This is a genomic window from Ensifer sp. PDNC004 (assembly GCF_016919405.1).
Lineage (GTDB): Bacteria > Pseudomonadota > Alphaproteobacteria > Rhizobiales > Rhizobiaceae > Ensifer.
The window spans coordinates 2,170,365-2,226,589 of the sequence record NZ_CP070353.1 but is presented as its reverse complement, the minus strand read 5'-3'; the positions used below and the strand labels follow the sequence as shown (position 1 = coordinate 2,226,589).

54 protein-coding genes (2 of these 54 cut by a window edge) are annotated in these 56,225 nt (G+C 62.2%); 45 read left to right on the top strand and 9 right to left on the bottom strand.

Annotation, left to right across the window (positions count from 1 at the left end):
- The 8 genes in view from JVX98_RS19055 to fliP are tightly spaced (at most 18 nt apart) and all read left to right on the top strand, a layout consistent with a single transcriptional unit that may run on beyond the window.
- A protein-coding gene (locus tag JVX98_RS19055; protein ID WP_043613027.1) for a flagellar hook-basal body complex protein FliE crosses the window boundary here: on the top strand, window positions 1-39 show its 3' end. It extends 303 nt beyond the left edge of the window; 39 of the gene's 342 nt are visible here — the last part of the coding sequence; its start codon lies beyond the left edge, outside the window; it ends in the stop codon at window positions 37-39.
- 11 nt (window positions 40-50) lie between these two features.
- Window positions 51-839, top strand: coding sequence for a flagellar basal-body rod protein FlgG (gene flgG / locus JVX98_RS19050; RefSeq protein ID WP_192447857.1), 789 nt, complete (start codon window positions 51-53; stop codon window positions 837-839).
- Between the two features lie 17 nt (window positions 840-856).
- Window positions 857-1,366, top strand: a complete 510-nt coding sequence (gene flgA, locus JVX98_RS19045) for a flagellar basal body P-ring formation chaperone FlgA (protein ID WP_192447856.1) — start codon at window positions 857-859, stop codon at window positions 1,364-1,366.
- Complete coding sequence (locus JVX98_RS19040; protein ID WP_043613025.1) at window positions 1,363-2,478, top strand: flagellar basal body P-ring protein FlgI; 1,116 nt, start codon at window positions 1,363-1,365, stop codon at window positions 2,476-2,478. Before flgA ends, JVX98_RS19040 begins: the two co-directional genes overlap by 4 nt.
- Window positions 2,475-3,014 (top strand): MotE family protein, encoded by a 540-nt coding sequence (locus tag JVX98_RS19035; protein ID WP_205237091.1) that lies wholly within the window; start codon window positions 2,475-2,477, stop codon window positions 3,012-3,014. Before JVX98_RS19040 ends, JVX98_RS19035 begins: the two co-directional genes overlap by 4 nt.
- Window positions 3,011-3,724: a flagellar basal body L-ring protein FlgH gene (flgH, locus tag JVX98_RS19030; protein ID WP_192447854.1), complete on the top strand. Its 714-nt coding sequence runs from the start codon at window positions 3,011-3,013 to the stop codon at window positions 3,722-3,724. The genes JVX98_RS19035 and flgH overlap by 4 nt, the downstream gene beginning before the upstream one ends.
- An 18-nt stretch (window positions 3,725-3,742) precedes the next feature.
- Window positions 3,743-4,237 (top strand): flagellar basal body-associated FliL family protein, encoded by a 495-nt coding sequence (locus JVX98_RS19025; RefSeq protein ID WP_043613019.1) that lies wholly within the window; start codon window positions 3,743-3,745, stop codon window positions 4,235-4,237.
- 8 nt (window positions 4,238-4,245) lie between these two features.
- Window positions 4,246-4,983, top strand: a complete 738-nt coding sequence (gene fliP, locus JVX98_RS19020) for a flagellar type III secretion system pore protein FliP (RefSeq protein ID WP_043613015.1) — start codon at window positions 4,246-4,248, stop codon at window positions 4,981-4,983.
- A gap of 206 nt (window positions 4,984-5,189) precedes the next feature.
- Here fliP and JVX98_RS19015 read toward each other — a convergent pair whose 3' ends face one another.
- Window positions 5,190-7,103 carry a glycosyl transferase gene (locus JVX98_RS19015; RefSeq protein ID WP_246764905.1) on the bottom strand — a complete coding sequence of 638 codons (1,914 nt, stop codon included), beginning with the start codon at window positions 7,101-7,103 and terminating at the stop codon, window positions 5,190-5,192.
- 365 nt (window positions 7,104-7,468) lie between these two features.
- Here JVX98_RS19015 and JVX98_RS19010 point away from each other — a divergent pair, with 365 nt between their 5' ends.
- The 22 genes from JVX98_RS19010 (at window position 7,469) to JVX98_RS18905 (ending at window position 27,987) form a co-directional block, all read left to right on the top strand.
- Window positions 7,469-8,422 (top strand): flagellin, encoded by a 954-nt coding sequence (locus JVX98_RS19010; RefSeq protein ID WP_192447852.1) that lies wholly within the window; start codon window positions 7,469-7,471, stop codon window positions 8,420-8,422.
- Between the two features lie 288 nt (window positions 8,423-8,710).
- The gene (locus JVX98_RS19005) at window positions 8,711-9,664 is read left to right on the top strand and encodes a flagellin (protein WP_192447850.1); all 954 of its coding nucleotides are present in this window, start codon (window positions 8,711-8,713) and stop codon (window positions 9,662-9,664) included.
- Between the two features lie 367 nt (window positions 9,665-10,031).
- Window positions 10,032-11,006: a flagellin gene (locus tag JVX98_RS19000; protein WP_043624928.1), complete on the top strand. Its 975-nt coding sequence runs from the start codon at window positions 10,032-10,034 to the stop codon at window positions 11,004-11,006.
- Window positions 11,007-11,456: 450 nt separating this feature from the next.
- The gene (locus JVX98_RS18995; protein WP_205237090.1) at window positions 11,457-12,110 is read left to right on the top strand and encodes a hypothetical protein; all 654 of its coding nucleotides are present in this window, start codon (window positions 11,457-11,459) and stop codon (window positions 12,108-12,110) included.
- On the top strand, window positions 12,107-13,378 hold the full coding sequence (locus tag JVX98_RS18990; RefSeq protein ID WP_205237089.1) for a MotB family protein: 1,272 nt from the start codon (window positions 12,107-12,109) through the stop codon (window positions 13,376-13,378). Before JVX98_RS18995 ends, JVX98_RS18990 begins: the two co-directional genes overlap by 4 nt.
- A gap of 5 nt (window positions 13,379-13,383) precedes the next feature.
- Window positions 13,384-14,685 carry a chemotaxis protein MotC gene (gene motC / locus JVX98_RS18985; protein ID WP_205237088.1) on the top strand — a complete coding sequence of 434 codons (1,302 nt, stop codon included), beginning with the start codon at window positions 13,384-13,386 and terminating at the stop codon, window positions 14,683-14,685.
- Window positions 14,682-16,097, top strand: a complete 1,416-nt coding sequence (locus JVX98_RS18980) for a flagellar hook-length control protein FliK (RefSeq protein ID WP_205237087.1) — start codon at window positions 14,682-14,684, stop codon at window positions 16,095-16,097. Before motC ends, JVX98_RS18980 begins: the two co-directional genes overlap by 4 nt.
- The gene (locus JVX98_RS18975; RefSeq protein WP_192448310.1) at window positions 16,048-16,605 is read left to right on the top strand and encodes a transglycosylase SLT domain-containing protein; all 558 of its coding nucleotides are present in this window, start codon (window positions 16,048-16,050) and stop codon (window positions 16,603-16,605) included. Before JVX98_RS18980 ends, JVX98_RS18975 begins: the two co-directional genes overlap by 50 nt.
- Window positions 16,606-16,874: 269 nt before the next feature.
- Window positions 16,875-17,546 carry a transcriptional activator Rem gene (gene rem / locus JVX98_RS18970; protein WP_192447840.1) on the top strand — a complete coding sequence of 224 codons (672 nt, stop codon included), beginning with the start codon at window positions 16,875-16,877 and terminating at the stop codon, window positions 17,544-17,546.
- A gap of 91 nt (window positions 17,547-17,637) precedes the next feature.
- The gene (locus JVX98_RS18965; protein WP_205237086.1) at window positions 17,638-18,849 is read left to right on the top strand and encodes a flagellar hook protein FlgE; all 1,212 of its coding nucleotides are present in this window, start codon (window positions 17,638-17,640) and stop codon (window positions 18,847-18,849) included.
- Window positions 18,850-18,872: 23 nt separating this feature from the next.
- Window positions 18,873-20,342 (top strand): flagellar hook-associated protein FlgK, encoded by a 1,470-nt coding sequence (gene flgK / locus JVX98_RS18960; RefSeq protein WP_205237085.1) that lies wholly within the window; start codon window positions 18,873-18,875, stop codon window positions 20,340-20,342.
- A gap of 2 nt (window positions 20,343-20,344) precedes the next feature.
- Window positions 20,345-21,400 carry a flagellar hook-associated family protein gene (locus JVX98_RS18955; protein ID WP_192447836.1) on the top strand — a complete coding sequence of 352 codons (1,056 nt, stop codon included), beginning with the start codon at window positions 20,345-20,347 and terminating at the stop codon, window positions 21,398-21,400.
- A 34-nt stretch (window positions 21,401-21,434) separates the two neighbouring features.
- A complete protein-coding gene (gene flaF, locus JVX98_RS18950) occupies window positions 21,435-21,782 on the top strand; it encodes a flagellar biosynthesis regulator FlaF (RefSeq protein WP_034800744.1) in 348 nt (115 codons plus the stop codon).
- The gene (gene flbT / locus JVX98_RS18945; protein ID WP_034800746.1) at window positions 21,779-22,228 is read left to right on the top strand and encodes a flagellar biosynthesis repressor FlbT; all 450 of its coding nucleotides are present in this window, start codon (window positions 21,779-21,781) and stop codon (window positions 22,226-22,228) included. The genes flaF and flbT overlap by 4 nt, the downstream gene beginning before the upstream one ends.
- Window positions 22,219-22,629: a flagellar hook assembly protein FlgD gene (flgD, locus tag JVX98_RS18940; protein WP_034800748.1), complete on the top strand. Its 411-nt coding sequence runs from the start codon at window positions 22,219-22,221 to the stop codon at window positions 22,627-22,629. The genes flbT and flgD overlap by 10 nt, the downstream gene beginning before the upstream one ends.
- 7 nt (window positions 22,630-22,636) lie before the next feature.
- Complete coding sequence (gene fliQ, locus JVX98_RS18935; protein WP_043624946.1) at window positions 22,637-22,903, top strand: flagellar biosynthesis protein FliQ; 267 nt, start codon at window positions 22,637-22,639, stop codon at window positions 22,901-22,903.
- A 136-nt stretch (window positions 22,904-23,039) separates the two neighbouring features.
- Complete coding sequence (flhA, locus tag JVX98_RS18930) at window positions 23,040-25,127, top strand: flagellar biosynthesis protein FlhA (protein ID WP_192447834.1); 2,088 nt, start codon at window positions 23,040-23,042, stop codon at window positions 25,125-25,127.
- Window positions 25,124-25,876, top strand: coding sequence for a flagellar biosynthetic protein FliR (gene fliR / locus JVX98_RS18925; RefSeq protein ID WP_043624952.1), 753 nt, complete (start codon window positions 25,124-25,126; stop codon window positions 25,874-25,876). Before flhA ends, fliR begins: the two co-directional genes overlap by 4 nt.
- Window positions 25,877-25,880: 4 nt before the next feature.
- Window positions 25,881-26,294 (top strand): hypothetical protein, encoded by a 414-nt coding sequence (locus tag JVX98_RS18920; protein ID WP_192447833.1) that lies wholly within the window; start codon window positions 25,881-25,883, stop codon window positions 26,292-26,294.
- Window positions 26,295-26,374: 80 nt separating this feature from the next.
- On the top strand, window positions 26,375-26,929 hold the full coding sequence (locus tag JVX98_RS18915; protein WP_192447831.1) for a rod-binding protein: 555 nt from the start codon (window positions 26,375-26,377) through the stop codon (window positions 26,927-26,929).
- Window positions 26,930-27,052: 123 nt separating this feature from the next.
- Window positions 27,053-27,421 carry a hypothetical protein gene (locus tag JVX98_RS18910; RefSeq protein WP_043624961.1) on the top strand — a complete coding sequence of 123 codons (369 nt, stop codon included), beginning with the start codon at window positions 27,053-27,055 and terminating at the stop codon, window positions 27,419-27,421.
- Complete coding sequence (locus JVX98_RS18905; RefSeq protein WP_192447829.1) at window positions 27,421-27,987, top strand: hypothetical protein; 567 nt, start codon at window positions 27,421-27,423, stop codon at window positions 27,985-27,987. Before JVX98_RS18910 ends, JVX98_RS18905 begins: the two co-directional genes overlap by 1 nt.
- A gap of 66 nt (window positions 27,988-28,053) precedes the next feature.
- On the opposite strand, the gene JVX98_RS18900 is transcribed toward JVX98_RS18905, so the two are convergent.
- Window positions 28,054-29,043, bottom strand: coding sequence for a glycosyltransferase family 2 protein (locus JVX98_RS18900; RefSeq protein ID WP_205237084.1), 990 nt, complete (start codon window positions 29,041-29,043; stop codon window positions 28,054-28,056).
- Window positions 29,044-29,183: 140 nt separating this feature from the next.
- Between JVX98_RS18900 and JVX98_RS18895 the strand changes: the two genes are divergently transcribed.
- From JVX98_RS18895 to JVX98_RS18885, 3 genes are read left to right on the top strand one after another with little or no spacing between them, the layout of a single operon-like run.
- Window positions 29,184-30,431, top strand: a complete 1,248-nt coding sequence (locus JVX98_RS18895) for a glycosyltransferase family 4 protein (RefSeq protein ID WP_246764904.1) — start codon at window positions 29,184-29,186, stop codon at window positions 30,429-30,431.
- Window positions 30,428-31,243, top strand: a complete 816-nt coding sequence (locus JVX98_RS18890; protein ID WP_246764903.1) for a WecB/TagA/CpsF family glycosyltransferase — start codon at window positions 30,428-30,430, stop codon at window positions 31,241-31,243. The genes JVX98_RS18895 and JVX98_RS18890 overlap by 4 nt, the downstream gene beginning before the upstream one ends.
- Window positions 31,244-31,254: 11 nt before the next feature.
- Complete coding sequence (locus JVX98_RS18885; protein WP_205237083.1) at window positions 31,255-32,133, top strand: DUF6492 family protein; 879 nt, start codon at window positions 31,255-31,257, stop codon at window positions 32,131-32,133.
- A gap of 15 nt (window positions 32,134-32,148) precedes the next feature.
- On the opposite strand, the gene JVX98_RS18880 is transcribed toward JVX98_RS18885, so the two are convergent.
- Complete coding sequence (locus JVX98_RS18880) at window positions 32,149-33,423, bottom strand: lipopolysaccharide biosynthesis protein (protein ID WP_205237082.1); 1,275 nt, start codon at window positions 33,421-33,423, stop codon at window positions 32,149-32,151.
- Window positions 33,424-33,680: 257 nt separating this feature from the next.
- On the opposite strand from JVX98_RS18880, the gene JVX98_RS18875 reads away from it, so the two are divergent.
- A complete protein-coding gene (locus JVX98_RS18875) occupies window positions 33,681-35,696 on the top strand; it encodes a GumC family protein (protein ID WP_205237081.1) in 2,016 nt (671 codons plus the stop codon).
- 255 nt (window positions 35,697-35,951) lie between these two features.
- A complete protein-coding gene (gene folD / locus JVX98_RS18870; protein WP_192447821.1) occupies window positions 35,952-36,851 on the top strand; it encodes a bifunctional methylenetetrahydrofolate dehydrogenase/methenyltetrahydrofolate cyclohydrolase FolD in 900 nt (299 codons plus the stop codon).
- 48 nt (window positions 36,852-36,899) lie between these two features.
- Here folD and JVX98_RS18865 read toward each other — a convergent pair whose 3' ends face one another.
- Window positions 36,900-37,931, bottom strand: a complete 1,032-nt coding sequence (locus JVX98_RS18865; protein ID WP_192447819.1) for a LacI family DNA-binding transcriptional regulator — start codon at window positions 37,929-37,931, stop codon at window positions 36,900-36,902.
- A gap of 292 nt (window positions 37,932-38,223) precedes the next feature.
- Between JVX98_RS18865 and JVX98_RS18860 the strand changes: the two genes are divergently transcribed.
- The 7 genes from JVX98_RS18860 to JVX98_RS18830 all read left to right on the top strand — a co-directional run bounded on the left by JVX98_RS18860 (window position 38,224) and on the right by JVX98_RS18830 (window position 45,722).
- Entirely contained in the window at window positions 38,224-39,582 is a 1,359-nt protein-coding gene (locus JVX98_RS18860) for an ABC transporter substrate-binding protein (RefSeq protein ID WP_192447817.1), read from the top strand.
- A gap of 174 nt (window positions 39,583-39,756) precedes the next feature.
- A complete protein-coding gene (locus JVX98_RS18855) occupies window positions 39,757-40,770 on the top strand; it encodes a carbohydrate ABC transporter permease (RefSeq protein ID WP_113554013.1) in 1,014 nt (337 codons plus the stop codon).
- A 1-nt stretch (window position 40,771) separates the two neighbouring features.
- Window positions 40,772-41,917 carry a carbohydrate ABC transporter permease gene (locus tag JVX98_RS18850; protein ID WP_205237080.1) on the top strand — a complete coding sequence of 382 codons (1,146 nt, stop codon included), beginning with the start codon at window positions 40,772-40,774 and terminating at the stop codon, window positions 41,915-41,917.
- A 22-nt stretch (window positions 41,918-41,939) separates the two neighbouring features.
- The gene (locus JVX98_RS18845; RefSeq protein ID WP_205237079.1) at window positions 41,940-43,598 is read left to right on the top strand and encodes an alpha-glucosidase family protein; all 1,659 of its coding nucleotides are present in this window, start codon (window positions 41,940-41,942) and stop codon (window positions 43,596-43,598) included.
- Between the two features lie 49 nt (window positions 43,599-43,647).
- Window positions 43,648-44,736, top strand: coding sequence for an ABC transporter ATP-binding protein (locus JVX98_RS18840; RefSeq protein WP_205237078.1), 1,089 nt, complete (start codon window positions 43,648-43,650; stop codon window positions 44,734-44,736).
- Between the two features lie 131 nt (window positions 44,737-44,867).
- Complete coding sequence (locus JVX98_RS18835) at window positions 44,868-45,278, top strand: hypothetical protein (RefSeq protein ID WP_192447810.1); 411 nt, start codon at window positions 44,868-44,870, stop codon at window positions 45,276-45,278.
- Between the two features lie 78 nt (window positions 45,279-45,356).
- The gene (locus tag JVX98_RS18830) at window positions 45,357-45,722 is read left to right on the top strand and encodes a GFA family protein (protein ID WP_192447808.1); all 366 of its coding nucleotides are present in this window, start codon (window positions 45,357-45,359) and stop codon (window positions 45,720-45,722) included.
- A gap of 57 nt (window positions 45,723-45,779) precedes the next feature.
- Here JVX98_RS18830 and edd read toward each other — a convergent pair whose 3' ends face one another.
- From edd to JVX98_RS18805, 5 genes are all read right to left on the bottom strand, one after another.
- Window positions 45,780-47,600 carry a phosphogluconate dehydratase gene (gene edd, locus JVX98_RS18825; RefSeq protein WP_205237077.1) on the bottom strand — a complete coding sequence of 607 codons (1,821 nt, stop codon included), beginning with the start codon at window positions 47,598-47,600 and terminating at the stop codon, window positions 45,780-45,782.
- A 195-nt stretch (window positions 47,601-47,795) separates the two neighbouring features.
- On the bottom strand, window positions 47,796-48,494 hold the full coding sequence (gene pgl, locus JVX98_RS18820; protein WP_205237076.1) for a 6-phosphogluconolactonase: 699 nt from the start codon (window positions 48,492-48,494) through the stop codon (window positions 47,796-47,798).
- Between the two features lie 8 nt (window positions 48,495-48,502).
- The gene (gene zwf, locus JVX98_RS18815; RefSeq protein WP_043617937.1) at window positions 48,503-49,978 is read right to left on the bottom strand and encodes a glucose-6-phosphate dehydrogenase; all 1,476 of its coding nucleotides are present in this window, start codon (window positions 49,976-49,978) and stop codon (window positions 48,503-48,505) included.
- Between the two features lie 209 nt (window positions 49,979-50,187).
- A complete protein-coding gene (locus tag JVX98_RS18810) occupies window positions 50,188-51,474 on the bottom strand; it encodes an FAD-binding oxidoreductase (protein WP_205237075.1) in 1,287 nt (428 codons plus the stop codon).
- Between the two features lie 15 nt (window positions 51,475-51,489).
- Complete coding sequence (locus JVX98_RS18805) at window positions 51,490-52,926, bottom strand: glutamine synthetase family protein (RefSeq protein ID WP_192447802.1); 1,437 nt, start codon at window positions 52,924-52,926, stop codon at window positions 51,490-51,492.
- A gap of 123 nt (window positions 52,927-53,049) precedes the next feature.
- Between JVX98_RS18805 and JVX98_RS18800 the strand changes: the two genes are divergently transcribed.
- The 3 genes from JVX98_RS18800 to JVX98_RS18790 form a co-directional block, all read left to right on the top strand.
- On the top strand, window positions 53,050-54,234 hold the full coding sequence (locus tag JVX98_RS18800; RefSeq protein WP_192447800.1) for an NAD(P)/FAD-dependent oxidoreductase: 1,185 nt from the start codon (window positions 53,050-53,052) through the stop codon (window positions 54,232-54,234).
- 235 nt (window positions 54,235-54,469) lie between these two features.
- On the top strand, window positions 54,470-54,616 hold the full coding sequence (locus JVX98_RS18795; RefSeq protein ID WP_192447798.1) for a hypothetical protein: 147 nt from the start codon (window positions 54,470-54,472) through the stop codon (window positions 54,614-54,616).
- Window positions 54,617-54,970: 354 nt separating this feature from the next.
- A protein-coding gene (locus JVX98_RS18790) for a methyl-accepting chemotaxis protein (RefSeq protein WP_205237074.1) crosses the window boundary here: on the top strand, window positions 54,971-56,225 show its start. The gene runs 1,271 nt beyond the window's last position; only the first 1,255 of its 2,526 coding nucleotides appear in the window; the start codon lies at window positions 54,971-54,973; its stop codon lies off the right edge, out of view.

Sequence of the window (56,225 nt, the reverse complement as noted above, 5' to 3'; positions counted from 1 at the left end):
GTCACCGCCTACCTCGAAATTGCGCGCATGCAGATCTGAAGGAACGAGACATGAAGGCCCTTTCCATTGCCGCCACCGGCATGAACGCCCAGCAGCTGAACCTCGAAGTCATCGCGAACAACATCGCGAACATCAACACGACGGGTTACAAGCGCGCGCGTGCCGAGTTTTCCGATCTGCTGTACCAGACCGAACGCGCCCAGGGCGTGCCGAACCGCTCCAACCAGGCGATCGTTCCGGAAGGCGCGATCATCGGCCTCGGCGTGCAGACGGCAGCCGTGCGCAATCTTCACATCCAGGGCAGCATGGTCTCGACCGGCAACGAGTACGACCTGGCGCTGATCGGCCGCGGCTGGTTCCAGGTCGAAACGCCCGATGGCGAGACCGTTTATACCCGCGCCGGCGCCTTCAACAAGAATGCCCAAGGCCAGCTCGTGACGATCGACGGCTACACCGTTGTTCCGGGTATCACCGTTCCGCAGGACGCGACCGACATCGTCTTCACCAGCTCCGGCCAGGTGATGGTGCGCATCGGCAACAACCCGGCGATGCAGGAAATCGGCCAGCTGACGATCGCCAACTTCGTCAACGAGGCGGGCCTCGAGCCGCAGGGCGAAAACCTCTTCAAGCAGACGCCGGCCTCCGGCGACGCGATCGTCGGCACGCCGGCCGATCCGGGCTTCGCGCAGATCAAGCAGAAGTATCTCGAAGCGTCCAACGTCGATCCGGTCAAGGAAATCACCGACCTGATCTCGGCGCAGCGCGCCTACGAGATGAACTCCAAGATCATTCAGGCCGCCGACGAAATGGCGGCCACGGTGAGCAAGAACCTCAGGTAACGAAAGAGGGGGCAAACATGACGTTTCGCCGATCCGCAGACATCAAGGCTTCGAAGGCCGGCCGCGCCAGCGCGCGGCGGCTGGCGGCTGGCGCGCTCCTTGCCACCGCTTTCCTGTTGCCTTCGACAGGTTATGCGGAGCGGCTGACGGCGGTAATCCCCACGCAGACCATCTATCCGGGCGAAACCGTCGACGCGAGCCGCGTCGAAGTCGTCGACGTCACCAACCCCGATCTCGCCGACGGTTACATCAGAACCCTGGGCGAGATCGACGGCAAGGTCACCAAGCGCACGCTTCTTCCCGGCCGGGTGATCCTCGCGAGCGCGCTGCGCGAGCAGTACGCCGTCGAGCGCGGTTCGACCGTGCGCCTCGTCTTCAGCAATGGCGGCCTGACCATCAGCGCTGCCGGATCGCCGCTCCAGGACGCCGCCGTCGGCGAACTGATCCGGGCGCGCAACATCGATACCGGCGTCATCGTTTCCGGAACGGTGATGGCCGACGGCACTGTCCATGTGGTGGCGAAATGAAAATGCTTGCATGCAAATGGTTCCTGTCGCTGGCCGTCGCGTTTTCCATGGCGCTGACACCCGCCTTCGGCGCATCCCGGATCAAGGATGTCGCCTCGCTTCAGGCGGGCCGTGACAACCAGCTCATCGGATACGGCCTCGTCGTCGGCCTCCAGGGCACGGGAGACAGCCTGCGCTCGTCGCCGTTCACCGACCAGTCGATCCGCGCGATGCTGCAGAATCTCGGCATCTCCACCCAGGGCGGCGAGTCCCGGACGCGCAACGTCGCGGCCGTGCTGGTGACGGCGAACCTGCCACCGTTCGCCAGCCCCGGCAGCCGCGTCGACGTGACCGTCGGCTCGCTCGGCGACAGCACGTCGCTGCGCGGCGGCACACTGGTCATGACCTCGCTTTCAGGCGCCGACGGCCAGATCTATGCGGTCGCGCAAGGCTCCGTCGTCGTCACCGGCTTCAACGCACAGGGCGATGCCGCGACGCTCAACCAGGGTGTCACGACGTCTGGTCGCGTGCCGAACGGCGCCATCATCGAGCGCGAGCTGCCGTCGAAGTTCAAGGATGGCTTCAACCTTGTGCTGCAGCTGCGCAATCCTGATTTCTCGACGGCCGTTGGCATGGCCGCAGCGATCAACAAATATGCGGCCCAGCAATATGGCGGTCGCATTGCGGAAGCCCGCGATAGCCAGGCCGTTCTCGTCGAGAAGCCGAAGATGGCGGATCTGGCGCGGCTGATGGCCGACATCGAAAACATCGTCATCGAGACCGATGTGCCCGCGCGCGTCGTCATCAACGAACGCACCGGCACGATCGTCATCGGCCAGGATGTTCGGGTCAACGAGGTGGCCGTCAGTTACGGAACCTTGACCGTGGAAGTCAGCGAGACGCCGACGGTGGTGCAGCCGCTGCCCTTCTCGCGCGGACAGACGGCGATGGAACCGAACACGACCATCAACGCGCAGTCCGACGGCGGCACGGTGGCGATCCTCAACGGGTCGAGCCTTCGCTCGCTCGTCGCCGGCCTCAACAACATCGGCGTCAAGCCGGACGGCATCATCGCTATCCTGCAGAGTATCAAGACGGCCGGTGCCCTCCAGGCGGAGCTCGTGCTGCAATGACGGCAAACGACAATCATTCTTTCGGCCTGATGCCCAAGCTGCTGCTCGCCGCAGCGGCTGTCGCGTCCATGCTCTCGATGCCCGGCGCCTTCGCCCAGGACGTCACGGCGCCGCCGGCCAGCGACGCGACCCAGAACGAGATCCAGCAGTTCTGCACCAACATCGCCGATGCCGCGCGCGACCAGCGCTATGTGCTGCAGCGCAAGGATCTCGAAACGCTGCAGGCCAGCATCGACGAGCGTATCGCAACGCTGGAAAAGCGCCGCGACGAATACGAAGACTGGCTGAAGCGCCGCAACGATTTCCTGAAACAGGCGGAACTCAACCTCGTCGGCATCTACAAGACGATGAAGCCGGACGCAGCTGCCGGCAAGCTTGAGATGGTGAGGCCCGAAATTGCCGCCGCCATCGTCATGCAGCTGCCGGCGCGCCAGTCGTCGTTGATCCTGAGCGAAATGAGCGACGAGAAGGCGGCGGTTCTCACCAACATCATCTCGAGCGCCAGCGACCCGAACACCTCGAAGGAACCATCATGAAAACGCGTCTAACGGCTATACTGACCGGGGCCGCCCTCCTTGCGGGATGTCAGAACCAGGCGCTCAACGAAATCGGCCGCGCGCCTTCGATGAGCCCGATCGGCAGCGGCCTGCAATATTCGCAGACCCCGCAGCTGGCTATGTACCCGAAGCAGCCACGCCAGATGACGAACGGCTATTCGTTGTGGAACGACCAGCAGGCAGCCCTCTTCAAGGACGCGCGCGCGATCAATGTCGGCGACATCCTGACGGTCGACATCAAGATCAACGAAGGCGCCACCTTCGACAACAAGACCGACCGCAGCCGCAAGAATGCGAGCGGCTTCAACATCGGCGCCAACGGCAAGTCGCAGACGAGCGATTTCGATTGGTCGGGCGAACTGAAATACGGCTCGAACACCAAGACCGAAGGCGATGGCAAGACCGAGCGCTCGGAAAAGCTGCGCCTGCTCGTTGCGGCCGTCGTGACCGGCGTGCTCGAAAACGGCAACCTGTTGATCAGCGGTTCGCAGGAAGTGCGCGTCAACCATGAACTGCGCATCCTGAACGTCGCCGGCATCGTCCGGCCGCGGGACGTCGATGCCGACAACGTTATTTCCTACGACCGCATCGCCGAGGCACGCATCTCCTACGGTGGCCGTGGCCGCCTGACTGAAGTGCAGCAGCCGCCCTACGGCCAGCAGTTAATGGATCTATTTTCGCCGATCTGATCGGCAGGGAACGGCAAGATGGAAGAACTCGATTCCAACGCTCCGAAGCCGCCGTCGAAGGTGCTGACCATTGCGGCCATCGCCGTGCTGACGCTGGTTGCCGGTGGTGGCGGCTGGCTGGTCGGCGGCCTGCTCGCGCCACCGCCCCCAAAGGAGCAGGTGGAAGCAGCCAAGGAGCCGGCCGCCAATGCGACCGGCGAAGAGGGGTTGCCGAAGGTCGCGATCGAAGCGAACGGCGTTGTCCAGCTCGACCCGATCACCACGAACCTTGCCTATCCCTCGGAAAACTGGATCCGCTTGGAAGTGGCGCTGCAGTTCGACGGCGTGCCCGACCCGAAACTGGCCGAGCAGATCCACCAGGATATCGCCGCCTACCTGAAAACCGTCTCCCTGCAGCAGATCCAGGGACCGCGCGGCTTTCAATATCTCCGGGATGACATCCAGGAGCGGGTTGACCTCCGCTCCGATGGGCGCGTAACCAATGTGATGTTCAGAACCTTCGTCATCCAATGATTCGATAAATGGTCCGGCTAGTCGCCTTTATAGTTGCCATGATGGCGATGTCCGGTATTGCCGGCGCCCAGAGCTTCCCCTCTGATATCCTGAATACGCCTGTCGACGGCTCTGCCGCTTCGTGGATCATCCGCACTTTCGGTCTTCTGACCGTGTTGTCGGTGGCCCCCGGCATCCTGATCATGGTCACCAGCTTTCCGCGCTTCGTGATCGCCTTTGCGATCCTGCGCACCGGCATGGGCCTGGCAACGACGCCGTCCAACATGATCATGGTTTCGCTGGCGCTGTTCATGACCTTCTATGTCATGGGGCCGACCTTCGATCGCGCCTGGCGGGACGGCATCGACCCGCTGATGAAGAACCAGATCACCGAGACGGAGGCGATCCCCCGGATCACCGAGCCGTTCCGCGACTTCATGCTCGCCAATACGCGCGACAAGGACCTGCAGCTCTTCATCGACATCGCCAAGGAAAAGGGCCAGACGGTCGTCGTCGACGATAAAGTCGACCTGCGCGCCGTCGTGCCGGCCTTCATGATCTCGGAAATTCGCCGCGGCTTCGAAATCGGCTTCCTGATCATGCTGCCGTTCCTGGTGATCGACCTGATCGTCGCCACCATCACCATGGCCATGGGCATGATGATGCTGCCGCCGACGGCGATCTCGCTGCCGTTCAAGATTCTCTTCTTCGTCTTGATCGACGGCTGGAACCTGCTCGTCGGCAGCCTGGTGCGCTCCTTCAGTTGAGCCTGCCGCGCAAACCAGCGCGGCGCGGCAACGATAGATCAAAAGTTCAAAGAGGAAAGGCGTGCCCGACAGACCGCGATGGGCTCACCTTTGACGCATGGCGCTCCGGATCATTCGCGTCATCGGGCGTCGCGATCTTCGAAACGGGACAACAAAAAAGGCAGCGCCGCGGCGCTGCCTTTTGTCTTTTTAGGAATTGTCGCCGTTCAGCGTTCGAACGACCCGCTGCGCGGCGGCAACGCCGGAACGTCGATGTGATCGGGCGCAAGTCCGCGCTTGGCGCGATCGGCCATCATTTCGTAGCCCGTTTCCAGGTGCTGGCAGAAACGTTCCGCGTCGAACAGCGGCATCCGGAACCGGTTCTCGTCCAGCCTCTTCCGATAGTCGGCGATCTTCTCACGGTTGTTGTAGAGCGCGACAGCTTCCTTGACGTAGTCCTCCGGTCCGGCGGCCACGAGCTCCGGCACGCCGATGGCGTTCAGCAGGCTCTCGCTCACGCGCGAAGCGAAGTTCGTGCCTTTGAACGTGAGCACCGGAAGCCCGGTCCAAAGCTGTTCCGACGTTGTCGTATGGCCGTTATAGGGATAGGTGTCGAGACCGATATCGGCGAGCGGAATGCGGTTGATATGGTGCTGGTACGTCAGTTTGGGGCAGACGACGATGCGTTTCGTGTCGATGCCGGCGCTCTTGAACTTGGCGAGCAGGTTTGCCCGAGCATCCGCGCGTTCGCACAAGATCCACATCATGCTGTTAGGGGTCTGCTTGAGGATGTCGATCCAGAGGTTCACCGTCTGGAGCGAAATCTTTCGGTTGGCATTGAAGGACGCAAAGACGAACGCGTCTTGCGGCAGCCCGACCTGCGATCGGCAGACTGGCTGCGGCCGCGGCCGCTCATAAGGGTCGTTCGGCTGGTAGCTTTCCGGCAGTCGGCAGTATTTTTCGTAGTAGAACGCCTTGCTGGACTCGGGCAGGACATAGGGGTCGCCGATGATGTAGTCGAGATCGACGTTGACGGTCGTGCCCGGAAAGCCGAGCCACCCGACCTGAACCGGCGCTGCGGCCTGATTGAAAATCGGGCTGCGGCTTTCCAGCGTATGCCCCTTCAAGTCGACGAGTATATCGATGTTTTCCTGGCGGATGACCTCCGCCACCTGCTGGTCGGGCAGATCGCCAATCTCGATGATCCGCCCCCATTTTTCCCGCGCTCCCATGTCGCGCGCAGTGTGCATGGCTTTCGTGTGGCAGAAGAGCGTCACGTCGAAGCGGGACTTGTCGTGGGCCATTAGCACCGATTTCAGAAGCTTCATCGTGGCGTGATCGTCCCAGAAGTCGGCTGAGACGTAGCCAATCCTGATGCGGTCGCCCCAGCGATGAGGAGCACTGCGGCGCACATTGGTGAGTTCGGGTGGGAACGCGTTGTGCATCGCACCGGCGATCTGATTGAGGCGTTCGTCGCCACACCAGGTCGCATGATAGTAGGGTGCCTCGGATGCGAGGATTTCAGTCTGCCCCGTCTTCAACGCGTTCTGGATGTCGCGTTCGTGCTTCTCTACCTCGGCATAGTCGTTGGCCTCACGGGCATAGACGAGATGGGCCGACCGCAACGTGGCATTCTTCGGGTTGTTGCGGAAGAGGTTGGCCAGCGCGTCACGATCTTGCAGGTCGTTGATCTCGGCGGTCAACAGTTTGAACGCAAGCGCATTGTGCAGGCGGTTGGTGCTCAAGGTCAGCGGAGCCTTGAACAGGCCAAGGATCTGCTTCTCGCCGCGCTTCAGGAAGATCGAAGAAATGATGAAGGCAATTTCGGGATCGGTCTTGGCCTTCTCCAGCAGCGGCAGTCCGATGCTCAGCGCCTCGTCCTCCTGTCCGTTTGCGAAGTAGAGCTTCATGGCGTCGGTGAGGTAATCCTCCGCCCGCGAGCCGCCGGCTTCACCGGCGAGCTGGTAGGCGCGGGCCGCCTCAGCCTTGAAGCCGAGTTTCACAAGCACCTTCGCCAGAAGCACATAGGTCTTGGTGTCGCGGTTGATCTCCATCAGCACATTCAGCTGGTTGAGCGCGTCCGTGTACCGCCCCTTCTGGTATTGCCGGGAGGCGGTCGAAAAGATGGCTTGGGCGTTCACTAAGAGCTCCGTCGAAGAGGCGCGGCGACCGGCGCCGGCTTGCTAGTCCTTGTTCGAAGCCGAGTTTACTTGGCGGAGCTTGCCTCAGACAGGAGCGCAGGACCGACACATCTAGGCCGCCAGTGGCGGGTCTGTGTCCCCTGCATCGGGGACGCCATTAAAGTCTTGTTAAGTATAAATTATCTCGACCAAAGTTGCCTTGGGCATTTAATCAATTCGCAAGCTTTGCACGCGATAGTCCCTTTCACATGACGGGTTTGGTTTCTTCCGAGATAGTTGGAACCGAGTGGCATGAAGCCGATCCGCCATCACCGGGAAGTCCGGTATGTCCCCTAAATCGTCTAAAGTAATCAAGGGACACTCTAATGACGAGCATCATCACCAATTCTTCCGCCATGGGCGCACTCGCCACCCTGCGTTCGATCAACTCCTCGATGGAAACCACCCAGGAGCGCATTTCGTCGGGCCTGCGCGTCGGTTCCGCGGCTGACAACGCTGCTTACTGGTCGATCGCGACCACCATGCGTTCGGACAACAAGGCCCTCTCGGCCGTTCAGGACGCCCTCGGCCTCGGCGCTGCCAAGACCGACGTTGCCTACACGGCCATGGAAAGCTCCAAGGACGTCGTCGACGAAATCAAGAAGAAGCTGGTTGCCGCCAGCGAGCCGGGCGTTGACAAGAGCAAGATCCAGAAGGAAGTCAAGGAGCTGCAGAACCAGTTGGTGAGCATCGCCAAGTCGGCCTCCTTCTCCGGCGAAAACTGGGTCTACACCGACGCCAATAACGCTGCCGGCACCAAGTCGGTCGTCGGTTCGTTCAACCGCGACGCCAAGGGCAATGTCAGCCTGACGACGTTGCAGTTCGACACCAACAAGAGCTCGCTCATCGAAGTCGACACGGCTGGCAACAACGTCACCAACGGCACGGGCCTGCTCTCCAGCAACATCTCCTACACCGACACCAGCGGCGGCGGCACCGGCTCGACCGTATCGCTCTCCTTCAGCGTTCTGTCGCTCGACATCACCAACATGACGACCGGCGCTCTGTCGCAGGCTCTGTCGGGTGTTGACTCGATCCTGACGCAGATGACCGACGCTGCCGCTGACCTCGGTGCGCTTAACAGCCGCGTCGAACTGCAGAAGGGCTTCGTCGATAACCTCTCGGACTCGATCGAGAAGGGCGTTGGCCGCCTCGTAGACGCCGACATGAACGAGGAATCGACCCGCCTGAAGGCTCTGCAGACGCAGCAGCAGCTCGGCATCCAGGCACTGTCGATCGCGAACTCGAACTCGCAGAACGTTCTGTCGCTGTTCCGTTAATCGACGGGCTGAAGGGGGCGGGCCACGGCCCGCACCCGAAGCAAGATACGAAACCGCGCCTCGCAAGAGGCGCGGTTTTTCTTTGTCGCCAATGCACTGATAAAACTTCGAAAAGTTTCTCCGGGTTTTAGGGTTCGTTAACCACGATGGTGTTTGTTGTAACCATCGAAACGACGGGTTGACCCGAACAGATTAGAGCGTCAGCAGGCATGAGGCTGACCGTCGTTTCCCGGTAATCCCGGAATGTCCCTTTCCATTTCATCTTTGCCAACAAGGGGCACTCAGCCAATGACGAGCATCATCACCAATTCTTCCGCCATGGGCGCACTCGCCACCCTGCGTTCGATCAACTCCTCGATGGAAACCACCCAGGAGCGCATTTCGTCGGGCCTGCGCGTCGGTTCCGCGGCTGACAACGCTGCTTACTGGTCGATCGCGACCACCATGCGTTCGGACAACAAGGCCCTCTCGGCCGTTCAGGACGCCCTCGGCCTCGGCGCTGCCAAGACCGACGTTGCCTACACGGCCATGGAAAGCTCCAAGGACGTCGTCGACGAAATCAAGAAGAAGCTGGTTGCCGCCAGCGAGCCGGGCGTTGACAAGAGCAAGATCCAGAAGGAAATCAAGGAGCTGCAGAACCAGCTTCTGAGCATTGCCAAGTCGGCTTCCTTCTCGGGCGAAAACTGGGTCTACACCGACGCCAATAACGCTGCCGGCACCAAGTCGGTCGTCGGTTCGTTCAACCGCGACGCCAAGGGCAATGTCAGCCTGACGACGTTGCAGTTCGACACCAACAAGAGCTCGCTCATCGAAGTCGACACGGCTGGCAACAACGTCACCAACGGCACGGGCCTGCTCTCCAGCAACATCTCCTACACCGACACCAGCGGCGGCGGCACCGGCTCGACCGTATCGCTCTCCTTCAGCGTTCTGTCGCTCGACATCACCAACATGACGACCGGCGCTCTGTCGCAGGCTCTGTCGGGTGTTGACTCGATCCTGACGCAGATGACCGACGCTGCCGCTGACCTCGGTGCGCTTAACAGCCGCGTCGAACTGCAGAAGGGCTTCGTCGATAACCTCTCGGACTCGATCGAGAAGGGCGTTGGCCGCCTCGTAGACGCCGACATGAACGAGGAATCGACCCGCCTGAAGGCTCTGCAGACGCAGCAGCAGCTCGGCATCCAGGCGCTCACGATCGCCAACTCGAACTCGCAGAACATCCTGTCGCTGTTCCGTTAATCGATCGGCCGAACATGACGGGCGATCTTCGCCCGTCACTTCGAAAAGAAGCCGCACATCCCCCGTGGATCGTGCGGCTTTTTCCTTTTGCGCTCCGGTATTCCATGGCCACCAGGCGTCGCCGGCGTCCGTTCCAAGCGAACCGCGCCCACCTTAACGTTTCGTCCATCTTCCCTTATTTTTGTTCACCTTTGTTACTGACTTCCTAACGGTGTTAACCGTTTGTTAACTATGAGATCGTTACATATTCGTTAAGAGCGAAGGGTCGCCTCCAGGGCAAAACAGGGGCGATTCGCATGATGCCAGTCCCATCGCTGCCGGTAGCACTCCGGAATGTCCTTATGAATTCAATCGGGACAGGTGACCAATGACCAGCATCATGACCAACACCGCCGCCATGGCGGCTCTCCAGACTTTGCGTTCGATCAACTCCGACATGGCCGAAGTCCAGGACCGCATCTCCTCGGGCTATCGCGTGCAGACAGCCGCGGACAACGCCGCCTATTGGTCGATCGCAACCACCATGCGCTCCGACAACGCGGCGCTCTCCACCGTTCAGGACGCCCTCGGCCTCGGCGCCGCCAAGATCGACACGGCCTATGCGGCGATGAATTCCTCGATCGAGGTCGTCAGCGCGATCAAGAGCAAGCTCGTCGCGGCGAGCGAGCCGGGCGTCGACAAGCTGAAGATCGACAAGGAAATCTCCGAGCTTAAGAACCAGCTCATCTCGGCCGCACAGTCTGCATCGTTCTCCAGTGAAAACTGGCTCTACAACGCCGCGACGGCCCCCGTCGGCACCAAGTCGGTTGTCGCCTCGTTCAACCGTGACGCCAACGGCAACGTGTCGGTCACCACGCTCGACTTCGACACCTCGCAGTCAATGCTGATCGACAAGCAGAATGCGAGCCGCGGCATCCTGACCCGGAACTACGACGCCTCCCAGCTCACCTCTCCTCCCGGCACGGCGGGCGCACGCCTGTACCACCTGATCGGCGCGCCGGCGACGACGCCGATCGGCACGACGGCGGAAATCAAGCTGACCGCATCGACGACGCCTGCCGAAATGTCCGACATGATCAGCGTCGTCGAACGTATCCTCAACCAGTTGACGGATGCCGGCTCCACGCTCGGCGCCATCACCAAGCGCATCGAGCTGCAGGAGGGCTTCATCGCCAACCTGATGGATACGATCGACAAGGGCGTCGGTCGTCTGGTCGATGCCGACATGAACGAGGAATCGACGCGGCTGAAGGCGCTGCAGACGCAGCAGCAACTGGGCATCCAGGCGCTCTCGATCGCCAACACCAATTCCGAAAACATCCTGCGCCTCTTCCAGCAGTAAGGCGCGAAGGCGGACAGCGGCTGCAAACGGCCGCCGATCTGCCAAACTGAGCCCATCGCCCCGATGTGGGTGACGGCACTTTGAGTTCTGCCACGTCGTCGGTCACGGCACCCGGTAGAAACTGTTGGACCGCGCTAATTGCCCTGGCGCGGTCCAACACATTCATTTTCGCACAAGTTTGACCGAATAGCCTTCCCTCGCAGTCCTGTCGGATGACTGCCGGCCAAAATGACCTTTGCGCCGTCGCCTGCATCGGATCGTTCCGGGACCAACCGACCCCGGATCGCGCCGATGTACGTCAAGAATGCTGGGTTCGCCGTATCCGACGGTCGGGCCCGAGGGAGACATGTCAGCAGTGCCAGGAGCAATGGAAGTCCGCGCCAGGGAGCGCCGCCTCTCAAGCAGATGGGGATCGCCGCATTGCCGCAGGTCCGCTGCAGGGGGCCGGCCATGAGTGCAATGCTCTCCCGCTATCTCAAGGACTTCAGCGCGCCGAAAGTCGAGCTGTCGCTGATGCCGCCGAAATATTTCCCTGATCTGGATGCCGACTATGCCGATGGCGAGCGCCTCGGCTCGAGACCCGCCATGCCGGAAATCGATATCGATGCGGAGCGCCGGAGAGCCTTTGCCGAAGGGCGGGCCGAGGCGACCGCGGAACTCGTGTTTGAACACGAAAAGCAGATTGCCGAACTCCAGGCGGCGCACGCGGCCGAACTCGAGGCGCTGACGCGGCGCTTCGAGGAGGAAACCGCGAACCGTCTGGCGCAGCGCATCGACGAAATGACCGAAGGGCTTGCCGTCGCACTCGGCGATCAGGCCGCTCGCGTGCTTGCACCGGTCATGGGCGATGCCCTCATGCAGCGCGCCGTTGCCGATATGGCGCAGATGCTGCGCCAGGGCCTTGTGGCCGGCGAAGGCAGCACCATCGTCGTCAAGGGCCCGGCGTCTCTCTTCGAGGCGCTGAAGCGCCAGCTCGGAGAAGACTTGCCGTCCTTGCGGCACGTCGAATCCGACGATGTCGATCTCGCCGTCGAGATGGATGGCACCATCCTCGTGACGCGCATGGCCGCCTGGGCCGATACAGTTCGGAAAGTTCTCGCATGAGCGACGAAAACCACCACAACGGCAAGCACGAGATCATCATCGTCAAGCGCCACAGCGGCAGCCATGACGGCCACCATGGCGGCTCCTGGAAGATCGCCTATGCCGACTTCATGACCGCAATGATGGCCTTCTTTCTCGTAATGTGGCTGATCAATGCCGCCAACGAAGAGACGAAGGCGGCGATCGCTTCCTATTTCAACCCGGTGCAATTGACCGACCAGAAGCCGGCCGAACGTGGCTTGAAGGACCCGGCCAAGGATGCGCAGGGCGAAGAAACGCAGCAGCGTTCGAAGGTCGATGGCGAGCAGGACAAGTCCGGTGGCTCGGCCAAGACCGGCGATCAGCTGACGGCGACGTCGGGCGAAGAGACGAAGTATTCCGACGCGGATTTCTTCGAAAACCCCTATTCGGTGCTTTCCGAAATCGCGCGCGAGGTCGGCCAGCAGGCCAACATCAGCGTCAAGGGTGAGGGCGGTGCGGCCCAGTCCGGCCCGGCCACCGGCGCCGATGGCGGCGAGGCCTATCGTGACCCGTTCGACCCGGACTTCTGGACCAAGCAGGTTGAAGTCAAGGACGCCGGCAACACGGCCGAAACCGTCGCTGCCCTTGCCGACAAGTCGACGGAGCCCGCAGGTGCGACGCCGACTGTCAAGAAGTCCGAGGCGGACGCGTCGGAACAGACGCCCGACGCGGCCGACAAACAGGCCGGTGACGGCAAGGACACGAACACGGGCGCTGGCAAGGACACGGCGGATGCCGCGGCCGGTGAAAAGCCGAAGGCCGAAACTGCCGAGGCCGACGCCAAGGCGCAGGCGGCCGAACTCCAGGCCGAGCTGAAGAAGCAGCTTGCCGGCGAGGCGGGCCAGCTGGCTGAGGGACTTGTCGTGACGCCCGCTGAAGGCGGCCTGATGGTGACGATCAGCGAGCGCACCGACGCGCAGATGTTTTCCATCGGTTCGGCCGTGCCGCAAAAGGAGCTGGTGCTGGCGATGGAAAAGATCGGCCATCTGCTGGCCGAGCGTCCAGGTGCCGTTGCGATCCGAGGCCATACCGACGGCCGCCCCTTCAAGGATGGCACCTATGACAACTGGCGGCTGTCTGCCGCCCGCGCCCAGAGCGCCTATTACATGCTCGTCCGTGGCGGCCTGAAGGAAGATCGCGTCAGCCAGATCAGCGGCTTCGCCGACCGGCGGCTGCAGATCCCCGGTGATCCCTACGCCCCGGGCAACCGGCGCATCGAGATCCTCCTGCAATCGGCTCCGGGTTAAGCGCCATGCTGAGACGCCTGCGAACCGCTCTGATGGCCTGCTGCGTGCTGGCGACCCCGTTTGCAACAGCGGCTGCCAGGGCGAACGATATCGAGGAGCTCGCACCCTTCAAGATGATCCGGTCGCTGCAATATGTGCAGGACTCGGTCGTCCTTGGCGACCATTCGGCGATCGAAATGCAGCGTTTCATGCTGGGCGCGATCGACAAGCGCCTGCGTGCGGCCGACGCGACTGTCTTCCGTGATCCGCGCAACGTCGATGCGGCGCTGGTCTATGCGATGAGCGGCGGCAATCCGGAGACGTTGAAGTACCTAGCGGATCACGACGTGGCGGGGAACTTCGATTCCCGCGTCACCGATGCTCTGACGCAATATCTGAACGGCAAGGGCGGCCTGATCGTCGAGAACCTGTCCAAGGCCGCGCCTGAATACCGCAGCGCCCGCATCGGCCCCTATCTCTACCTCATCCTCGGCAATGCGACGTCGCAGCAGGATCCGGTGGGCGCGATGAAGTACTACGATTGGGCCCGTCTCGCGGCCCCGGGTACGATCATCGAAGAGGCTGCCCTGCGCCGCTCGGTCTTCCTCGCGGTTCAGGCCGGCGACGCGGACAAGGGCTTCCGCTACGCGCTGGCCTATGCCCGCCGCTACCTGACGTCTCCCTATGCCAGTCAGTTCGCGGATGTCTTCGTCGAACTAGCCGTCGCCCATTTCGATGGCGAAGCGCAGGGGCGGATCTCGGAGATCCTCGGCTTCATGGACGCGCCGCGCCAACGCGAAGTCTTCCTTCGCGTCGCTCGCCGCGCGGCGATCGCCGGCAAGCAGGAGCTTGCGAAGCTCGCCTCTGAGCGCGCCGAGGCGCTCGGCGCCGACGGTGCGGCGCAGCCGAAGCTGCTCGCCAGCTTCTATGCCGGATTGGCTTCGGTGCCCTCCAACGACGTCTTCGCCGCGACGGCGAGCCTGGCTGCGATTTCAGACGCGGAGCTTTCGCCGCGCGACCGCGCCCTGCGCGACGCTGCAAAGGCGGTTGCGGACGCCGTCGTTCGGCCACCTGCCGGTGAAAGCCTCACGCAAGTGTTTGCGTCTAAACCCGATAGACCGGTCGAAGCGAGTGCGTCGGCCGCAAGCGAGGAAACTGGCAGCGGTATGAGCCCCTTTGGTAGCGCGCAGACCCCGGCGGTAGCGCCGACGACCGTGGCTGCATCCGGCGCTGACGAGGTTGCGGACCCGGAGCACGATGGCTTCGTGGCGAAAGGACGATCGAAGATCGAAGAGATCGACGCTCTCCTCAAGGGAGATGACAAATGAGGGCTGAGGACACTCTGCGCATGCCTCCGGCGCCTGTCGGCACGGGAAACGGACGAACGGGCGGCAAGGAACAGGCCGGTGGTGCATCGGCCGGCGCGTTTGAAGATGCCGTGGCCAGTGCCGGGCGACAGAAAAACAACGACCAGCCGGGTTCAGGCAAGGGTGGCAACGACGCCGCTGCGGGCAGCGACGCGGAGGCGGGAGCCTTGATCGACAAGGACAATATTGCCAAGGCCGCAGGCAGGGCCGCGTCACGCAGCATCAGCCTCGGTCGCAACGAACAGTTCGACGAGCACGCGCTGCGCGACCATTTCCAGATGGCCGAGCGCGGCGTCGGCGGCAAACGTGCCGTCGACAAGGCCGATCCGGCCAAGACGGCTGCCGTGTCCGACGATCTGGCGCAAGTGGCGGCCGATGACGAACTCGCCGAGCGGATCGCTGCGCTGACGAAGGGCACTGGCAAGGCGCCGGCAGATCGCACCGCGGTCGATACCGACGCCAACGCTCGCGGCGAGGGCGCAGAAGCCAAGCAGACAAAGACGGCGATGGACGATCTGCTGACGCTGCTCGGCGGCGCCCAGACGGCACAGCCTCAGGGACAGACGGCGGCCGCGCGTCAGGCAGCGGACAGCCAGATTGAAGCTGCAGTGCCGGTTGCCGGTGGCAGCGAGCATAGCGCGAAAGCCGAGGCACAGGCAGGCGAGAGCGATCCCGATCGGCTCTTCCGTTTCGCCCGGGCCGACGGCAAGGGACAGGCCGTTTCCATGAGCCTTTCGAAGGACGGTGACGCGGCGTTCGACGCCGCCCGTTCGCAAGGCTCCGCCAAGGTCGAAAACGTCACCGTGCTCGAGGCACGGCGTTATCTCGGCATCTCGATGAGCCCGAACACCAGCGCCGTGGCGGACGCCATTGCTGGAGAGGCCACCAGTTCCCTGCAGCCAAGTGCTGCACTCGCTCAGCCGGGTGCGTGGACGCAGGCCGGAAAGACGCTCAACACCCTGAAGATCCAGCTTCACCCGATCGAGCTTGGCCTCGTCACGGCCACGCTGCGCCTGAAGGACGACGAACTGCAGGTCGAACTCAAGGTCGAGACCGGCGACGCCTTCCGGCAGCTGCGCGACGACCAGAACGATCTGGTCAAGGCGTTGCGCGCTCAGGGCTTTGCGGTCGACCAGGTGAACATCGTGTTCAACTCCAGTGGCGACACGTCGTCGGGCGGCGGCTCGCAAGCCCAGCCCCAGGCACAAGCCGGGCAACAAGGCCGAGATCGCGCCGATGGCAACGGCCAGGGACGACAGCAGCGACAGGACGACAGCCAGTCTTCGGCGGCGGAAAGGTGGGTTGGCAATGGCGGGACGGAAGATGCGGCTGCCGGCACTGAGCGCTCTCGTACTGGTCACGTCTACATGTAGTGCTTTTGCGAGCGCAGACGCCGGCGTCTGCGAGCGCGAGATCATCAGCGCGGCGGCGAAGTACGATATCCCGGCCGGGATCCTCTATTCGGTCGGGCTGACCGAAACCGGCCGCAAGGGATCGCTTCAACCCTACGCGATGAACATCGAGGGCAAGGCCTATTTCGGCAGCAGCGAACAGGACGTTCTGACCCAGTTCGGCAACGCGCGGGCGCAGGGCGCCAAGCTCATCGATCTCGGCTGCATGCAGATCAACTATTACTTCCATGGCGAGCATTTCAGCTCGCCGCAGGAGATGCTTGACCCGCAGAAGAATGTCGAATATGCCGCACGCTTCCTGGCCAATCTCCATGCGAGGCACGAGACCTGGACGATGGCCGTCGCGCGCTATCACGCGGGCCCGAACAACGACCCGGCGCAGAAGAAATATGTCTGCCGGGTGATCGCGAATCTCGTCGCGACCGGCTACGGCAAGTGGACGCCGAACGCCACGCAGTTTTGCCAATAAGCAACCAAAAATTGTATTAGCATCCGGTTTGCCGCATTGTGGCGACAATGCGCGGACAATGTGACCGCAAGCGATTTGTCGTAGTCCGTTAACTTTTCCACATTATTTTAGTGTCGCTTCGGAGTGGGTGCCACTAAATGTAGATCAAATCGGCGAAACATGGTTAATCAATTATTAATTCCACCCAGTAACTTCCTCTAGTTGTTCATGAATCCCTCGATTCGTACCTCTCAATCAGTGCGGAGCCATACTGATTCGGAGGCGGGCGAATGATCGTAGTGGTTGATGAAAGAGAGCTGGTGAAGGACGGGTATGCGTCCCTCTTCGGACGTGAAGGTATTCCCTCGACGGGATTCGATCCCAAGGAATTTGGAGAGTGGGTAAATGCGGCTGCCGATTCGGATATCGATGCCGTGGAAGCCTTCCTGATCGGTCAGGGCGATACCACCTTCACGCTGCCGCGGGCCATCCGCGATCGCTCGATGGCGCCGGTCATCGCGATGAGCGACACACCGTCCCTCGAAAATACGCTTGCACTCTTTGATTGCGGTGTTGACGACGTCGTGCGCAAGCCGATTCACCCCCGCGAAATCCTCGCCCGGGTCGCTGCGATCCGCCGGCGCCTGAAGGCGATCGCGAACTTTACCGACATCGGTCCGATCCGCGTTTTTGCCGACGGCCGTGATCCGGAAATCAACGGCGATGTCTTCGCCCTGCCGCGCCGCGAGCGCCGCATTCTCGAATATTTGGTCGCAAACCGCGGCCGTCGCGTCTCCAAGTCGCAGATCTTCAACGCGATCTACGGGATCTTCGACGAGGACGTCGAGGAAAACGTCGTCGAAAGCCACATCAGCAAGCTGCGCAAGAAACTGCGCAAGAAACTCGGTTTCGACCCGATCGATTCGAAGCGTTTCCTTGGCTACTGCATCGATTGGAACTGAGCGCCACGCCGATGGGCGGGCGCTGAACCAAGACAGGTTCACGCAAGGCCCGCTTCCTAGTGTCGCCGTAACAAGGAAATGAGGATCCGATATGAGTCTCTATGGCAGCATGAGAACGGGTGTGTCCGGTATGAACGCCCAGTCGAACCGTCTGGGCACCGTCGCCGAAAACATCGCGAATTCGAACACGACGGGCTACAAGCGCGCCTCCACTGAGTTTTCGTCGATGATCCTGCCTTCGGGCGGCGGCAACTACAATTCCGGCGGCGTCGAGACGCAGGTGCGCTACAGCATTTCCCAGCAGGGCGGCTCGAGCTACACCACGTCGGCAAGCGATCTGATGATCAACGGCGGCGGCTTCTTCATCGTATCGGGCAATGGCGGCCAGAACTTCCTGACGCGCGCCGGCTCCTTCGTGCCCGACAAGAACGGTAACCTCGTCAACACCGCCGGCTACACGCTGATGGGCTACGAGTACAAGCAGGGCGTCGACCCGACGGTTGTCGTCAACGGCTTCGACGGCCTGGTACCGGTCAAGCTCGCGGATGACGGCGTGGTGGCCAACGGCTCCAGCAAGGGCGCGATGGGGGCAACCCTTCCGGGCAACGCGGCGACCGGCGACCAATACAAAACGTCGCTTTCCGTCTACGACAGCCAGGGCAACTCTCGCCTGCTCGATTTCACCTACACGAAGCAGGCCGGTAACGGCGCGTGGGAGTTGAAGATCGTCGACCGCACGTCCGGCACCGCCCTTGCCACGCAGGCGTTGCAGTTCGATGCCGCCGGCAAGCTCAACCCGGCGAACCCGGCACCGCTGACGACGCTTCCGCTAGGCCCCTTCACCGGCAGCAACGCCTCGCTCGCCTCCCTGAGCATCGACTTCTCCAAGACGACCCAGGTTGGCGACAAATTCGAAGGCGATGGCGGCACCATCGACGGCAACAAACCAAGCAAGATGTCGGGTTTCGAGATCGATAAGGAAGGCATCGTCTACGCCAAGTACGGCGACAACCTCGTGCCGAAGTTCCGCATTGCGCTCGCCAACGTGCAGAGCCCGGACAAGCTGCAGCCGGAATCGGGCAACGTCTACACCCAGGGCGCGGACTCGGGCGTCATTGTCACGGGTTTTGCCGGAAACGGCGCCTTCGGCGAAATCAAATCCAAGGCGCTTGAAAACTCCAACGTCGATATCGCCAACGAACTCACCTCGATGATCGAGGCGCAGCGCAACTACACGGCAAACTCCAAGGTGTTCCAGACCGCCTCGGACCTGCTTGACGTGCTGGTCAACCTGAAACGGTAATTGAAAGAGATACGGTCCGCGTCATGTCGCTGTCCTCCGCAATATCCATCGCTCAGCAAGCCTTCAGCAACACGGCGCAGCAGACCGCGATCGTGTCGAAGAACATCGCGAACGCGGGCAATGCGGATTATTCGCGTCGCCTCGCCCTCTTGGGCAGCACCGGCAACGGCGGCGCGCAGGTCGTATCCATCTACCGGGCGCAGAACGAGGCGCTGCTCAAGCAGAGCATCGCCAGCATTGGCGAAGCCTCCGGCCAGGCGCGGCTTCGCGATGGCCTGGAGCTCCTGAAATCGGCTCTCGGCGGCAACAACTACGAGACTGCGCCGTCGAAGATGCTGTCGGAGTTCCGCAACAGCCTGCAGACGCTGGCCTCGACCCCCGGTAACAAGACGATTGCCGCATCTGCGGTTACCAGCGCGCAGGATCTTGCCAACTCGCTCAACAAGACCTCGGACACGGTGCAGAACCTGCGTGAGGATGCCGACAAGGAAATCGCCCTCGAGGTCGATAAGCTCAACGGCTTGCTAGCGGAATTCGAGAAGGCAAACAATGCCGTCAAATCGGCGTCTGCGACGGGAGGCGACGCAAGCGACGCGCTCGACCAGCGCGACAAGATCCTGAAGCAGGTCTCCGAGATCATCGGTATCTCCACCGTGACCCGCGGTGACAACGATACGGTGATCTTCACCACCGACGGCACGGTTCTCTTCGAGAACAGCCCGCGCAAGGTCACCTTCGCTCCGACCACGGCCTATGACGCGTCGACGGTCGGCAACAAGATTTTCGTCGACGGCGTGCCGATCGCGCCTGGAAGCGGCGCCGACACCACGGCCAAGGGCAAGCTCGCGAGCCTGGTGCAGTTGCGCGACGACATCGCGCCGAAGTTCCAGTCGCAGCTCGACGAAATCGCGCGCGGCCTGATCGAGCTGTTCAAGGAAGGCAATCCGAGCGCAACGCCGACGCCGATCCCCTATAAACCCGGCCTGTTCACCACGGATCCGGCTTTGGCGACGATGCCTCCGGCAGGAACTGTCGTCCCAGGCCTGGCGTCGAAGATCACGGTCAATGCTCTGGCGAAGGCCAACCCGCTTCTTCTGCGTGATGGCGGTTTCAACGGCGTGGTTTCGAACCCCGGCGGTGCCGGCAATCCGAGCCCCGGCTACACGGGCCTGCTCGACGGCTTCATCAACAAGATGGGTGAGAACATGTCGTTCGACCCGTCGACCGGTCTCGATGGAACCAGCAGCCTGCTGAATTTTGCGACCGGTTCGGTCGGCTGGCTCGAGGAGACACGCAAGACCGCCTCGGCCGCTGACGACAACAAGCGCGCGATGCTCTCACGCACTCAGGAAGCGCTCAGCAAGCAGACCGGCGTCAGCATCGACGAGGAACTGTCGCTGCTGCTCGATCTCGAACAATCCTACAAAGCATCGGCCAAGCTGGTGAGCACCGTGGACGCCATGATGGCGGCCCTGATGGAAGCTGTGAGGTAATCATGAAGACGTCCTACGTTTCTAATCTGGCGATCCAGACCGCCATGCGCATGACGATTCAGCAGAACCAGATGGATCTGCTGAAGGCAACCCAGGAACAGACGACCGGTCGGCACTACGACGTTGGCCTGACGCTTGGCGCGACGGCTTCGCGCTCGCTCAACCTTCAGCGCGAGATCGACCGTCTGAACTCGATGAAGAGCACCAACTCGGTCGTAACCCAGCGCCTCTCCGGCTCGCAGGGCGCGCTGGAAACGATGGCGAAAGCGGCCGAAAAGGTGCGCGACACGCTCGTTACCTACAAGGGTAACGATGCCGCGAGCCAGCTGAAGATCCAGAAGACCGAGATCATGGGCGCGCTGCAGACCTTCACTGCGGCTGCCAACACGTCCTTCAACGGCGAGTTCCTGTTTTCGGGCATCAATACCGACGCCAAGCCTGTCGCCGACTACACCGCTACGTCTGCGGCAAAGACGGCCTTCGACACTGCGTTTACGGCGTTCAAGTCCGCCAATGGCATCACGTCCGACGACCAGATCACCGCCGCGCAGATGAAGACGTTCATCACCGGTCTGGAAACGAGCTTCATGGATACCACCCCCGGGGGGTATTGGGACACCAACTGGTCGGACGCATCCAGCCAGAACATGACGAGCCGGATCAGCGCCAGCGAGGTGATCGAAAGCTCGACCAACGCCAATACCAAGGGCTTCCGGATGTTCGCGCTGGCAAGCGTGATCTCGGCTGAGCTGATGGACAAGAACATTACGCCTGACGCGCGTGCCGCCGTAGGCACCGCGGCTCTGGACTATGCAGAGCAGGGCATCGCCGCGCTCAACGGCGAACGCAGCCAGCTCGGTATCTCGGAATCGCGCGTGAAGAAGGCGAACACCTCGATCGACGCGCAGCTCAAGCTGGTCAACACGCATGTCGCCGATCTCGAAGGCATCGATCCGATCGAGACATCGACCCGGATCAACACGCTCAAGGTGCAGTTGGAAACGTCCTATACACTAACGTCGCGACTACAGCAGATGAGCTTGCTCAATTTCCTCTAGTGTGAGGAACCGGACAAACATGAAGGATGTCTGAATGTACCAATTTTCCTATGCCGAGATCATGGAGGACGGCGTCGCCGACTCCAAGAATCGGGAACGGCAGGTACTCGATCGCTCGATCGCGCTCATGGAAGCAGCGAAACAGCAGAAAGGGTATTCGAGAGAGGCCATCGAGGCCATCTACTTTACCCGGCGCCTGTGGATCCGTTTCATCGAAGATCTGCGTGCTCCGGAGAACCAGCTGAACGAAGAGCTGCGCGCCAATCTGATTTCGATCGCCATCTGGATACTCAACGAGACGGAAAAGATCCGCAAACGCGAATCCTCCAACTTCCAGGGCATAATTGACATTACCACCATCATCAGGGATGGACTGAAATGAAGAGCACACTGCGTATCTCGCTGAAGTCGGGCGAACGGATTTTTGTAAACGGCGCGGTGCTGCGCGTGGACCGGAAGGTCGCGGTCGAGTTCCTGAACGATGTGACGTTCCTGCTCGAAAACCACGTGCTGCAGCCGGAAGACGCAACGACGCCGCTGAAGCAGCTCTATTTCATCGCGCAGATGATCCTCATCAATCCGGAAGGCGCCGAGCAATCGACCGCCATGTTCCGCAAGTCGATCGTCATGCTCTTGAACTGCTTCAAGAACGAAGAGATCCTTGCCGAGCTGAAGCGTGTTGACGGCCTGGTGACCAACGGTCGCGCCTTCGAAGCGCTCAAGGCGATCCGCGGCCTCTACGCCATCGAAGACCGCATCCTCAACACGCAGGAAATCACGCCGGCAACGGTCGAGCAGATTCGCAAGGAGATCGCACCATGGCGGTAAGCGGCGTCAGCAACAACGGCTACACCCCGAACGTTTCGGCTCAGGATTCGGGCGGCGACGCCGCCAAGGCATCGCTCAACTACGAGAGCTTCCTGAAGCTGCTCGTCGCCCAGATGAAGAATCAGGATCCGACGCAGCCGATGGATGCGACGCAGCAGATCGCGCAGCTTGCGACCTTCTCGCAGGTCGAACAGACGATCAAGACCAACAAGAACCTTGAAAGCCTGCTGCAGCGCACGTCGCTGAGCGAAGCGGACGCCGTCATCGGGCGCACTGTCACCAGCGAAGACGGCAAGACCACTGGCGTGGTTAAGGAAGTGAAACTATACTCTGACGGAATCATTGCGGTGCTGGATAACGGCAAGGAGCTTGTTATCGGCCCGGGCGTCAAGGTGAAGTGATAACTCCATGAATGAGGCGGATGCCCTCGATATCGTACAGGCCGCGATCTGGACCGTGATCGTGGCCTCGGGGCCCGCCGTTCTCGCCGCGATGATCGTCGGCGTTGTCATCGCCTTCATTCAGGCGCTGACCCAGGTCCAGGAAATGACGTTGACCTTCGTCCCGAAGATCCTCGCCGTCATGATCACGGTTGCCGTGTCCGCGCCCTTCATCGGCGCTCAGATTTCCATCTTTACCGACATCATCTTCTCGCGCATTCAGTCCGGATTCTGATCCCGCACCGCCGGCCATCGGCCAGCGGCCAGCGACGCCATGAAACCCTCGCGCAAGCTTGGACGGGTATCTCCATCTCTATAGTGGGGCAGCGCGTGTGAATGCTGCCTTGATCTCATGATGAGACGGAAGAGACATGGCACAACAAGCAGCGCTGATCATCCCGAAAGTAGCTCCGAAGGGCCGGGACATCGGCTTCGCGCTCGGGATCGTGGCGATCCTGTCGATTCTCTTCCTGCCGATCCCGCCATTTCTGATCGACATGGGACTGGCCTTCTCGATCGCTTTTTCGGTGCTGATCCTGATGGTCTCGCTGTGGATCCAGCGCCCGCTCGAGTTCTCCTCGTTCCCGACCATCCTGCTGATCTCGACGATGGTGCGCCTGGCGCTGAACATCGCCACCACCCGCGTCATTCTTTCGCATGGTCATGAAGGCCACGGCGCTGCCGGCGGCGTTATCTCCGGTTTCGCCAGCCTCGTCATGTCCGGCGACTTCGTCATCGGTTTGATCGTCTTCCTGATCTTGATCACCGTAAACTTCATCGTCATCACCAAGGGTGCGACGCGTATCGCCGAAGTCGGCGCGCGCTTCACCCTCGATGCGATTCCCGGCAAGCAGATGTCGATCGACGCCGACCTGTCGGCCGGCCTGATCGACGAGAAGGAAGCGCAGCGCCGCCGGCGTGAACTCGAAGAGGAAAGCTCCTTCTACGGCGCCATGGACGGTGCGTCGAAGTTCGTGCGCGGCGACGCGATCGCCGGCCTGATCATCACCGCAATCAACATCTTCGGCGGCATCATCATCGGTTACCTGCGTCATGGCATGCAGATCAGCGAAGCGGCCGACGTTTTCGTCAAGCTGTCGGTCGGTGACGGCCTCGTCTCGCAGATCCCCGCCCTCATCGTCTCGCTCGCTGCCGGCCTTCTGGTATCGCGCGGCGGCACATCCGGCTCCACTGACCAGGCCGTCGTCGGCCAGCTCGGCGGCTACCCGAAGGCGCTGATGGTCGCCTCCGGTCTGATCATTCTTTTGGCCGTGGTTCCCGGTCTGCCGTTCCTGCCCTTCGCCGTGCTCGGCGGCGGCATGGCGTTCCTGAGCTGGCTCGTGCCGCGCCAGATCGAGGCTGCCAATGCCGCGCGTCGCGCCGAAGAGGCCGCCAAGGTCCAGCAGACCAAGGAAGGCGAGCAGGACTCCGTCAAGTCGGTGCTGAAGACCGCCGAGATCGAGCTCCTGCTCGGCAAGCAGGTCTCGACCCGCCTCCTCGGTGCGCACCAGGAACTCGCCTTCCGTGTCGGCAAGATGCGCCGCAAGTTCGCCGGTCAGTACGGCCTCGTCATCCCGGAAATCAAGGTTTCCGACGACATCAGCATTCCGGACAAGGCCTACCATATCCGCATTCACGGCACGACGATCGCGTCCAACACGGTGCGCGTCGGCGAAGTCCTGGTGGTCACCGGCGGCGGCCGCCGGCCGAGTGTTCCGGGCGACGAGATCCGCGAACCCGCCTTCGGGATGCCGGCGGTCTCGATCCTCGAAACCTTCACCGAGGACCTGAAGCGCGAAGGCTTCCATCCGATCGACAACGTATCGGTGGTGCTGACGCATTTGAGCGAAGTGATCCGCAACAACCTGCCGCACCTGCTTTCCTATAAGGACGTCAAGGTGCTGATCGAGCGGCTCGATCCGGAATACCGCAAGCTCGCCGACGAGATCTGCACCTCGCACATGTCCTATTCGGGCCTGCAGGCGGTGCTGAAGCTGCTGCTGGCGGAGCGGGTCTCGATCCGCAACCTGCACCTGATCCTGGAAGCGGTCGCCGAACTCGCGCCACATGTGCGCAAGACCGAGCAGATCGTCGAACACGTGCGCGTACGCATGTCGCAGCAGCTGTGCGGCGACCTTGCCGACAACGGCATCCTGCGCGTGCTGCGCCTCGGCAACAAGTGGGACATGGTCTTCCACCAGGCGCTCAAGCGTGACGCCAAGGGCGAGGTTGTCGAGTTCGACATCGATCCGCGTCACCTCGAAGAGTTCAGCGAGCAGGCGACGAAAGTTATCCGTGAACATCTCGATCGCGGCATGCCCTTCGTACTGGTAAGTTCGCCCGAATCTCGTTCTTATGTGCGCATGATCATCGAGCGCCTCTTTGCCACCTTGCCCGTGCTCTCGCATGTCGAGCTTGCCAAGGGCCTTGAGATCAAGATCATCGGCTCCATCTCATGATCACCGACCCGGAGGGCACGGTGTTGGCGCTGTTTGCGGCTTTCTGCCGGATCGGCGGCTGCATCATGATCATGCCCGGGTTCTCCAGCGCACGCGTTCCGATGCAGGTGCGGCTGTTCATTGCAGTCGCGGTTTCCATGGCGATCCTGCCTGTCATGTGGACGGACATCTATCCGCAGGTGACCGGCAAGGGGCACAGCTACATCTACCTGATCGCTGCCGAGACGGCGGTCGGCGCGGTCATGGGCCTTGTCGCCCGCTACTATGTCCTGGGACTGCAGTTCACCGGAACGGCGATCACCATGCTGATGGGCTTTGCCTCGCCGCCATCGTCGGACGTGATCGAAGATACGCCCGAAAATCAGGTGACCAGCTTGATCAGCTTCACCGGCCTGATGGTGCTGTTCATGCTGGACTTCCATCATGTGATGATCGAGGCGATCGTTCAATCCTATCGCGCCATGCCGATCGGCACGCCATTCGATCCGCAAGGCGTTCTGATCACGCTCACCGATTCGCTGTCGCAGATCTTCATGATCATGCTGAGGCTCGCGAGTCCCTTCATCATCTATGGCCTGCTGTTCAACGTGGCGATCGGCATGGTGAACAAGCTGGCGCCACAGATCCCGATCTACTTCATCTCACAGCCCTATTTGATCATGGGCGGCTTGTTCCTGCTCTATCTCGGTATCGCCGCGATGCTGCGCCTGTTCGGCGACGGTTTCGCGCTGGTCATGCAGGGAGGATAGCCGGATGAAAACCCGCTCGCAGAAACTCAAGCGGCTGGTCGCCGTCCAGCGCCATCTCGAACAGATGGCGGAGGCGGATTTCGTCGAGATGGTGCGGCAGCGCGAGGTCCTGGCCGAGACGATCGATGTCGTCGTGGACGCCATGGGCTCGGCGCATCCGATGCACCGCATGTTCTCCGGCCACTATTCCTCGCAGATCGGAAGGCTCGTGCAGAAGGACCAGATGCTGCACGGCATCCAGCAAACGCACGAGGCGCGCATGCTGAGAGAGCGCGCGAAAGCCGACCGGCTCGAGGAAAACATGAAGGAGGCCCGCCAGTCCGAGGACCGTGAAGAGGCCGACAATTCCATCTACGACCTGATCGATCAACACGTTACGGGCAACGCGCCAGCTTCCGGTAAGCTTGACGGGCGATAGTGCGTCATTCCCGGTTTGCTCCGATGGCGGAGCGGACCCGGGCCGACCAATGCCCAGGCTCGATTTTGAGAGGATTCGTCATGGCCATCTCTCCGCCCAGCGATCTGGTGATGGATGTCGTGCGCGCCGCCGACCCCGCCGAAGTGCAGGAAGCACAGGCGCGGTTGAAGGCCAACCGTGCCGCGTTCAAGGCGACGAGTCTCGCGGAAAACGGCAACGGCTTCGCCGCTGCCGTCAACGTTCTGAACCTGTCGCCCGATGGTTCGAGCGGCCTCGGCGACCTCAACAACCGCGTTGAACAGAAGAAGATTCCGGAAACCTATCGCAAGTTCGAGGCCATGGTGCTGCAGAACTTCGTGAAGTCGATGCTGCCGACCGAAAGCGAGAACGTCTTCGGCAAGGGCAACGCAGGTGACATCTGGAAGAGCATGATGGCCGAGCAGATCGGCGACGTGATCTCCAAGAGCGGTGGCATCGGCATTGCCGAACAGCTCGCAGGTGCCGAAGGCACCGATCGGGTTCAGGCATCGCTCGACGGCAACAGCCGAAACCTCGCCGCAAGCCTCGTGCAGGAATACGAGCGCAAGACGCTGACCGGCTTCTCGACCGACAACGACAAGAACAAGCAAGCCTAGGGCGGGGTCGGGGAACTGCTTGCAGTTTTCCATCCGCATTCCGCTCTAATTCATAGGAATAGATCGCTTGAGAATCCGGTCGATCCGACCAGAAATCATCGTGATCCAATTGGGAGTTGATTCATGGAAGCCATGGCATCCAATGACGTCCGGATCCAGAACGTGCTCGGCCGCCTGGAAATGATCCTCGACAACGAGAACAGCCGGATCGGCGTCGACCCGGAATTCGATATCAAGACATCGAACGCCCACAAGAGCCGTTGCCTCTACGAACTGACGATGCTGCATCGTGACATGCTGCCGGGCGAAAACTCTTCGGCTTTCTCCTCGCATGCACTGCACCTGCGCGAGAAGCTGTCGGTCAATTCGCAGAAGGTCGAGGCGCATCTCGAAGCAGTTCGCGCCGTCGTCGACCTCCTGAAGACCGCCGCCCAGGATGCCGATGCGGACGGCATCTATTCCGAAGCGCAGTTCCGCTATAGCGATTTCTGATGCTGAAGCTCGTTTTCACCGGGATCTGGGTCTGCGCGGTCACGCTCGGATCGGTCTATTTCTCGATGCAAAGCGCCTCCGCGCCCGTCGTCGCTGACGGCGAGGCCGCCCGGCGCGCAGCGGAGCAATATGTTCCCGGTGAGATGATCACCATCCCGGTCATCCGGGATGGTTCGGTTCAGGGCTATTTCCTGACCAAGCTTTCCTTCTCCGCCACCAAGGAGGGGATCAACAACCTTCGCGCGCCGCTGCGTCAGATGGTTACCGATGAGCTTTACGATTTGCTCGTCGGCTCGAAATTCATCGACATCGCCGACACCGGTACGTTCGACCTGCCGACGTTCAAGACGACGGTCAAGGACGGCCTGAACAAGAAGCTCGGCGGAGAGGTGATTACCGAGGTGCTCGTCGAGCAGCTCGAATATCTGACCAAGGAAGACGTCAAGCGCGTCGCCAACAGCCAGAACGTACCGCTGCAAAAGCCGGTCCCGATCGTCGACAAGAACGGCAATGTCGCCGATGACAAGTTGCCGGAAGGCGCCGTCAAGGCAAGCAGCTCGCACTGACGAGAGCAAAGAACGTCCGGCCGGGTTCCGCTCGGCCGCTTGCTATCGGCAAGACGGTGTCGGTCGTCAGTTCTTTTCCGGGGTGCGGTACTGCTCGTTGACGAGGCCGAGCTCCGCCATCAGCCGGCCGATTGCCACATAGAAATGGTATGACCCGGCCGCCGCCAACCCGCTCTTGTTCCACAGTTCCAGCCCACGCGGGATCGATGCGCCAAGCAGCGCCAGCGATTTGCCGAAGGTCCTGAGGCGGCCCCTGAAGCTCGGGTCTCGCCGATGTTCGAGCATCGTCGAGATCGCGCCGTTCCTGAGGCTGCGCGCCCTGATCCAGGATGCGCTGGTGCGGCGGGCCGGCACCGTCTCGGCAACCCAGGCATCGGCCGCCCAGGCAAACGAAAATCCCTTCGCCTTGCAGCGGCTGTAGAAATCCGCATCGCCGCCGCCGATGAAGTTGAAGGCGGGATCCAGGAAAGGTTGCGGCATCGCGTCCAGCACCCCGCGCGTGACGAGCACGTTGCCGGAGGAATAGAGAATGGGAACCGGCCCGGTCGCATCATAATGGGGCATGAAGACCGGATGGCGTTTCCACTTCTGCCCGCCATCGCCTTCGAAAACCGGAAGCTGCGGGCCGCCGACCATATCGGCACCGGTCGTTTCCTGTGCCGCGATGAGGCAATCGAGCCATTCGGGCGCCGCCACTTCGTCGTCGTCGATGATCGCGATCGCCTTGAGGTTCGGGTAGGTTTGGAGCGCCGTCGCCCAACCGGCATTGTAGGCGTGGCAGTTTCCGCGCTGGTGCGCGACGATCACGACAGAATCCGAAGGATGTCCCAGGAAGAAGTCCTTGGCCGCCGCAGCCCCGGCCAGCCCGTCGGCATCGTTTTCGACGACGACCGTGGCGTAGGAGATGTCAGGCCTTTGGGAAACAATGGTTTTCAGCGTCTTGACGACATGGTCCGGCCGACGGAACGTCGGCAGCACGACGACGAGTTCGATGTCGCCGGCGTCTTCCAGCTCTGTCCGGAAGTAGACGGAAATGTCCTGGCCGGTCGTCGTCATGGCGAAACCTGTAAAAGCAAAATTGTGTCGCAATACAGCAAATCTTCCTAAACAGATGCTGAACCCTGGCGGCAGATTTTGAAAGGGGTCTTTAAGCGCTCCTTCACCCCATGCTGCTAATGAAGGCCGCAGTTCCATTCATGACGCGTGGCAAAATGCATCTGGTCCTGGTCTCTTCGCTCGTTCCCGTCGCCAATCCGGCGTCCGGTTTCGACATTGCCAACCGGGCTGTGCTCGACGGTCTGCGCGCGCTCGGTCACCGCGTCAGCGTCATCGGTTTTCTCCAGCCGGGACGCGTGCCGGCACCCGATTGCGATATGCATCTTCTCGGCGAGCTGGAAGTCACCAATGCCAAGGTTGGCACGTGGCAGAAGTTGAGCTGGCTCGCGACGGCCTTTCTCAACCGCACGACCGTCTCATCCGGCAAGATGATGGTGGTGTCGTCGAGCCGGATTCAGTCGATCCTCGAGAGCCTCGCTCCGTTCGACGGTCTCGTGCTCAACTCGGTGCAACTGCCGGCCGCTTTCCAGCAGGTTTTCCGCCCCCACCCGTCGATCTATGTCGCGCACAATGTCGAGGCGGATTCTGCTTTCGAGAATGCCGAGCGGGCCAAGGGTACGGTCGAACGCTTTCTTTTCCGGCGCGAGGCGCAGTATCTCGAACGCTACGAGCAGCAACTGGCGCAAAATGCCGTGGCCGTCTGGACGTTTGCGGAGGCCGACCGCTTCGGCTTCGGCCGCGCCGTCAGCGACCGGGCCTTCGTGCTGCCGCTGGTCACCGGGTGGGACGCGGCCGCGGCATCGGAAGGAACAGCCGAACTCCAACAGGACCTTGGCTTGATCGGGACCTGGAGCTGGCGGCCGAACCGATTGGGGCTCGACTGGTTTCTCGCCGAGGTCGTACCGCATCTGCCGCAGGATCTTTCGATTGCTATTGCCGGCCAGATGGATGGCATCCCGGCGGTTTCCCATCCCGGCGTCCGCTTCGTCGGACGGGTGCCGGATGCACGCGCCTTCGTCACGGAAAGTGCGGTCATACCGCTCGTCAGCCGGGGCGGTACAGGCGTCCAGCTGAAGAGCATCGAGACCTTCGAACTCGGCATGCCATCCGTGGCAACACAGGCGTCGCTGCGCGGCATCGAGGCGCTCCCTGAGAATTGCGCCGCGGCCGAAGATCCGGCTGAGTTTGCACGCCTGTTGGTCGACAAGGTCACCCGGGCGCGCGGCGGCGACCGCCAGCGCCTTGACGGTTCGGTCTTCCATCGCGCCCAGAAGGCGAAGCTGATGCGGGTCATGCGCAACGTGCTGGCCGGCCTTACCCCCAGTGCCGCGGCCGAAACGCCTTCGGTACCGCCCGACCTGAAGGTCCATGACGGGGGGCGGTCGTGACCAAGACGACCGCCGGCGCGAACGCCGCCCTGTCCAGGCGCCTCATTCTGGGCATGCCGGTGATCGATTTCGACTGGGAGAGTGCCTTTGCCTTTGCGGCCGACGCGCTGTCGCGCCCAGGCGGGCAAACGACGCTCGCCTTCCTCAATGCCAACAATGCCAATCTGATGATGCGCGACGGCGCGTACCGCGAGGTCCTCGGCCGCCAGGTCGTGCTTCCCGACGGTCACGGCGTCGATATCGCTTCCTATCTCTTCTACGGCAGCATGTTCCCCGCCAATCTCAACGGCACGGATTTCGTGCCGGCGCTGCTGACCTTCATCGACCGGCCGCTGCGCGTCGCGATGATCGGCGCCCGCGGGAAAGTGCTGACGCGCGCGGCCGAGAACTTTCGCAGGCATGCGCCATGGCACGAGTTCATTCCCGTTTCCGACGGGTTCTTCGATCGTGACCGCTCCGAAGAGGTGCTTGCCGATGTCCGGGCGCTGAATGCCGATATCCTGCTGGTGGCGATGGGAAGCCCCGGCCAGGAGAAATGGGTCGATGCCCATGTGGGGCCGCAGGACGCCCGACTGGTCATCACCGTCGGCGCGCTCTTCGATTTCGTCGCCGAGGCGTTTCCGCGGGCGCCGAAGTTCCTGCGCCGGATGCGGCTGGAATGGTTCTTCCGCCTGGCGGTCGAGCCGCGGCGCATGTGGCGTCGCTACATTCTCGGAAACCCGCTTTTCCTGTTTCACGTCGTCTGGCACAAGCTGTCGGGGCGTGCGCGGGACAGCGTCGCCGACACCAGCCTTCGGACGGGAACATCGTGAACGGTCAGACCATGCGCACAGCCATTGTCTCAGCGTCCTACGCCAATGACTTCGAGCGCTGCCGGCTGATGTGCGAAAGCATGGACCGCAAGCTTCAGGGCGATTGGAGGCACTATCTGCTGGTTGCCGATTTCGACGTGAAGCTCTTCCGGCAACTGGAGGGCTCCAGGCGCCAGGTGATCAGCGAACGCGATCTCCTGCCCTGGTGGTTGCATCCCGTCACCGACCCGCTGTCGGGCGGCCGCCGGAAGCTGTGGCTCAGCCCGTTCGGCCTGCCGCTGCGTGGCTGGCATGCCCAGCAGCTTCGCCGCCTGGCGCTCGCGCGCCATATCGACGAGGCGGCCATGTTTGCCGTCGATTCCGATGTCGTCTTCCTGCGTGCCTTCGATCCCGCCAGCCTCTGGCAGAAAGAACGGCTGACGCTCTACCGCAAGGACGGGGCGATCAACGCGCATATGCGCTCCAACCACCTTGAATGGCTCGCCCATTCCGATCGGCTTCTCGGGATCGGCCCCTACACGCTGCCGGCCAACGACTATATCAACACGCTGATCGCGTGGCGCACCGATACCAGCCGCAAGCTGCTCGAACATATCGAGACGCTGCACGGCCGGAACTGGGCGAGGGCGATGACCCGTACCCGCGCCTTCTCCGAATGCACGATCTATGGCCGCTTCGTCGACGAGGTGCTCGGCGGGGAAGGGCACGTTCCCTCCGATGCCGCGCTCTGCCATGTGCTCTGGTTCGAAGACAGCTATCGCCAGGATCTCACCGGTCTCAGGGCGTTCCTGAAGGATATGGCGCCGCATCAGATCGGCATCGGCGTTCAGTCCTTCGTCGGCCACGATCTCGACGATATTCGCCGGGCGGTGTTCGAACTCGCGGCCTGAGGCATTTGTCTTGTTTCAGATGACCCGATCAGTCGGCTTTCTGAGCGCCGAATAGGTCAGTCCGAACGACAGCGCGTAGAGGACCAGGAAGATCCCGTTGAGCGCCGGCGCCCAGGTCGCGACATCGGTCGTCGTCTGCAGCAACAGCACCAGCAATCCCACCTTGACGATGCCGGCAATCAACAGGTTCAGCATGCGCCGCACCGTGCGGCCGGTCGCGTAGAGCAGTTCGGAATGATACTCGATCAGGTTGCGGAACGAGGGCACGAGCAAGATCATCGCGACGATCGGCGCGGCCGCCGACACATTGCGTCCGAGGCCATCGGGAAAGACCCACAGATAGAATGCCATGGCCGCGATGGCGGCAAAGGACGCAAGCGCCACCAGGAGTTCGATCGACAGCCGGACACCCCAGCGGGCAATCGCCTCGGGTGTTCGCATGATACGCTGAACGAGCAAGGTGTTGAACGACCGCACCGGCAGCGCCGTCAGGTCCGCCAGCCGCATCAGGATGGCATAGAGACCGGAGACTGCCGGACCGCCGATCGCAAGCACGGCGATCTTGTCAAACTCCGACTGGATGTAGAAGAGCACCTCGGCGCCGGCAACCGACACGGAATCCGCCCAGCGCCGGAAGTAGAGCCGGGGCTGCCAGCGCATCCGCACACGCGGATAGAACCAGAAAAGAGCCACCAGCAGGCCGAGCGCATTCGCAAGCAGATAGAGGTAGGACCAGGCCTCGAGCGTTTTCCAGGGGAGCAACGCAAGGAGCAGGGCAGCGGCGGTGCGGATCGCCGTTCCGATCACCACGAGGAGGGCGCCGCGCCCGAAGCGACCGAGACCGTTCAGCACGATGACGGCGGTCTCCAGTCCGCGCCAGCAGAGGATCTCGGCCAGCATGAAGGCAGCAAAAGTGCCGGCCGCCATGTCGCGGGAAAAGAGGGCGAGGAAGGTGACCGCGCAGATGATTGCGATCAACGGCAGCGACAGGAGGGCGCCGACCAGGAAGCCGGCGCTATAGGTGCCGACAAGCAGCGGCTTTACGGTCGCGACCCGATAGAGCGGCGACATGAAGCCGAAGGCGAGCACGCGCGATATCATGATGCCGGCGGCGGACGCGGTTGCGAACAACCCGAAGTCGGCGATGGCGAGCGTGTTGGCAACGGCGATGAAATAGACGAGCGACAGCACGAGCCGGCCCGCCGAACCTCCGGTCATCGAGAGGTAAGCGTGGATGAGCGCCCGGTGGCGGAGATAAAGCGCTTTGACGCGATGAGGCACGGCCGACATTCCAGTAGCGCGTCTCCGGTTCGATGCCGATGGAAGCGCTCTATCTCCTTGATATCTCGCAGTTCCAAGGGCAAGGCTTGCAAAGCGCCGCCTGGAATTGCGCTCGTCCTTCCGTCATAGACGGGAAAGCTTAATAAGGCGTGAGATCACGCCGTTCGCATCCTCGTTTCCGCTAAAGTTAACGATTTGTTTTCCATGTTTCCTTAGGTTGGCTTCACTATTCGGAATTCGCCGTTTCGGCAGCCGCGGGATCAGTCATGTTCAACATCGACGACGAGAAACGCCCGGTTCCGCGTGCATCGTTGCTCGATTTTGCAGCAGAGCACACGCGCGATCCCGCGCGTGTGCGCGACAGGCGCACCGACGACGCGTCGGGTGAGGGTTCGTCCTTGCTTGGTCGCCCGTCCGGCTCCGGTGGATCAACCAATCACGCAGCGGCGCCGGATAAAAACCGCGCGAAAGGTCGGCAGGCGCGCGGCGAAACGGCACGGGCTTCAGGCAAGGCCCCGGTTGCCCGCAGCCAGGGACGCCTCGGCGGCATGCGTGACAAGTTTGCGCGCTGGCTGGTCGATCGTCCGCCCGAGGGTGCTGTGCCGACGGTGGCGGCCGACGGGCAAACGGCAGGCGACCGCCCGCTCGTTGATATCAAGACCGTGGTTCGCGCGGTCTGGCAGCTTCGCAAGATCATACTCGCGACCACGGCGCTTGGCGCCGTCGGTGGCGTTCTGCTGGCGCTGTCAACGCCGAGCACCTTCGTCTCCGAAAGCAAGCTCTATGTCGATCCGCGCGAAGTGCGGCTGACGGATTCCGATCTGTCGAAACAATCGCTGGCAACCGAAGGCATTCTCGCCATCGTCGACAGCCAGCTCGAAGTGTTGCGCTCGCGAACGGTCATGGAAAAGGTCGCAGCCAGTCTCGAACTGGAAAAGGATGCAGAGTTCGCCGGCAGGATGGCCGGTGGCGATGCGTCCGCGCGCGTCCTGAAGAATTTGGGAGAGGCCATTCAGGTCTGGCGCGATCCGAAAACCTTCATCGTCACTGTCGAGGCAAAGACCAGGGACCCCGAGAAGTCGGCCCTGATCGCCAACCGGCTGGTGGAGACCTTCCTCGGTGAGGAGACGGCTGCGCAGTCGGGCTTCTTCCAGAAGACCACCGTTGCACTCGACGCGCGCATCAAGGAACTGAAGGCCGAGCTCGATGCAGCCGAAAAGGCGGTCGAGGACTACAAGGCGGCGAACGATATCGTCGGCGCCGGCGGTGAGCTGATCGCCGACAAGCAGCTCCTCAGCCTCAGCGACCAGGTCGCTGCGGCGCGCAACCGCATCGCCGAAGCGAAAGCCAAGGCCGATGCCTCCGGCAAGGTTCTGCTCAACGATGTCCTGACCGGCGCCTACCCGGAGGAAATCAGCTCGCTGGCGCTCTCCGAACTGCGCAAGCAATATGCGGCGACCAAGGCGCAGCTGAGCGCGCTTGACGCGAGCCTCGGTCCGCGCCACCCGCAACGCATTGCCGTTCAGCAGGCGCTCGAGGCGTCGCGCTCCGAGATCGCCAACGAGTTGCGCCGCATCGCGGCCGCGGCCGGGACCGAGCTCGACCGCGCCCAGCGGACGGAACAGGATCTGGTGCAGCAGCTTGCCGTGCAGAAGGCGCGGCAGATCGATTCCTCGGCCGAATTCGTCGAACTGCGCGAACTGCAGCGGAAGGCGGCGGCAACCCGCGAAATCTACGAATCCTTCCTGAAGCGCGCCGGCGAAACGCGCGAAGAGGAAAAGCTGACCGCAAAGAACATCCGGGTGATCTCCAAGGCCGAGCCGGCGCTGCAGGCAAAGGGGCCCTCCCGCAAGATCATCGTGATTGCCGCCACCATGGCGGGTTTCTTTGCCGGCCTCGGCCTCGGTGTGCTGCTCGGCATCTATCGGAGCCTGAACGGATTGTTCCCCGCACCGCGAAGGGTCGAGGACGATCAGGCGCCCGAGCCGCCGGAACCCGATGGCGGCCCCGAGCCCACACGGCGCTCGCACCCGCAGCCCGATCCGGCTTCGGCCAAGCTCGAACTGCCGCCGCAGTTCAGCCCGGCCGCGCACCACGCGCAGTCGCTGAACGCTGCCTATGCCGTCGCTCGCCGCAGCGCGACGGCAGGTCCGGCTGCGGCCGAACCGATGCCGCAGACCGTAGACGAGGATGACGCCGACATCACCAAGGTCCAGGAAGGCCTTCGCGCGCTCAGGTCCCGGGTCGAGCAGTATTCCCGCCAGAAGCTCGCGCGCCGTTGATACGACGGGAAGGCGGAGAGTATGCTCCGCTCGCCTTGCATCTTGTGAGGCTGAGACCTGAAGTCTTTCGACGAAACCACGTCCACCTCTCAGTCTTGAGAGGAAATATCGTCGGGGCACCCGAAACGGCAGCCAACCGCGCCGCCGCCTCTTGCATTTATGCGTTTGGGACAGCATAGGGCGCGTTGAGGCCATCGCCTTTTCTGAGGCGAACTAGAGTATGCCGCGTGAACAGGAAGCCAGGAGGAACATGCCGTGACGACTGTGATTGATGGCAAGAAGGTCGCCGCTTCGGTGATCGAAAGCGTGAAGGCCGCGACCCGTGCGCTCGAAACGGATGCCGGCGTTCGTGCAGGTCTCGCCGTCGTGATCGTCGGCGACGATCCGGCCAGCCACGCCTATGTTTCTTCCAAGAGCAAGATGGCCAAGGAGTGCGGCTTCCTGTCGGTCCAGCACACCTTGGCCGAGGCAACCACCCAGGAAGAGCTCGCGGCACTCGTCGCTAAGCTCAACGCCGATCCCTCCATCCACGGCATTCTCGTGCAACTGCCGCTGCCGAAACATCTGAATTCCGAGCCGATCATCCAGTCGATCCTGCCGGAAAAGGACGTCGACGGCCTGCACGTCGTCAATGCCGGCAAGCTCGCGACCGGCGATCTCGAAGGCGGTCTCGTCTCCTGCACGCCGGCCGGCGCCATGGTCTTCGTGCGCCAGATCCATGGCGACGATCTCTCCGGCCTGAATGCCGTTGTCATCGGCCGTTCGAACCTGTTCGGCAAGCCGATGTCGGCGCTGCTGCTCGCCGCCAACGCGACGGTCACGACCGCACACTCGCGCACCAAGGACTTGGCCGCCGTCTGCCGCAACGCCGATATTCTCGTTGCCGCCGTCGGCCGCCCGGAGATGGTGAAAGCCGATTGGGTAAAACCGGGCGCGACGGTCATCGACGTCGGCATCAACCGCGTACCGGCGCCCGAGAAGGGCGAGGGCAAGTCCAAGCTCGTCGGCGACGTCGCCTTTGCGGAAGCCGCCGAGGTTGCAGGCGTGATCACGCCGGTGCCGGGTGGCGTCGGGCCGATGACCATCGCCATGCTGATGGCCAACACCGTGATTGCCGCCTATCGCAAGGCCGGCCGCAAGCCGCCGCGCTTCTGATCCCGGGTCACATGGGATGACGAGACGCGTCGCGATTGCGGCGCGTTTTCATTTTTGCGGGGCCGGTCCCGTCGAGGCGCGCACGATTAGTTCGGCGCGCCAAAGTTCCTGATCCGGATAGTCGCCGCGCTTCAGGATGCCGCCGATCAGTCGTGTGGCGATTCGGGCGCCGGCGGCCCGGAGCGACGAGCGCGTCGTCGTCAGCGGGATGCTGAAATTCTCGGGCTTCAGCATCGGGAGCACGTCGTCATGGGCGATCAGCGAAATGTCTTCGCCGATTTTCAATCCCGCCTGGTTGATCGCCCGGACTGCGCCAAGCGCCAACACCGTACTGGAACAGAGCACCGCCGTCGGCGGCTGCGCATTCTGCAGGAAGGGCTGCATGCTGCGATAGCCGTGCTCGTCGGTCATCAGCGAATGCTGGACAAGCGCCTCGTCGAGCGAAAGGCCGTGTTCGGCAAGCGCCCGCAGCATGCCCTTTTTCCGGCGAATGGAAAAAGCCAGATATTCCGGGCCGTTGATCAGCGCGATCCGCTGGTGTCCGAGCTGTATGAGCAGCCGCGTCGCGTCGTAGAAGGCGCTCGTATTGTCGATGTCGAGGAATGGGTAGTCGCGGCTTTCGCCGATCGACCGGCCATGGACCACGAACGGGATCGACAGCGATTTCAGCATGGCGATGCGTGGATCGTTGGCACGCATATAGGCGAGGAACAGCGCATCGACATTGCCGCTTGCCGCCAGGCGCCGGAAGGTTACTTCCTCGTCCTCCGGCGCGCTCGGATTGAGCACGAAGTGGAAGTCGTGCTTGACCGCCTCTTCCGCCAGCCCCGCCAGGAACTCGCCGAAATGCACGTCGGAATCGATGCCGGGCGCGATCGGCATGACCATGCCGATCGAATAGGCCTTGCCCGTGGCAAGCCGCTGGGCGGCGCGGTTCGGCCGGTAGCCGGTTTCGCGTACGGCCTCAAGCACGCGCTGGCGGGTCTCGGCATTGACTTCCGGATAGCCGTTCAAAGCCCGACTGACCGTCGTCTGTGACAGGCCGAGCAGTTCCGCAAGTTGCTTGAGATTGACCGCCATGGTCAGGAATCCTCCCAAAGCGCTTTGGATATCCCTATGATTTTTAGTATTTGGTCCCAGCGCCCAAGGTTGGTGTAGCATCCGTTTTTCGAGCAACAAAGCGGAATTCAACCATGGCGCGGTGCAAAACGATACCGCAGAGCACAAAAATGTCGCCGCTAGAGCAGGTTCCGGGAAAGCTCTTGACTCCTTCAGTGTCGCAATGGTTTGTTAGCGAACTCAAAGCGCTTTGAATTTTTGCGCATTGACGTCTGCCCGGGGGGATCCGGGTTCATCTTGGGAGGAGAAAGACGTGAAGAGATCATTGCTGTTGGGCGTGGCCGCCTTTGCCCTGATTGCGGGTGCAGCCGGCGCCGCCGACCTCAAGTTCAAGCCGGGCGAAGATAGCAAGTTCAACTGGGCGAGCTTTGAGGAATTCAAGAAGGGCCACGACCTCAAGGGCCAGACGCTGACGATCTTCGGCCCCTGGCGCGGTGAGGACGAGGCGCTGTTCAAGAGCGTCTATGCCTACTTCACCGAAGCGACGGGCGCCGAGATCAAGTACTCCTCGTCCGAAAACTACGAACAACAGATCGTCATCGATACCCAGGCCGGAAGCCCCTCCGAAGTCTCCATCCTGCCGCAGCCGGGTCTGATCGCCGATCTCGCCTCCAAGGGCTATTTGACGCCGCTGGGCGACGACACCCAGAAGTGGCTGCTCGACAATTACGCCGCCGGCCAGTCCTGGGTCGATCTGTCGACCTACAAGGGCAAGGACGGCAATGCCGCGCTCTATGCGTTTCCCTACAAGATCGACGTAAAGTCGCTCGTCTGGTACTCGCCCGAGAACTTCGAAGACGCCGGCTACGAAGTGCCGAAGACCATGGAAGAACTGAAGGCGCTGACTGAGAAGATCGCCGCTGACGGCGGCAAGCCGTGGTGCATCGGCCTCGGCTCGGGCGGCGCGACCGGCTGGCCGGCGACCGACTGGGTCGAGGACATGATGCTGCGCACCCAGCCGGCCGATGTCTACGACAAGTGGGTCAAGAACGAGATCCCGTTCACCGATCCGGCCGTCGTCGGCGCGATCGACGAGTTCGGCTGGTTTGCGAAGAACGACAAGTTCGTCGATGGCGGCGCTGCAGCCGTTGCTTCCACCGACTTCCGCGACAGCCCGAAGGGCCTCTTCGCCTCGCCGCCGAAGTGCTACCTGCACCACCAGGCGTCGTTCATCCCGTCCTTCTTCCCTGAGGGCACCAAGATCGGCGAAGATGCCGACTTCTTCTACATGCCGCCCTACGAGAGCAAGAAGGAACTCGGCAATCCGGTGCTCGGCGCCGGCACGCTGGCGATGATCACCAAGGATTCGCCGGCCGCCCGCGCCTTCATCGAATTCCTGAAGACGCCGATCGCGCATGAAGTCTGGATGGCGCAGACGAGCTTCCTGACGCCTTACAAGAGCGTCAACGTCGACACCTACGGCAACCCGCCGCTGAAGAAGCAGGGCGAGATCCTGCTGAACGCCACCACCTTCCGCTTTGACGGTTCCGACCTGATGCCGGGCAAGATCGGTGCAGGCGCGTTCTGGACCGGCATGGTCGATTTCGTTGGCGGCAAGTCGTCGGCTGACGTTGCCGACGGCGTTCAGAAGGCCTGGGACGCCATCAAGTAACACCGGATGACGGGCGGCAGAGATGCCGCCCGTTGCCGATGCGGGTTCGCTGCCAGGAGAGGACGGAGATGCGAAATCAGCTTTCCGTTCCCGGGAGAGGTGGGGCACCCCAATGAGAACGGCGACAATCGCCAGCCCTGCACGCGACCGTGCACCGAGTGGGAGGGACATGTCATGTTGTTTCAGCTTCTAATAGCTGCAGGGTTCATGTTGGGCGGGGTGATTGGCTGCGCCGCCTACTTCTGGGGAACCAGCTTCATTCTCGACCTGATCTTCCCGTCGAAAGGGAAATCCGGCGCCGTCGCCTCGAGAAACCTGCGCATCACCAACGCCATCCGACCATGGCTGTTCCTGGGCCCGGCGCTGTTCGCGCTGACGATCTACCTTATCTATCCGGTCTTCATGTCGCTCTGGTACAGCGTTCATGATCGCGCCGGCCAGAACTTCGTCGGCTTCAGCAATTATGTCTGGATGGTCAACGACGGCGAGTTCCGCCAGTCGATCTACAACAACTTCCTCTGGCTGTTGGTGGTCCCGGCGCTGGCGACGTTCTTCGGCCTGATCATTGCCGCGCTCACCGATCGCATCTGGTGGGGCAATATCGCCAAGACCTTGGTCTTCATGCCGATGGCGATCTCGTTTGTCGGCGCCGCGGTCATCTGGAAGTTCATCTACGATTTTCGCCCCGAGGGTGCCGAACAGATCGGTCTGCTGAACGGCATCGTCGTTGCCTTCGGCGGCGACCCGCAGGCCTGGATCACGCTGCCCTTCTGGAACAACTTCTTCCTGATGGCGATCCTCGTCTGGATCCAGACCGGTTTTGCCATGGTCATCCTGTCGGCCGCCCTTCGCGGCATCCCGGAGGAAACGATCGAGGCGGCCGTCATCGACGGCGCCAATGGCTGGCAGATCTTCTTCAAGATCATGGTGCCACAGATCTGGGGCACGATCGCCGTGGTCTGGACGACCATCACCATCCTGGTGCTGAAGGTCTTCGATATCGTACTCGCGATGACCAACGGCCAGTGGCAGAGCCAGGTGCTTGCCAACCTCATGTTCGACTGGATGTTCCGCGGCGGCGGCGACTTCGGTCGAGGGGCGGCGATCGCCGTCGTCATCATGATCCTCGTCATTCCGATCATGGTCTGGAACATCCGCAATGCGGCCAAGGAAATGAAGGGGCACTGAGATGAATCCAGCGACACGCTCTCCCCTCATGTGGGTCGTCCACCTCTCGGTCTTCTTGATCGTCGCACTCTGGACGCTGCCGACCGCCGGCCTCTTGATCTCGTCCCTGCGCGACAAGGATCAGCTCGCCGTCTCCGGCTGGTGGACGGCGCTTTCGACCTCGTCGCAGAATATCGTCGTTCGCGCACCCGGCCCGGACGCTCAGGTCGAGCGCGACGGCAAGTTCGTCATTTCCGGCAACCTGCTCGACGGGCAGGCGGGGCAGATCTCCGCCTTCGGCTTTAACAGCCGTGAGCCGACCGCCTTCAAGGCCGGCGAAACCGCCGAACTCAACGACGGCGAAAAGCTGACCGTGCAGGCCGACGGCAATTTCGAGATCGTCTCCGACAAGAAGATGGAAGGGTCGCGCGGCCAGCGCGTCTTCATAACCGCGTCCTCGCCGCCACGGTTCACTTTCGAAAACTACGGCGAAGTCTTGAGTGCCGAAGGCATCGGCCGCTCCTTCATCAATTCGCTGACGGTCGCCGTGCCAGCGACCATCATCCCGATCATGATCGCCGCCTTCGCAGCCTATGCGCTTGCCTGGATGCCGTTCCCGGGGCGGGCAATCCTGATTGCCGTCGTCGTCGGCCTTCTCGTCGTCCCGCTGCAGATGTCGCTGATCCCGCTCTTGAAGCTCTATAACGGCGTCGGCGCCTTCTTCGGCGTACCGGCCAAGACCTATGTCGGCATCTGGCTGGCGCATACCGGCTTCGGCCTGCCGCTGGCGATCTACCTGCTTCGCAACTACATGGCCGGCCTGCCGCGCGAAATCATGGAATCCGCCCGCGTCGATGGCGCCAGCGATTTCGATATCTTCGTCAAGATCATTCTGCCGCTGTCCTTCCCGGCGCTCGCTTCCTTCGCGATCTTCCAGTTCCTCTGGACCTGGAACGACCTCTTGGTCGCCATCGTGTTCCTGGGCGCCGGTCCGGACGAACTGGTTCTGACCGGCCGACTCGTCAACCTGCTCGGTTCACGCGGCGGCAACTGGGAGATCCTGACGGCCTCCGCTTTCATTACCATCATCGTTCCGCTGATCGTCTTCTTCAGCCTGCAGCGCTATCTCGTGCGCGGCCTGCTGGCGGGTTCGGTCAAGGGCGGCTGACAATCAAGGACTTTTTGCGACAATGAGCATGACCGAAATGAGCCAATCCACGATGCAGCCTGACAAGGACTGGTGGCGCGGCGCGGTGATCTACCAGATCTATCCGCGCTCTTACCAGGACTCCAACGGCGACGGCATCGGCGACCTCAAGGGCATCGTTGCTCGGTTGCCGCATATCGCCGCGCTGGGTGCCGACGCAATCTGGATTTCGCCGTTCTTCACCTCGCCGATGAAGGACTTCGGTTACGACGTCTCCAACTACACCGATGTCGATCAGATCTTCGGCAGTCTCGCCGATTTCGACGCGGTCATCGCCGAGGCGCACCGCCTCGGCATCCGGGTGATGATCGACCTCGTTCTCTCCCATACGTCGGACCAGCACCCCTGGTTCGTCGAAAGCCGATCGAGCCGGAAGAGCGCCAAGGCGGATTGGTACGTCTGGGCGGATTCCAGGCCGGACGGCACCCCGCCCAACAACTGGCTGTCGATCTTCGGCGGCTCGGCCTGGGCCTGGGATCCGACGCGCCTGCAGTACTACATGCACAACTTCCTGACCTCGCAGCCGGACCTCAACCTGCACAATCCCGAGGTTCAGAACGCGCTGCTGGCCGTCGAGCGTTTCTGGCTGGAACGCGGCGTCGACGGCTTCCGCCTCGACACCATCAACTTCTACTTCCACGACAAGCAGCTGCGCGACAACCCGGCGCTGGCGCCGGAGCGCCGCAACTCCCAGACCGCGCCGGCGGTGAACCCCTACAACTACCAGGAACATCTCTACGACAAGAACCAGCCCGAGAACCTCGAATTCCTGAAGCGCTTCCGCGCGGTCATGGACGAGTTCCCGGCGATCGCCGCGGTCGGTGAAGTCGGCGACAGCCAGCGTGGCCTGGAGATCGCCGGCGAATATACCTCCGGCGGCGACAAGATGCAGATGTGCTACGCCTTCGAGTTCCTGGCACCGGATCCGCTAACACCGGCGACCGTCGCCGAGGTTCTCCGGAACTTCCAGAAGGCGGCACCTGAAGGCTGGGCCTGCTGGGCCTTCTCCAACCATGACGTCGTGCGCCACGTCAGCCGCTGGGGAGCGGGCGTTACCGATCGCGACGCCCATGCAAAGCTGCTTGCGAGCCTTCTGATGTCGCTGCGCGGCTCGGTCTGCATCTATCAGGGAGAGGAGCTGGCGCTGAGCGAAGCCGAGCTTGCCTATGAGGATCTGAAGGATCCGTATGGCATCCAGTTCTGGCCGGACTTCAAGGGGCGCGACGGTTGCCGCACGCCGATGGTCTGGGACGGTGCTGCTGTCAACGGCGGCTTCGGCAGCGCAAAACCCTGGCTGCCGGTGCCGGCAGAACACTTGACGCGCGCCGTGTCGGTGCAGCAGGGCAACGACGCGTCGGTGCTCGAGCACTACCGCCGCTTCCTGCAGTTCCGCAAGGCGCACCCGGCCTTTGCCAAGGGCGAGATCGAATTCCTGAACACGGATGGCTCGGTGCTTGCTTTCGTGCGCAGCCACGGCAACGAAAAGCTCTTCTGCCTGTTCAACATGAGCGGCGCACCGGCTGCAGCCACGCTGCCGAATGAGCCGGTGGCTGCCTTGGAAGGCCATGGCTTCGTGTCCGAGGTCAAAAACGGAACGGTTCATCTGCCGGCCTGGAGCGCCTATTTCGCGCGGCTGGTGTGACGGCGGATGACAACAGGGATAGACGGGAAAAACCGAAGGGGAGCGTGCAATGACGGGTCTGCTGCTTAAAGATATCCGCAAGTCCTACGGCGCGGTCGATGTCATTCACGGCATCAATCTCGACATCAAGCAGGGCGAGTTCATCGTCTTCGTCGGCCCGTCTGGCTGCGGAAAGTCGACGCTTCTGCGCATGATCGCGGGTCTCGAGGAGATCACCGGCGGCGACATGTTCATCGACGGCGAACGGGTCAACACCGTGCCGCCGTCGAAGCGCGGCATCGCCATGGTGTTCCAGTCCTATGCGCTCTATCCGCACATGACCGTCTACGACAACATGGCCTTCGGCATGCGTATCGCCAAGGAAAGCAAGGAGGAGATCGACCGTCGCGTGCGCAACGCCGCCGATATCCTGCAGCTGACCAAATATCTCGACCGCCTGCCGAAGGCGCTCTCCGGCGGCCAGAGACAGCGTGTTGCCATCGGCCGCGCGATCTGCCGCGACCCCAAGGTATTCCTGTTCGACGAGCCGCTGTCGAACCTGGATGCGGCTTTGCGTGTCGCCACCCGCATCGAGATCGCCAAGCTCAGTGAGCAGATGGCGGACACGACGATGATCTACGTCACCCACGACCAGGTGGAGGCAATGACGCTCGCCGACCGCATCGTGGTGTTGTCGCAGGGCCACATCGAACAGGTGGGCGCGCCACTCGAACTCTATGAGCGTCCGGCCAATCTTTTCGTCGCCCGCTTCATCGGCTCGCCGGCGATGAACATCATCCCATCGACGGTGACCGCGACCGGCGCGCAGACGACGGTGAAGCTGACCGGCGGCAAGAGCGTGACGCTCGATATCCCGACCGACTCGTCGCAGAACGGCAAGACTGCGAGTTTCGGCGTTCGCCCCGAAGACCTTCAGGTCAGTACCAGCGACAACTTCCTGTTCGAAGGCACGATCTCGATCGTTGAAGCGCTCGGCGAAGTGACGCTGCTCTACATCGAAGGCCTCGTCGACAAGGAGCCGATCATCGCCAAGATCCCCGGCATCCTGCCGGTTCAGCGCGGCGACAAGGTGCGCTTCACAGCCGACAAGGCCAAGCTGCACCTTTTCGACGCCGACGGTCGCACCTATCGCCGCTGATACGAACAGGCTCTCCCGTCGAACCCGCCCGTAAAATCGGGCGGGTTTTTTCAATGCACCCTGCGGATCAAACCCTCTGTTAAATCTCTGCCGTTAGTCTGTTTCAAAAGGGGATATGGAAAGGCATTTCGATGAGAGGCGCGGCGCCGGTGATGTACCAGCACTTCTTGAACAAGGAAGAGTCCTTCATGTACGATCGGGAAACCAACTTCCCGATGGAGGACACGCGGAACGAAGCCCGCATCGAATACACCGAGAAGGGCATGACCCAGCTGAGCTCGCGCCGTTGCGAGATCATCAAGCTGTCGAAAAGCGGCGCGTTGATCGGCATCCTCACGCAGTACCAGCTGCCGGAGAACTTCTACTTGGATATTCCGAGCGCGCGCATCCAGATGGTCGGCTGCCTCTTGAAGCGGGTGCATGCCAACAACGTCATCGAGGCGCGGTTCCTGCGTATGCTGACGGACCGCGACCTCAATCGCATCTTCGTCTACAGCACTCATCCGAACCATCGCAACCGGACGCTCGACATCTATCGCTGAGGTGCCGCGCCGCGCTTGACGGCCCTGCCGCGCTCGATGGATGGTTGTGGTCTCAATCAACGGGATCGGACCTGAACCATGCAGCGACCGTATCGGCTTTCCTGCCATTGCGGCGATATCGCCGTCGAAGTCGACGAAGAGCTTACCGGTCTCGTCGACTGCAATTGCTCGACCTGCCGGCGCTCCGGCTTCCTGCATTGGAAGGTGGACGCCGCCAAGGTGAAGCTCTTGACCGAGAAGCGCCGCCTGTCGAGCTACATCTGGCGCGGCCTTAACGAGGGGCACCATTTTTGCCCGACTTGTTCGACGCCGATCATGCGCAGCGGCTACCCGAACAACAAGATCTCGATCAATGCCCGCTGCATCGACGGCGTCGATGTCTTCACGCTGGAGATCGAGCGCTATGACGGGCGCAACGACATGTTCCCCGGGCCGCTGCCCTGAGCTTTCCGATCGTCTGGAGGCCAAGGCGCCGCCCCGATGGGGCGGCGCCTTTGTAAGTCAGTGGAAGAGCACGCTGGCGCCCTGATCGGCCGCACCGGCGATCGCGCGGAAGGGTGCGAAGAGCTCGCGGCCCATGCCGAAGTCATTGTCCGACAGATCCGCATGCGCCGGCACCCGCGTCTTCAGCGCGATGTCCTCGACCAGCACCTCGATCGTGCCTGCAACAGCGTCGATGCGGACGATGTCGCCTTCCTGGATGCGAGCGATCGGGCCGCCGTCCTTGGCCTCCGGCGTCACGTGGATTGCCGCCGGCACCTTGCCGGAGGCGCCGGACATCCGGCCGTCCGTCAGGATGGCGACGCGCTGGCCGCGGTCCTGCAGAATGCCGAGCACAGTCGTCAGCTTGTGCAGTTCCGGCATGCCGTTGGCCTTCGGGCCCTGGAAGCGCACGACGGCGACGAAGTCGCCCTCGAGCTTGCCGGCCTTGAAGGCGGCGTTGAGTTCGGCCTGGTCGTGGAAGATCTTGGCAGGCGCCTCGATGATGTGGCGATCCGGCTTGACGGCAGAGATCTTGATGACGGCCTTGCCGAGATTGCCGGTCAGCATCTTGAGGCCACCCGAGTGCTGGAACGGCTGGTCGATGGTCGCAAGCACCTTCGGGTCGGCGCTTTCCTTCGGCGTCGGCACGCGCTCGACATTACCGTCGGCGCCGAGGCGTACGTCGATCTTGTAGGCGTCGAGACCCTGGCCGACGACGGTGCGCACGTCGTCGTGCAGCAGGCCGGCGCGAAGCAGCTGGCTGATCAGGAAGCCCATGCCGCCGGCGGCGTGGAAGTGGTTCACGTCGGCAAGCCCGTTCGGATAGACGCGCGCCAGCAGCGGCACGATGTCCGAGAGCTCGGAGATGTCCTGCCAGGTCAGCACGATGCCGGCTGCCCGCGCCATGGCGACGAGGTGCATCGTGTGGTTCGTCGAGCCGCCGGTCGCATGCAGGCCGACGACGCCGTTGACGATCGAGCGTTCGTCGATCATTTCGCCGGCCGGCGTGAACTCGTTGCCCATGGCGGTGATCGCCAGCGCCCGCTTGGCGGCTTCCTTGGTCAGCGCGTCGCGCAGCGGCGTGCCCGGATTGATGAAGGAGGCGCCCGGCAGGTGGAAGCCCATGATCTCCATCAGCATCTGGTTGGAGTTGGCGGTGCCGTAGAAGGTGCAGGTGCCCGGTCCGTGGTAGGACTTCGATTCCGCTTCCAGCAGTTCGTCGCGGCCGACCTTGCCTTCGGCGAAGAGCTGGCGAACCCGCGCCTTCTCGTCGTTCGGCAGGCCCGAGGTCATCGGCCCGGCAGGCACGAAGATCGCCGGCAGGTGGCCGAAGGTCAGGGCCGCAATCACGAGGCCCGGCACGATCTTGTCACAGACGCCGAGATAGACGGTGGAATCGAACATGTTGTGCGACAGCCCGACGCCGGCCGCCATCGCGATCAGGTCGCGGGAAAACAGCGAAAGCTCCATGCCCGGCTGCCCCTGGGTGACGCCGTCGCACATCGCGGGCACGCCGCCGGCAACCTGCGCGACGCCGCCTGCCTCGTGCGCGGCCTGACGGATCAGCGCTGGATAAGTCTCGAACGGTTGGTGCGCCGACAGCATGTCATTGTAGGAGGTGATGATGCCGAGATTGGCCACGCGGTCGCCCGCAAGCGCCGCCTTCTCGGCGGGGGAACAGACGGCAAATCCATGCGCGAGGTTGCCGCAGCCGAGCACGCTGCGATGCGGACCGCTCGATGCCGCCCGGCGGACGCGATCGAGATAGGGCTCGCGGTGGGGTTTCGAGCGCTCGACGATGCGAGCCGTGATCGAGGCAATGCGGGAATCGGCGGACATGGCAAATCCTGTTCCGGAGTCTTCGGACTCCTCATCTTCATCCAGTCATCGTCCGGAGCGCGGCGAGCTTGGGAGAGCGCAAGCCGCGTCCCGGCGTTTCTCAGAAACACCTGTCCAATCCGACGGGGGCGCGCCACCGGCTGAACGTGTCTCCAAAGTTCCTATCGGGCCGGTTCGGCCCAACATCATTCCGATCTACGGCGCCCAGTAGATCTGCACCGGCGACGCGGCGCGGCGCAGCATCGCGCGGATCGGCATGTCCTTTTCGTCACCGGCTTCTTCGGCCTTGGCGAGAACCGTCTTCTTGCCTTCGCCTTCGATGTGCAGCACCAGAAGCCGTGCATCCTGGAGGCTGGCAAAGGTAAAGGTCAGGCGGGTTTCACCGGCACCCTCGGCTTCCATCGTGATCACGCCGCGCGGCGTTGCCGGATCGATGGCGCGCGCGAGTTGCGATCCGCCCGGGAAGAACGATGCGGTGTGCCCGTCCGTTCCCATGCCGAGGATCGCGACGTCGAACGGTGCACCGATCTTCGCCGTTTCCCGGCTTGCGAGATCAGCCGCGGCCTCCGCTGTCGGGGCCGCCTGGTAGAGCGGCAGGAAAGTTGCTGCAGCGGCCTTGTCCTGAAGCAGGTTGGCCGCCACGAGGCCGTGGTTGGAGCGGTCGCTTTCCGGCGGCACGAAGCGTTCGTCGACCAGTGTCACCGTCACCTTGTCCCAGGCGATGTCTTTCTTCGAAAGCGCCTGGAAGAATGCCTTGGGCGTGGAGCCGCCGGAGACGGCGATGCTTGCGGAGCCGCGTGCCGCGATACCGGCAGAAAGAGTGCTGCTAACGGCATCGGCAAGGCCTTGCGCCAGTGCTGCGCCGTTTTCGAATGTATGTAGCTTAGACGTCATCGGCGCACCTATATCGCATCGTTCCAGGTCCGGCCGTCACGCTCGATCAGCGCGATCGACTGGCTCGGGCCCCAGGTGCCGGCCGTGTAGCCCTGGACCTGCTGTCCGGTCTCTTCCCAGGCCTTCAGGATCGGATCGACCCACTTCCATGCGGCCTCGACTTCGTCGCGGCGCACGAACAGCGTCTGGTTGTTGCGGATGACGTCGAAGAGCAGCCGCTCATAGGCGTCCGCATTGCGCACCGCAAAGGCCTCGGCGAAGCTCATGTCGAGCGAGACGCTGCGCAGGCGCATTCCGCCCGGGCCCGGGTCCTTGATCATCAGCGACTGCTTCACGCCTTCGTTCGGCTGCAGGCGGATGACCAACTGGTTGGCCGAGATACGGCCGGCATTGTTGTCGAAGATCGAGTGCGGGATCTGCTTGAAGGTTATGACGATCTCCGACATGCGGCCGGCAAGGCGCTTGCCGGTGCGAATGTAGAAGGGCACTCCGGCCCACCGCCAGTTGCTGACCTCGGCCTTGATCGCCACGAAGGTTTCGGTGTTCGAGACGCCGCCTTCGAGCTCTTCGAGGTACCCCTTGACCGGGCCGCCAGCCGAAGCGCCGGCGCGGTACTGGCCGCGCACCGTCACCTGCTCGACATTCGAAGACGTGATCGGCTTCAGCGCGCGCAGAACCTTGAGCTTCTCGTCGCGCACCGCTTCTGCGTCCATCGAGGTCGGCGCTTCCATGGCGACGAAGCAGACGAGCTGCAAGATGTGGTTCTGCACCATGTCGCGTAGCGCGCCGGCCTTGTCGTAGTAGCCGGCGCGGTTTTCCAGGCCAACGGCTTCCGACACGGTGATCTGCACGTGGTCGATATGGGCGGAGTTCCACAGCGGCTCATAGAGCGCGTTGGCAAAGCGCAGCGCCATCAGGTTCTGCACCGTCTCCTTGCCGAGATAATGGTCGATACGGAAGATCTGCTCTTCGCGGAAGACCTTGCCGATCGTGTCGTTGAGTTCGGTCGCAGACGCAAGGTCGCGGCCGATCGGCTTTTCGACGACGATGCGGGTGTTCTTGGTGATCAGCTTGTGGTCGCGGATGCGCTCGGAGATGTCGCCGAAGATCGCCGGACCGACGGCAAGATAGAAGGCGCGAATGCGCTCCTTGCCCTCTTCGAGGATCTTCTTCAGCGCGTCCCAACCCTGGTCGGACTTGGCGTCGACGGAGACGTAGAACAGGCGTGCAGCGAACTTCGCGACCTCCTCTTCCTTGTACTCTTCCGGCTTCAGATGTTCCTTCAGCGCGTCGACGGCAAACTTGCGATAATCCTCATGGCTGAGTGCCGCGCGCGAGGCGCCGATGATGCGCGTCGGCTCAGTGATCTGGCCTTCCAGTTGCCGGTGATAGAGCGCCGGCAACAGCTTGCGCTCCGCAAGATCGCCGGTGCCCCCGAACACCACATAATCAAATGGTTCGACGGGAATGATCTGGCTGCTCATGGGATATCTCGATCTGTTCAGGTCAGGGGCACATATAATCTAATCGATTTAAAGGCGCTAGTGCGGGATGAGGAAAAGTGCGTGCGGTTTTCCGCCCGCATCCCGCATTATCTTCTAACTATCGAACACGTTTATGATTTTGGGTCGAGCCGACCCAAAATCATCGTGATCTCAAGCGCGGCGCAATAAAATGCCGCCGCAAGCCTTCTTCAGAACCTGTCGCGTAATGCGTACCAGCTAAGCGCGAAGAAGAGAAGGGCGGAGCGGAACCGGGTTCCGCCCGGAAAAGCAGGGATTTTCAGCGCCTTCAAGAGGTCGAGCTCGGTGTCCTTGCCGAGCACGAGATCCGCATAGAGCTTGCCGCAATAGTTGGAGAGCATCACACCGTGGCCGGAATAGCCGCCGATCGAGGTGACGCCGGGCATGACCTCGCGACAGAAGGGCGTGCGTGGCATGGTGATGCCGACGGAGCCGCCCCAGGCATGGGTGATCTCGACATTGGCGAGCTGCGGATAGATCTCGCTGATCTGCCGGCGGATATGGGTGGAGATGTCGCGCGGATTGTCGGCGGTATAGGCTTCGCGGCCGCCGAACAGCAGCCGTCCATCCCGCGACTTGCGGAAGTAGCGCACGACGAAGCGCGAATCGTCGACCGACTCTCCACCGGGAATGACGTCAGGGTGGTCCGAAAGCACTGTCGTTGCGCCGATGAAGGAACGGATCGGCATGACATGGCTGGCGCTCACCGGCTCCAGGTTGCCGATATAGGCATTGCAGGCGACGAGCACACGGTCGGCGGTGATCGTGCCGCGGTCGGTGGTGATGACGATCGCGCCGCCCTGGCGATCGATCTTCAGGGCCTTGGTCTGCTCGAAGAGGTTGGCACCGGCAAGCGCTGCCTGTTTCGCAAGGCCGACCAGCAGCTTCATCGGGTGGATGTGGCCGGTGCCGGCATCGCGAATGCCGAAGTGGTAGTGGTCGGATCCGAGCCGGCTTGCGGTTTCCTCGCGCTCCATGAAGGTCAGGTGCGGATAGCCGAAGCGTGTCGCCATCGCCTCGGCATGGTCGCGATAGTCTTTTTGGAGGCTTTGCTTGTGCCCGACCGAGAGTTGGCCGGGAACGAATTCGATGTCGATCTCGTGCGCGTTCGCAAAGTCGAGCACATATCGCTTGGCGTTCTCGGCCATGTCGAACAGCGCCTGCGCCCGTTCGTGGCCGAGGCTCTCTTCCGTCTCGTCCGCCCAGGCGCGCTGACCTGTGCCGAACTGGCCGCCATTGCGGCCAGAGGCACCGTCGCCGAAGCGGCAGGCGTCGATCAGGGTGACGTCGACGCCTTGCCTGGCAAGGTTGTAAGCCGCCTGAAGTCCCGTATAGCCGCCGCCAACGATCGCGACATTGGCTTTCCGCGATCCCGGCATGGGCGGATAGTCCGGTCGGTCCGGAACAGTCGCCTCATACCAGGAGTAACCGGGCGAGATCGGGCTTTGCCAGGACATGGAGAACCTCTGAGGTCAGACGTTGAGAAGCAGGAATTCGCGCTCCCAGGGACTGATGACCTGCATGAAGGTCTCGAACTCGCCACGCTTGACGCCGGCATAGATGGCGATGAACTCGGGGCTGAGCACATCTGCAAGCGAGGGTGCCGATTCCAGCAGCGCAACGGCTTCGAGCAGGCCGCGGGGCAGGTCGATCTCGCCCTCGTTCGCCGTGTCCTCGGTCGGCGCCGTCGGATCGCGCTGTTCTATGATGCCGAGATAGCCGCAGGCGAGCGAGGCCGCGAGCGCCAGATAGGGATTGGCATCCGAACTCGGCAGCCGGTTCTCGATACGCCGGGCGACCGGCTCCGACACCGGGATGCGGAAGGCGGTGGTGCGGTTGTCGTAGCCCCAGGCGGTGTTGACCGGCGCGGACATGTCGGGCGTCAGTCGGCGGAAGGAGTTCACATAGGGCGCCATCATCACCAGCGTGCGCGGCACATAGTGCTGCATGCCGCCGATGAAGTGGAAGAATTCCTTCGATGCGGAACCGTCCGGGTTGGAGAACAGGTTGCGGCCGGTGTTGGTCTCGACCACCGACTGGTGAATGTGCATCGCCGAGCCCGGCTGGCCCTGCATCGGCTTGGCCATGAAGGTGGCGTAGATGCCGTGTTTCAGCGCCGCCTCGCGGATCGTCCGCTTGAACAGGAAGACCTGGTCGGCCAGCTCGATCGGATCGCCATGGCGCAGGTTGATTTCGAGCTGCGCCGGTCCTTCTTCGTGGATCAGCGTATCGATCTCGAGACCCTGTTTCTCGGAGAAGTGATAGATGTCGTCGATCAGTTCGTCGAATTCGTTGATGCCGGCGATCGAATAGCCCTGGCCGCCGAGGATCGAGCGACCGGAGCGGCCTTTCGGCGGATGCAGGGGATAGTCGGGATCGTCATTGGTGGCGACGAGGTAGAATTCGATCTCGGGTGCGACGACCGGCTTCCAGCCCTTCTGCTTGTAGAGATCGACCACGCGCTTCAGGACGTTGCGCGGCGTGTAGCTGATCTGCTCGCCCTGCGAGCCGACGATGTCGCAGATCACCTGCGCCGTCGGGTCGGTCTCCCAGGGAACGACCGAAAGGGTCGAAAGATCGGGCACGAGCTTGATGTCGCTGTCGCGGGAATCGTAGCGGAACTGGCCGGTTTCGTCCGGATATTCGCCCGAGATCGTGTGGCGGTAGACCGCCGAGGGCAGCGCCAGCGAGGTGTTGGAGGTAAACTTCGAGGTCGGCATCATCTTGCCGCGCGGAACGCCGGCGAGGTCGGGCGTGATGCATTCGACGTCTTCGATGCCGCGGATCTTGAGCCAGTCCGTGGCTTCCTTCCAGGTCTTCACACCGCGGAGGGAGTGGAGGGCGGGGGGTATTTTCGAAGTCTTGCTGATTTTCGTTGTTTGTTGGGCAGCACTTCTCTTGGAGGGCATAAATCACCGGTTTTGGCTTCGGATAGCGCATCATAACCACAGATTGGCAATTGGCTAGATGGGCTTGATCATTGACTTTCTGCTTTGCCCCCGGAATGGAAGGACAAACGAGCGGAGTGTTTCGTGGCTGAAAAGACAGATGTGGTGATCATTGGCGCCGGTGCCGCCGGCATGATGTGCGCCATCGAGGCGGGCAAGCGCGGCCGCCGCGTGGCCGTGCTCGACCATGCCAAGGCGCCGGGTGAAAAGATCCGCATCTCCGGCGGTGGCCGCTGCAACTTCACCAATATCCAAGCGGGGCCGAAGAACTTTCTGTCCGCCAATCCGCATTTCGCAAAGTCGGCGCTGGCACGCTACACGCCGCGCGATTTCCTCGCTTTTGTCGAAAAGCATGGCATCGCCTGGCACGAAAAGACTCTCGGCCAACTCTTCTGCGACCATTCGGCGAAAGACATCATCAAGATGCTGCTGTCCGAAATGCGCGACGTGCATGCCGATCTTCGCCTCGAAACGACGATCGAGAGCGTTGAGCGCCACGGCGCCGGATTTCGCGTGATGACGGGCGAGGGACCGATCGATGCACAGTCACTGGTTGTTGCCAGCGGCGGCAAGTCGATCCCGAAGATGGGGGCCACCGGGCTTGCCTACCGGATCGCCGAGCAGTTCGGCCTCCGGCTCATCGAAACGCGTCCCGGTCTCGTGCCGCTGACGCTCGATCCGGCGCAGCTCGAAGCGATCGGGGACCTGGCCGGCGTCGCCGCCGATGCGGAAGCGCGGTCCGGCAAGACGGCGTTTCGCGAGGCGGTGCTGATCACCCATCGCGGCCTGAGCGGTCCGGCCATCCTGCAGATTTCCTCCTATTGGCGCGAGGGGCAGGAGATCGTACTCAGGTTGATGCCCGACATCGACATCGCCGCGATCCTGAAAGAAATCCGCCGCACCCACGGTAAGCAGGCGGTGCAGACGGCACTCGGCGATATCCTGCCGCGGCGGCTGGCACAGTTTTTCGCCGACGGCGCAAAGCTGACCGGGCGCCAGCTTGCCGACCTCTCGGACAAGACCATCAATCAGCTTGCCACCTCGATCCAGGCCTGGACCATCAAGCCAGCCGGTTCGGAAGGCTACCGCACTGCAGAAGTCACGCTTGGCGGCGTCGATACCAACGGGCTCGACTCCAAGACGATGCAGGCAAAGGCGGTGCCGGGACTCTATTTTATTGGCGAGTGCGTCGACGTGACCGGCTGGCTCGGCGGCTACAATTTCCAATGGGCCTGGGCGTCGGGCTTTGCGGCTGGCCAGGACGCCTGATTTCCCCGGTTTTGGCGGGTAGAGCTTCAGTGATTGTTAATATATCTCGCCGAACCTTTATCCTTGTCGGCACAGCCGGCAGTTGGTGGGATCGGATTGTCGCGTAAACGGAAATAACACTGTTTCTGATTTTTTGACTTTCTTCCGCCACGGCATGGCTGCAATATAACTGTGACGGGCAATACGGGTCATGCGGACCCAGCGTTGCCGGTCAATGTGACAAGGACAGGATGCCATGAACCAAATCCGCCGCCGTCCCCGCGCCATCGCGATCGCCCGCACCGATGAAAGCCGTCAGCAGAAGGCCGCACTCACGCGCCTCGCCTTGATTGCATTCTTTGCCGTTGCCGCCCTCGCAGCCCTTCCGGCTCTCTGGTTCTGAGTTCAGGGGATCGGCCTTAAGCGGCCGCCTCTCGGGCGCAATTGACGCGTCCGCGCATGCCTACGGATTTTCTGCCGCGGGTTGAATGCGCTTATACAAATTTTAATCGTTCAAAACAGATAGTGCGACGATGTGAGTTTCGTCAGGTTCACGTTGCCGAGGAGTGGCGCCGTGGATCCGCAATGATTGCCGACGGACTGGCGGTGTGCGCCGCATGATTTTTCGAAAAACATCAGCCTGTTTGCGCATCGGGTGGCTCTCGATCGTTCGCACATTCACGCCCTGTCGTTGAGTGCGGAGACCTAGCGAGCCGTCGGGGGAGGCGAATGCGAGCTGCGAGCCAAGGTGTTTTCCATGTTCATCGATAGAATTCTTGCCCGTTTCAAGATCCAGACGAAGGTGCTGTTTTTCATCCTGCCCTTCGTCGTCAGCATCTGTGCCGTCGGTATCACCGGCCTCTATGCGTCCGGCCTGCTTCAGGGACGCATGGAGATTTCCAACAGCGTGTTGCAGACCTTGAGTGGCTTCAAGGATGTCTATGCGGGCATGAACGCCTTCCTGCATTCGACTACCGAAGAAACCCGTGATGCCGTGCAGTCGACGATTTCGGCGCAGAAGGACGTGCTCGCCGATACCGCTGCACAGGTCGCCGGCCAGAACGGCCAGGACGAACTGAAGGCGGCGATCGCGGCGACGAGCGACATCGAGGCCCGCATCGGCGGCCTTTGGACGCTGCACGTTGGCGAGCAGGACCTGCGCACGGCAATGAACTCGAACCTCGACGCCCTGCTGATCGAGCGTGCCAAGATCAACGAAGAATCGAACCGCCTGCAATACGCCGTTCGCAAGAGCGAGAACGCCGCCAAGACCATGCTGCGCGAAGCCGAAAAGCTGATGCGCGCAAGCCGCTTCTTCAACGAGTTCGGCACCGAAGTGAGCAAGGCGATCACCGTCGACGACAAGCTGAAGGCGGTCAAGGAACGCTTCCCGATGATCGGCCGCACCGAGCGTGATATTTTCCGCCTGCTGCCGAAGGACGAAAAGTCGCTCACCGAGACCATCACCTCGGCTTCGAGCGAGATCGGCGCCATCCTGAAGGCGCCGGCCGGACCGGAAACGCTTGCCGGGATCTCCAAATATGTCGACCGCTTCCGCACGGCGAGCTTCCGCCTGGAAGCGGCGTCCGTCGGCAAGATGCGCGACGCGACGCGGATTTTCGCCGAACTCGACGAGCAGATCGTCACGACGGAATCGGTTCTGACCGCCACCCGCAGGCTTTCGTCGTCGATCACCGATATCCAGATTTCCGCAGCCACCTTCATGGGCCTGACGAACGAGAGCAATCGCCAGAAGCTGCTCGACAAGTCGCTCGCCGTTCAGCAGAACATGGCGACGCTTCGCGGTGTCGCGAGCGACGGCGCCTCCTTCGACAAGATCGCCGACACGCTGATGCCGATCCTGACGGCGATGAAGAAGGATGCCGCGGCGCTCGTCGAGATCACCGTCAAGCGCACCGCAGACTTCGACGCCGCCGGACAATCGATCAACCAGATCTGGACCGACCTCACCGAATTTGCCGAACAGCAGAAGGTTGCCGCCGGAACCGAGC

Excerpts from the sequence above, each read along its gene's own strand:
- flgG (WP_192447857.1), top strand. The coding sequence starts at position 51 with ATGAAGGCCCTTTCCATTGCCGCCACCGGCATGAACGCCCAGCAGCTG.
- flgA (WP_192447856.1), top strand. The coding sequence starts at position 857 with ATGACGTTTCGCCGATCCGCAGACATCAAGGCTTCGAAGGCCGGCCGC.
- JVX98_RS19040 (WP_043613025.1), top strand. The coding sequence starts at position 1,363 with ATGAAAATGCTTGCATGCAAATGGTTCCTGTCGCTGGCCGTCGCGTTT.
- JVX98_RS19035 (WP_205237091.1), top strand. The coding sequence starts at position 2,475 with ATGACGGCAAACGACAATCATTCTTTCGGCCTGATGCCCAAGCTGCTG.
- flgH (WP_192447854.1), top strand. The coding sequence starts at position 3,011 with ATGAAAACGCGTCTAACGGCTATACTGACCGGGGCCGCCCTCCTTGCG.
- JVX98_RS19025 (WP_043613019.1), top strand. The coding sequence starts at position 3,743 with ATGGAAGAACTCGATTCCAACGCTCCGAAGCCGCCGTCGAAGGTGCTG.
- fliP (WP_043613015.1), top strand. The coding sequence starts at position 4,246 with ATGGTCCGGCTAGTCGCCTTTATAGTTGCCATGATGGCGATGTCCGGT.
- JVX98_RS19010 (WP_192447852.1), top strand. The coding sequence starts at position 7,469 with ATGACGAGCATCATCACCAATTCTTCCGCCATGGGCGCACTCGCCACC.
- JVX98_RS19005 (WP_192447850.1), top strand. The coding sequence starts at position 8,711 with ATGACGAGCATCATCACCAATTCTTCCGCCATGGGCGCACTCGCCACC.
- JVX98_RS19000 (WP_043624928.1), top strand. The coding sequence starts at position 10,032 with ATGACCAGCATCATGACCAACACCGCCGCCATGGCGGCTCTCCAGACT.
- JVX98_RS18995 (WP_205237090.1), top strand. The coding sequence starts at position 11,457 with ATGAGTGCAATGCTCTCCCGCTATCTCAAGGACTTCAGCGCGCCGAAA.
- JVX98_RS18990 (WP_205237089.1), top strand. The coding sequence starts at position 12,107 with ATGAGCGACGAAAACCACCACAACGGCAAGCACGAGATCATCATCGTC.
- motC (WP_205237088.1), top strand. The coding sequence starts at position 13,384 with ATGCTGAGACGCCTGCGAACCGCTCTGATGGCCTGCTGCGTGCTGGCG.
- JVX98_RS18980 (WP_205237087.1), top strand. The coding sequence starts at position 14,682 with ATGAGGGCTGAGGACACTCTGCGCATGCCTCCGGCGCCTGTCGGCACG.
- JVX98_RS18975 (WP_192448310.1), top strand. The coding sequence starts at position 16,048 with ATGCGGCTGCCGGCACTGAGCGCTCTCGTACTGGTCACGTCTACATGT.
- rem (WP_192447840.1), top strand. The coding sequence starts at position 16,875 with ATGATCGTAGTGGTTGATGAAAGAGAGCTGGTGAAGGACGGGTATGCG.
- JVX98_RS18965 (WP_205237086.1), top strand. The coding sequence starts at position 17,638 with ATGAGTCTCTATGGCAGCATGAGAACGGGTGTGTCCGGTATGAACGCC.
- flgK (WP_205237085.1), top strand. The coding sequence starts at position 18,873 with ATGTCGCTGTCCTCCGCAATATCCATCGCTCAGCAAGCCTTCAGCAAC.
- JVX98_RS18955 (WP_192447836.1), top strand. The coding sequence starts at position 20,345 with ATGAAGACGTCCTACGTTTCTAATCTGGCGATCCAGACCGCCATGCGC.
- flaF (WP_034800744.1), top strand. The coding sequence starts at position 21,435 with ATGTACCAATTTTCCTATGCCGAGATCATGGAGGACGGCGTCGCCGAC.
- flbT (WP_034800746.1), top strand. The coding sequence starts at position 21,779 with ATGAAGAGCACACTGCGTATCTCGCTGAAGTCGGGCGAACGGATTTTT.
- flgD (WP_034800748.1), top strand. The coding sequence starts at position 22,219 with ATGGCGGTAAGCGGCGTCAGCAACAACGGCTACACCCCGAACGTTTCG.
- fliQ (WP_043624946.1), top strand. The coding sequence starts at position 22,637 with ATGAATGAGGCGGATGCCCTCGATATCGTACAGGCCGCGATCTGGACC.
- flhA (WP_192447834.1), top strand. The coding sequence starts at position 23,040 with ATGGCACAACAAGCAGCGCTGATCATCCCGAAAGTAGCTCCGAAGGGC.
- fliR (WP_043624952.1), top strand. The coding sequence starts at position 25,124 with ATGATCACCGACCCGGAGGGCACGGTGTTGGCGCTGTTTGCGGCTTTC.
- JVX98_RS18920 (WP_192447833.1), top strand. The coding sequence starts at position 25,881 with ATGAAAACCCGCTCGCAGAAACTCAAGCGGCTGGTCGCCGTCCAGCGC.
- JVX98_RS18915 (WP_192447831.1), top strand. The coding sequence starts at position 26,375 with ATGGCCATCTCTCCGCCCAGCGATCTGGTGATGGATGTCGTGCGCGCC.
- JVX98_RS18910 (WP_043624961.1), top strand. The coding sequence starts at position 27,053 with ATGGAAGCCATGGCATCCAATGACGTCCGGATCCAGAACGTGCTCGGC.
- JVX98_RS18905 (WP_192447829.1), top strand. The coding sequence starts at position 27,421 with ATGCTGAAGCTCGTTTTCACCGGGATCTGGGTCTGCGCGGTCACGCTC.
- JVX98_RS18900 (WP_205237084.1), bottom strand. The coding sequence starts at position 29,043 with ATGACGACGACCGGCCAGGACATTTCCGTCTACTTCCGGACAGAGCTG.
- JVX98_RS18895 (WP_246764904.1), top strand. The coding sequence starts at position 29,184 with ATGACGCGTGGCAAAATGCATCTGGTCCTGGTCTCTTCGCTCGTTCCC.
- JVX98_RS18885 (WP_205237083.1), top strand. The coding sequence starts at position 31,255 with ATGCGCACAGCCATTGTCTCAGCGTCCTACGCCAATGACTTCGAGCGC.
- JVX98_RS18880 (WP_205237082.1), bottom strand. The coding sequence starts at position 33,423 with ATGTCGGCCGTGCCTCATCGCGTCAAAGCGCTTTATCTCCGCCACCGG.
- JVX98_RS18875 (WP_205237081.1), top strand. The coding sequence starts at position 33,681 with ATGTTCAACATCGACGACGAGAAACGCCCGGTTCCGCGTGCATCGTTG.
- JVX98_RS18865 (WP_192447819.1), bottom strand. The coding sequence starts at position 37,931 with ATGGCGGTCAATCTCAAGCAACTTGCGGAACTGCTCGGCCTGTCACAG.
- JVX98_RS18855 (WP_113554013.1), top strand. The coding sequence starts at position 39,757 with ATGTTGTTTCAGCTTCTAATAGCTGCAGGGTTCATGTTGGGCGGGGTG.
- JVX98_RS18850 (WP_205237080.1), top strand. The coding sequence starts at position 40,772 with ATGAATCCAGCGACACGCTCTCCCCTCATGTGGGTCGTCCACCTCTCG.
- JVX98_RS18845 (WP_205237079.1), top strand. The coding sequence starts at position 41,940 with ATGAGCATGACCGAAATGAGCCAATCCACGATGCAGCCTGACAAGGAC.
- JVX98_RS18840 (WP_205237078.1), top strand. The coding sequence starts at position 43,648 with ATGACGGGTCTGCTGCTTAAAGATATCCGCAAGTCCTACGGCGCGGTC.
- JVX98_RS18835 (WP_192447810.1), top strand. The coding sequence starts at position 44,868 with ATGAGAGGCGCGGCGCCGGTGATGTACCAGCACTTCTTGAACAAGGAA.
- JVX98_RS18830 (WP_192447808.1), top strand. The coding sequence starts at position 45,357 with ATGCAGCGACCGTATCGGCTTTCCTGCCATTGCGGCGATATCGCCGTC.
- edd (WP_205237077.1), bottom strand. The coding sequence starts at position 47,600 with ATGTCCGCCGATTCCCGCATTGCCTCGATCACGGCTCGCATCGTCGAG.
- pgl (WP_205237076.1), bottom strand. The coding sequence starts at position 48,494 with ATGACGTCTAAGCTACATACATTCGAAAACGGCGCAGCACTGGCGCAA.
- zwf (WP_043617937.1), bottom strand. The coding sequence starts at position 49,978 with ATGAGCAGCCAGATCATTCCCGTCGAACCATTTGATTATGTGGTGTTC.
- JVX98_RS18810 (WP_205237075.1), bottom strand. The coding sequence starts at position 51,474 with ATGTCCTGGCAAAGCCCGATCTCGCCCGGTTACTCCTGGTATGAGGCG.
- JVX98_RS18805 (WP_192447802.1), bottom strand. The coding sequence starts at position 52,926 with ATGCCCTCCAAGAGAAGTGCTGCCCAACAAACAACGAAAATCAGCAAG.
- JVX98_RS18795 (WP_192447798.1), top strand. The coding sequence starts at position 54,470 with ATGAACCAAATCCGCCGCCGTCCCCGCGCCATCGCGATCGCCCGCACC.